The sequence below is a fragment of the Micrococcus sp. GPGPB33 genome (genome assembly GCF_037853785.1).
GTDB classification, from domain to species: domain Bacteria; phylum Actinomycetota; class Actinomycetes; order Actinomycetales; family Micrococcaceae; genus Micrococcus; species Micrococcus luteus.
Genome location: NZ_JAQMWO010000003.1, coordinates 1 through 47841 on the forward strand (window position 1 = coordinate 1; position 47841 = coordinate 47841).

The following is a 47841-nucleotide window of genomic DNA, read 5'->3' on the forward strand; positions in this document are numbered from 1 at the left end:
AAGTTCGTGCACGCCCTGAACCGTCATCACCTCATCGGCTCGATGGGCCAAGTCGGTGCTGCCGGAGACAACGCCGCCATGGAGTCCTTCTTCGCGCTGCTACAGAAGAACGTTCTGGACCGTAAGCGTTGGCGGACCCGAGAAGAGCTCCGAATCGCAATCATCACCTGGATCGAAAGGACGTATCACCGACACCGCCGACAGGCCCGCCTGGGCCGATTGACCCCCGTCGAATACGAGGCCATCATGGGCCTTGACCCTTGATCGTGGACACGGTGTCGGTTCGGTTATGCCGCTTCCGTGAGGGTAGCTGACCTCGCGGCGTCGTAGGCGTTCTCGTAGCTATTTGGGCTCACCTGGCCGATCGTGGAGTGGCGTCGGCGGGTGTTGTAGCGGTTCGCCCATCGGAACACGGCCCGGTAGGCCGTGGCCTGATCTGGAAATGCGGCCCGGCCCTCGAGAAGCTCCCGCTTGAGCGCGGCGTTGAAACTCTCCGCGAGTGAGTTGTCGGCACTCGTGCCCACCGCACCCATGGACTGGACGACGGTGAGCTGCTCGCAGAGGGCCGCGTAGGCCTTCGAGGCGTAGACGCTGCCGTGGTCGCTGTGAAACACGGCGCCGGCGAGACTGCCGCGGTCGCGGGCCGCGGCGCGGAGTGCGTCCTCGACGAGTTCGGTGCGCATGTGGTCGGCGACCTGCCAGCCCGCGAGCTTGCGGGAGCCGAGGTCGATGCACGTCGCGAGATACAGGTTCGACCCGTCTGCGATCGGGAGGTAGGTGATATCGCCGACGTACCGGCGGTTCGGCTCCCCGATCGAGAAGTCCCGGCCGATCAGGTCGGGGAACTTCCTCCCGGACTGGTCCGGGATCGTGGTCTTCACCCGCCGTCGCAGCCGGATCCCCACCAGCTGGTGCTCACGCATCACGCGGGCGACGCGCTTGTGATTCACCCGCTCGGCGGCGGTGGTGACGCCGTCGTTGAGGTCGGCGGTGATCCGGGGTGCCCCGTAGGCGCGGTCGCCGCCCTGGGCGGGGTCCTGCAGCATCCTGATCCGTGCGGCGAGGGCTGTATCTTCGGCCGCTCTCGCCGCCCGTCCCGGAGCCGCCGCGAGCCAGGCGTAGAACGACGACCTCGCGATCTCGACGATCTCGCACAACCGCTTCACGCCGTAGGCGTCCTTGTGGTCCTCGACGAACTGGAAGCGGTTCACCAGTTCGTCTCCCCGGCGAAATACTTCGCCGCCTGACGGAGGATGTCCCGCTCCGTCTCGAGCTTCAGCTTCTCCGCCTTCGACGCCGCCAGTTCCGCCTCCAGCCGCACGATCCTCGCCGCCTGCGACTCCGACCGCCCCGACGTGGGCGGCGACATGGTGCCGGCGGTCGTCGTGCCCGAGCCGTGCTTTTCGACCCACTCCCGCAGCGCACCGCGGGAGATCCCGAGGTCCGCCGCGATGCCATTCAACGTCGCACCGGGCGTCGACTCGTACAAGTCCACCGCCCGCTGCCGGAACCCGTCCGTGTAGTTCTTCCTAGCCATCCCTTGGATTCTCGCTTCCCCATCATCGTGCTGGAATCAGCGTGTCCAAGATCAGGGGTCAAGCGCCCCCCGAGCCGCGACGGCGACAGATGGGCATCCTGTGCGAGTTCGGCCAAGGTCCACCGGTGAGCGAGATCAGCTCGCATCCGAATGACCGTGTCACGGATCTCTGTCCTGGTAGGGCCGAGGCCAGAGTGCTCTGTGGCCGTCATCGGGGCAACTCGCTTCGCTGTCCACAGCACGGGCATTTCAGGCTTGCTCGTTGGGTCGCGGTACGTCGATACGCGGATGGGCTGACCCCGACGATGGCGGTGAACTGTCGTGCGGCGTGGCCGCGGCTGCGCCACCCGACCTGTGTCATGGCGACACCGATCGGAAGATCAGTCTCTATCAGGAGCTCGGCCAGTATGTGGGCGCGAAGGTGAGCCAGGTACTGGATGGGAGGCATCCCGAAACGTTGGCTGAAGGCCCTGCCCAATTGTGACGTAGACAGGTGCACGAGGTCGGCAAGGTCACGAAGTCGCCAATCCCGTCCGGGGTCTTGAGCGAGGAGCCGTGCTGCATGGTGTACGGCTGTCTCAGTCGGGCACGCATGGCTGGGGGTGGTCTCGTCCGGGCAGACTCGCCACGAGGGGTCGATGCTCATCGCCGCCGCCTTCCTGAGGACGACTGCGTGCGGCGGGACGGTGGCGAGGAGCCCGTGGTCTTGAACAAGTCCACCCATGCCTCGACGGGCAGGTCCTTCGGCAGTCCGGCAGCGTTCACGCCCTGGCGTGTCAGCCACGCCTGTGCCGCCTGTGGCGAGCCGAGCGAGGTGTTGCGCGCGAGGATCTGGGCCAGCCCACGTCCGGGACCGGTGTAGACGCGGTGGACCAGGGCATGGAACTGGCGTCGCCCTGCCGGCGACAGCAGCGGATGTTCGCGACGGTGAATGGTGAGGATTCCGCCGTCGACTCCCGGACGCGGGGTGAACGCGCGAGCGGGAACACGACTGTGCAACGTGAAGGTGAACCAGGGCGCCCATTGCGCGGTCATCATCGTGGCACCGCCAACGCCCGCTCTGCGCCGCGCAACTTCCCATTGCACGAGCACAATGGCATCGGTCCATGCCGGGGCGTGCAGGATGCGTCGCAGCATTGCCGTGGTCTGGTGAAACGGCAGGTTGCCGACGAGCACATGCGCAGACGTGGGAAGCCGGTAGGTCAAGAAGTCATCGGCGACGACCTCCACGTGCGACGGGAGCCGTTGGGCCAAGCGTCGGGCGAGCCGGGTGTCGATCTCGACGGCTGTGACCGGTCGCCCGAGCTGGGCCAACGGCGAGGTGAGTGCTCCGTCACCGGGGCCGATCTCGATGATCGGGCCCTCGGTGGCGGACACGAGCCGGGTGATCGTGGTGACGGTGGATGGGTCAGTCAGGAAGTTCTGGCCGTGCTCATGACGGCCACCTTGATAGGTAGGCACTGTTTGCTCCGTGGTTGTTGCGGAGCCGGGCACGCTGAAAGAGCCGCCCGGCCGTGATCACCGGGGGCGGGAGCAACAACGCGTGGGAGTGTGCTCGCCGCCGTTAGCGGCTGCGCAGACGCAGCGCAGCAGTGCCGTAAACCAACATGCCAACCAGCGTAGGCGACCCCATCGCCACTCGGCGACCCAATAGCCCGTCCATGCGTCAAAGACGCGCAGATCCGTATCACCACCGGCCAGAACCAGCTCACAGTCTGTCCGTGCCCGACGAGGGGACTGATGCACCCATAGGTGACAGTCGTCTTCACGCCGCGTCTGCGGGCGTGTGGTCCATGATCAACTCGTACTCGACCGGCGTCAATCGGCCCAGGCGCACCTGCCGGCGGCGGCGGTGGTAGGCCCGCTCGATCCAGGTGATGATCCCGGCCCGCAGCTCGTCCCGGGTGTCCCAGTCGCGTCGGTCCAGCACGTTCTTCTGCAGCAACGCGAAGAAGGATTCCATGGCCGCGTTGTCCCCGGCAGCACCGACCTGGCCCATGGACCCGATCAGCCCGTGGGTGGTGAGGGCGTCCTGGAATAGGGCCGAGCGGAATTGCGAGCCGCGGTCCGAGTGGACGATGCACCCGGCCACCACGTCGGTGCCTCCGCGGCGGGCCACGGCCTGCTCGAGCGCGTTCACGGCCAACGAGGCCTGCATACGGCCGGCCATGGAGTACCCCACGATCCTGCCGGCGTAGAGATCCTTGATCGCGCAGAGGTAGAGCTTGCCCTCACCGGTGGGGTGTTCGGTGATGTCGGTCAACCACAGCCGGTTGGGCTCCTCGGCAGAGAAGTCCCGGCGGACGCGGTCATCGTGCACGGGTGGGCCTGGGCGGGTCCCGTTCTTGCCGCGCTTGGCCCCGAACGCGCAGTGCCACTGGTTCTCGTGGCAGAGCCGCCAGGCGGTACGGGCCGCCATCGGAGCGCCAGCATTCTCGGCCTCGTCGCGCAGCAGCCGGTACCCGAACTCGGGATCGTTCTGGTGGGCGTCGTGGAGGGCGTTGGCCCGGTGAGCGGCCTCCACCTCCGCGGTGGTGACAGGGTTCTGGAGCCAGCGGTAGTAGGGCTGGCGGGCGAGCTTGAGGACCCGCAAGGACACCGCGACCGGGATCTGGTCGGCGGCGAGCTCGGACACGAGCGGGTACATCATTTTTTCGGCAGGTTCGCCTGGGAGAGGTAGGCCGCGGCGCGGCGTAGGACTTCGTTCTCCTGCTCGAGGAGCCGGATCCTGCGGCGGGCTGCGCGGAGTTCTTCGGCCTCCGTGGCGGTGGTGCCGGGCTTGTTGCCGGCTTCGATCTCGGCTTGGCGCATCCAGTTCGTCAGACAGGAGAAGCTGATCCCGAAGTCCTTCGCGATCTGCTTCAAGTGGGTGCCGGGCTCACGGTTCTGGGCGACGCGGACGACGTCGTCGCGGAACTCTTGGGGGTAGGGGGCGGGCATGGTGCACATCCTTCCCTGCGGTGTGGTAACACCACAGATCGTATGTCACCTACACGTGCGTCAGTCCCTCGGATGTCGGAAGTGTTCACCGCGTGTCGTGTGAAATCTTCGCGGCATCTCGACAACGGCACTCCTGCGGTGCTGTCGAGATGCAGGGAAGATTTCCTAAACGCGCGAATATGTTTCATACGCCAGGGGACACCTGAAGGCTTGACGCCATGTAAGCTCGGGTGTTTTTGACGGACTCTCGGAACGGAACACAGAACCGGAGGTTCACTGAATGCTCGTCGTGCTCCGTGGCAACTCAGCTTCCGGCAAGACCACGGTCGCCCGTCTGCTCCAGGCGCGGTTGGCCGGTCCCGTCGCCGTGCTCAGCCAGGACCACTTCCGACGGGATGTGTACGCCGAGCGGGAGCAGGAGAGCCTCGCCCACGCCGACCTGCTCGAGGCGGCCGCTCGGCACTGCCTAGCCCGCGGCGACCACGTGATCCTGGACGGGATTTTCCATGCTGGCCGCTACGGGCCGATGCTCCACCGGGTCGCCGCTGCCAGCGACGACGCCCGCTTCTACGCCTTCGACCTCACCTTCGAGGAGACAGTCCGCCGCCACGCGACACGCCCCAAGGCCGGCGACTTCAGCGCCGAGGAGATGGCCGCCTGGTACCACGGCTGGCAGCCCCTCGACTTCGTGGCCGAGCACCGCATCACGGCTGCGGAGCCGCCGGAGGAGGTCGTGGAGCGCATCCTGCTCCACGCGTAGATTCCCTCGGTATGACCACGCAGCCGCAGAATCACATCGCCCCGCAACCGAACGTGGCGATCCGTCCGGCACGTCCTGACGACGGCCCGGCCCTGGCGGTCGTCATGGCGGCCCGTGGCGGCACACCGTCGGACCACGCTCCGGCCGCTCACTGGTTGCTCGACCGGGCCCCCGTCCTGGTCGTGGCCGAAATCGCCCTGCCCGAGGGGACAGAGGTCGTGGGCTGGTCTGGTGCCACCCGGACCCCTCTGCATCCTGGAGGCCCAGCGCAGTGGCTCACTGCCGGGCTCACCGTGGATCCCGCCTTTCGCCACCGAGGCATCGGTCACCGTCTGCTGCAGGCCGTGATCGAGGACGTTGGAGCACTCCACGGGGACGCCCTCCACAGCGTCGTGAATGCCCGCAATGCACCGTCGCTCGCGTTGCACCACTCGCTCGGCTTCACGACCCTGGAGACCGGTCCGCGCTTCGCCGGCATCGAGTTCGACGGCGGCGTCGGAATCCTCCTGACGCGGCCCACGGGCGTCTCTGCCCAACCGCGGCGGGTCCTTACACTCCGACCATGACCATCCATCTGCGTCCCGCCGTTCCCGCAGACGCCCCGACTCTCGCGGCGCTGGCCGTGTCGCAGCGCGAGCATCTGGCCCCGTGGGAGCCGGAACGTCAGGCCCGTTGGTTCACGGAAGCCGGCCAGCACGAGGCCCTTGAGCAGGCGGTGCGCGAGCACGCCGCGGGCCGTTCCTACGCCTTCGTCATCACCGACGACGCCGACGTGATCTGCGGGCGTCTCACCCTGGCCAGCGTGGTCCGCGGGGCCGGCCAGTTCTGCTCGATCGGCTACTGGGTCGCCCGCGAGGCGACGGGCCGCGGCGTGGCGACCGCCGCCGTCGGGCAGGCCCTGCAGATCGCCTTCGGCGAGCTCGGACTGCACCGCGTGCAGGCTGAGATCCTCCCCCACAACCACGCCTCCCGCCGCGTGCTGGAACACCACGGGTTCCAGCGGTACGGCCTGGCTCCGCAGTACCTGCGGATCGTCGGCCGCTGGCAGGACCACGAGCTCTGGCAGGTCCTCGCGCCGTCGGAGGGGCAGCGATGAGGGCTCAGCCGCGCGACGCCCAGGGAGCGCGCACTTCGAGCACGGGCGCCTATGCCGCCCGAGCCGCTGAGTACGCCGAGCTGCTGGGGACCATGGACGCCGCGTCCGAGGACGACAGGCTGCTGGTCGAGGCGTGGGCCCGGAGAACGGGCGGTGCTCTGGCGGATGTTGGCTGCGGCCCGGCCCACTGGACCGCGCACCTGGCCTCGCTGGGCCATGACGTAGCGGGCATCGAGCCGGTCGAAGAGTTCGTGACCCACGCACACCGAACCCACCCGGAGGTGCCTGTGGAGCTCGGTTCTTTCCAGACCCTGCCAGTGGCCGCCTTCGACGGGATCCTGGCCTGGTACTCCACGATCCACATGCCCCCACCCCAGGTGCCATCCCTGCTCGAGCAAGTGCACCGTTCGTTGCGTCCGGGCGGGTCGATGCTGCTGGGCTTCTTCGCGAGAGACGAGGTCGAACCCTTCGACCATGCCATCACTACCGCCTGGCACTGGCCGGTCGATACGCTCTCACGCCTGCTGACCACGGGAGGATTCACCGTCGTCGATCGCGGGACTCGTCAGGGTCGTGGCGTACGTCGCCATGGATGGATTGAGGCCAGTCGCGACTGATTCGTCCGTCACCGCTCGATGGCTCGTCGCGTCCTCCCCTGAACGGGCCACCGCAGGTGGTGCGTGATTGCGCTGGTCACTGTCGAGGGGACGTGTTTTGGGCCTCAGCCAGGAGGTAGGCGACGGCTGCGAGTGTGAGGTGGCGTATGTAGTTGGCCAGCTCCGGGGAGACGTCGGTTGGTTCGAGATGTCCATGGCCGTCGCCGCCAGTGTTCCTGGTGCTGGTGACTGCCTCCGCGGTCTTGATGACTTGTTGCCGCAGTGCTGCGACGGCCTTGTCATTGGTGCTGTCGATCTCACCGGGGATCGTCGACAGGCCGGCGGCACGCATGGCCTGGCCCACCACTCCTGGCATATCCCCCGCCCGGACTTCAGGGCTGTGCTCCTTCAGCAGGTGCTTCGCCGTTGCCTCCAGAAGATCTTTCGATGTTCCCAAAATGGCTCCAGGATCGAGAAGAGGATCGCGCAATCGGCTCTGTAGGCGATTCACGGTCTCCCTGCCACCTGCTTCGATGGCAGGACCAAGAGTGAGGGGTTCCAGGCGACCCTCATCGGTGAGGCGGGCTCCTGCCTGCGCGAGGGAGGCGCGCAACGCGCTGACCAACTCTTGGGTCTGCTCGTCGGTCGAGGAGAAGACCCCCTTGAACCGCATCTCCTCGATGATCTCTTTCACCAGGTTGACCACTGCCTGCTCACCGTGAGCATCTGCCTGGTCGAAGGCCCGGCGGAGGCGTTTGACCTTGTTGATGCTGGATCCCTGGCGGTCAGTCTCAGGCGAGTTGATGGCCAGCTTGCCGAAGATGGTGTCGAGGCCCCCGTGCGAGGGGGACCAGGTCTTCTCCATGAGTCGGCTCAGGTTCAGAGTGACGTCCGTGGCCCAGGGCGTTTTCATAGGGGTCATCCTGCACCCTTTGGTGGCATGGGCGTGCAGCGGTGCGCCCGTCACTGGCCGGTTCAGTTCGTGAACCCGTAAGCCGTGTCCATCGGGAGCGAGCGGTCGCGAAGGCCTGCAAGGACGATCCGTTCATAGGCCGGCACAAGATCGGGCAGGTCGGTGAGCGGGAACCACCTCAGATCGGAGGTCTTCTCCGGCTCGCAGATCCGCGGCTCCCCCATCCACTCTTTGCAGGTCCAGAACCAGTCCACACGCTGCTCACGCGTCAACCCGACGCCGTCCGTGCGCTGCATGACCGTGACCAGCTCGAGGCCAGCGGAGGCAATGTCCACGCCTAGCTCCTCCCGTGCTTCCCGGACCGCGGCATGCCGGGCCGTCTCCCCCGGCTCGACATGTCCAGCTGCACCCGCAACCCAGAACCCGTCCATGTACCCGGTGCTCTGGCGACGTTGCAGGAGCACCTCGGGCCCCCGAAGCAGGAGGACGTAGGACGCCGGCACGAGCGCGAAGGAATGGTCAGCCATATAACCCATCCTCGCGCTCTTCACCGGCAGGCTGCGCACAGTTGATGGACTCGCTCCTCTGGAAGCGCCAGCGAGCCGGGAGGGCGTCGCTCAGGGTGAGCGGCAAAGCCTTCACCCTGAGCGGCGTCCCGCAAAAAGTTCAGTGCGTGTCCTGTGAAATCTTCGCTGCATCTCAACAAACGCGTACCTCTGCTGAACACGAGAATGCGCACCTGAGCCCTGACTCCCTGCAGCCCGGGTCTCTTCGGCAGGCTCCCGGAACTGGAGACCCCCACATCATCGACGACCCCGCCATCCCGGCCCCGGTACCCCCTCCTGAAACCAAGCTTCGCCCCGCCAGCGCCGAGGACGCCGCCGACCTCGCCGCCGTCATGGCCGCCCGAGGCGGCGCACCGGCGACGGCGTCCTACTGTCCCGCCCGACGTGCCCCGAGAGTGCCCCCGCCTGCGCATAGAGTCATCGGATGGAACGCCCCGCGCCCACCGCCGAGATCTGCCCCGTCATGCCGGAAGACACGGACGCCGTCGTCGCTCTGTGGGAACGCGCCCTGCCCGAGTACGGCGACCCCACGCGGCCGCAGCGGGCGCCGCGACCGAGCATCCGCCGCAAGCTGGACTGGGGCGACGGCCTGTTCTGGCTCGCTGTGTCGGACGAGGAGGTCGTCGGCACGGTCATGGCCGGCTACGACGGCCACCGCGGCTGGATCTACTCGCTGGCCGTCCACCCCGACCATCGGCGAGGAGGCATCGGCACCGCCCTCGTGGCCCACGCGGAGCAGGAGCTGACCCGCCTCGGATGCCCGAAGGTCAACCTCCAGGTGCTGGAGACGAACGCCGACGGCGCCGAGTTCTGGGCGGCCACCGGGTACCAGCCGGACCCCGTGCTCAGCCTCGGGAAGCGACTCGGGGGATGACGACGCGGGAGCCGCGCAACGGTCGCGGGTCAGACGTCGGGGTGGACGAACGCGACCTCGTTCCACTTGCCGAACGCGACAGGGCCGTGGAGCCGACCCACCGATTGAGCAGTTCAGCGCGTGTCGTGTGAAGTCTTCATTGCCCCTCCCACCCGGACCCCCACTATGCCGGGACCAGGCACTTCGACGAGCGCATGGGGTTCCAACCGTTCGAGGAGACGACCTTGTGGGGCACTGACAACTCCTGCCTGTTCATGGTCTAGTCGATCAGCGACGACGCCGCCACGACGCAGAGAGGCTGAACTGGCGGTGTCCGATTGCCTGATGGGCTCACCGCGTGTCGAGTGAACTATCCCCGGCATCTCGACACCCTCCCTCGCCTACCCTGCCACCATGACCATCACCTTCACGCCCGCGGATCCGACCGGTAATGATCGCGCGGCGCTCATCGCCCTGCTCACGCAGAATGCCTGGCCGTTCCACATGCGGCCGCGCCCGACCGCGCACGACGTGGAGGACGCCATCGACGCTGGCGCCTGGAACGACGAGGACAACACCACGTTCTGGATCGACCACGCCGAGCACGGCCGCGTCGGCGTGGTGCGCTTGGAGGACCTCACGGACCCCACCCCCTTGTTCGACCTGCGCGTGGCCGAGCGGTTCCGCGGCCGCGGGCTCGGCGCGCAGATCCTCGCCGCGCTCACTCGACATGTGTTCGAGACGATGCCTGCGGTCGACCGGTTCGAAGGGCAGACCCGTGAGGACAACGTCCCCATGTTGCGCGCCTTCCGCCGGGCCGGCTGGGTCAAGGAGGCGCACTACCGCCGCGGCTGGCCGGTCGAGGGCGGCGAGCCGCTCGCGTCCGTGGCGTACGCGGTCCTGCGCCAGGACTGGGAGACCGGCACGACGACGCCGGTCCCCGCCGACGTCGATGTCCCGTCCCGGTGGAAGCGCGATGTGGGAGCCGAATCGAACGGCCACGTCCCCGATTGGCCGATGCGCACCGAGCGCCTCACGCTGCGCCCGCACCGGGAGGACGACCTCGGCTGGCTGCAGGAGATGTATGCCCAGCCCGAGGTGGCGCGTCACCTGCTGGACGAGCCGTGGGACGAGCCGACCGCCCGGCAGAAGCTGGTCAGACGAATCGAGTGGAACGACCTCGCCGGCCCGTCCGGGGCGGTGTCGCTCGTCGTCGAGCACGCCGGTGTCCCCGTGGGGGACGTGATGCTGTGGCTGACGAACCGCGAGCGGGGCGTCGCGGAGATCGGCTGGGCCCTGGATCCGCGGCACGCAGGCCAGGGCTTCGCGAGAGAGGCCGCGGCGGCGATGCTGGCTCTTGGCTTCGAGGTCCATGGTCTGCATCGGGTGGTGGCGCAGATGGACGCCCGCAACACCGCGTCCGCCCGGCTGGCAGAAGCCGTCGGCCTGCGTCGGGAGGCCCACCACCGGCAGGACTGGTGGAGCAAGGGCGAGTGGACGGACACGCTGGTCTACGCGATGCTCTCGAGCGACCGGGACTGAGGAGCCGCCAGGCGCTCATTCGCCTCCCTTCAGTGTCGAGGTGAGTATTCGGTCGTTTCTGGCGGGCGTCCCGGCTGGTATCGAAGCCTCGCTGGGGCGCTGCGCCGGGGTAACAGGGATGATGACCCCATGCACAACCCCGATGCCCCTGCGTACTACGGCGTTGACTTCGACCGGCAGATCCATGAGTTCATCGACCAGCATCGAGACATGCTTTCGGTGTGCCTGGACGGGCTCACCGAGGAGGAGGCGCGAGAGCGGCTCGTACCGTCCAAGACCACGCTCCTGGGCCTCGTGAAGCATGCGGCCTTCGTCGAGCGTGTCTGGTTTGCGGAGGCACCCACGGGGCGCAGTCGGGCCGTCCTCGGCATCGTGGCGACGCCCGACGAGTCCTTCGAGCTCTCCGACGATGACACCATCGACTCCGTGCTCGCGGACTTCGCCCGGGCATGCGAGGACTCTCGCTGCGCCGTCCAGGAGGCCGATGGTGATGTCACCTGGCGTGGGAATCGGCGAGGGCCGCTGGGCCTGCGGTGGATCCAGCTCCATGTGCTCAGGGAGCACGCTCAGCACTGTGGCCATGCAGACATCCTGCGGGAGCAGGTTCTCGCTCGCCGGTGAACCGCCTACGGACTCAGCCCGTAGGCGCCCCGCAGTGACCGCCCTGGGTGTGCAATCTTCGCTGCGCCGCGACAAACGCGCGAATATGCTGCACACCGAGTGGAGGACTTGTGCCCTTGACAGTGGGATGAGCGCACCTACGCTCTTATCCACCACCGCAACTAGGCAGCCTTGGACATGTAGCGCATCGTGAGCTCCATGGACTTTCACCGCCCCTCGCTCGCGGAACTTCGCGCAGCAGCTGCCCTGCCATCCCATACCGCTACCGGCCTATCGAACGATGTGATCCTCACCGAGATCGAAGCCGGTCGATTGAAACCCGAGTGGTCATGCATCGCCACCAGCGATGATGGCGACTTGATCGGACGGGCCATGTGGTGGGGGCGTGACAGCCAGGAACCCATTGCGCTGGACATCTGGGATGTCGCGCCTGGTGCCCCAGAGCCGACCCGGGTTCTCTCCGGACTTCTCACGCACGGCCGCGTCCTCGTGGAAGCGACGAATGGGCGAGCTCTGCTGCCCCACACCCTCCGGGTGCCGGTCGGGTGGAGAGACCGGCCAGAGGTCGCGGAAACCGTCCAGCTCAAGATGCAGGTCGCGAGCGCCAACGGACTGGGCCGCGCGAATGAGCGACTGCAGTTCCAATGGGATGAGGGCGGAATGGTGCCCCCCGGCCCAGCCCGGCTGCGGTTCACTCCGGCGAGCGACGAGGCGTTCACGCGGCTGTTCGCCGATGCCGCGGCGGGATCACTGGACGTGATGACGGCACGCGAGTTGGAGCAGACCACCGCCGCGGACCTGGCCCGTGACGAGGTCGCTTACTACCTCTCCTGCCCAGGAGAACGTTCGTGGTGGCGCGTCGCACAGACTCACGATGGCGAGATCGTCGGGCTGGCTATCCCCTCCGCCACCCCGACCAACCGAAACGTGGGGTACCTAGCCGTGCTACCACAGCACCGCGGCCACGGTCACGTGGACGAGATCCTCGCGTACATCACCCGATTCCATATCGGGGATGGAGCTCGACGAATTACCGCGACCACAGATGCGGTCAACACCCCGATGGCGGCGGCGTTCGACCGGGCCGGTTACAAGCTGGTCGAGGTGCGCATCGACCTGGAGCCGTCCCAGATGCACTGACCGGCGACGACGGCACCCGCCAGCGGGCGAGGACTATTCTTCGCAGACCCCGCTGATCGTCCGGTTCGGCGAAGAGTGCACCGCGTGTCCTGTGAAATGTTCGATGCCTCTCGACAGGTGCCGTCTCCGGCGCACTTCCCGCCCCCGTGTGGCCCATGCACATCGCCTTAGCACTGCTGCTCATCCCCCGAACGGAGCCGCCCCTGATCCAGGCCCAGAGGGGGTCTCTGGGGCGTGGATCAGGGGCGGCTCGCTGGCCTGGATCTGGCGGGCCTACCTCGAGGTTCCCGTGGATCTGTGGCCGGGCAGTGGCGGCAGACTCCCCTCCCCCTGGCCCTCGTGCGGCTTGGTTTCCGCCGGGCCCCTGGCTGCCTGCTCCCGGTCTGCTCGCCCGCGCACGGCTGCGCTCTGGCTCCCGTCTACCTTCGGTGCTCCTTGGATGCTCGCCGGTCGCTGGCGCTCGTATGGCACTGCTTCCCGCTGGGGAGCTCGCGTGAAGATGTCGCAGCCGCTGGTCTACGTGTCGTAGGGCCCGGCCGGGGGGCGTCTCAGAGGCCGCCGTGCGGGGTCATGTCGATCTGTTCAACAACCCGGTTCTGGGTGGTGTCCACGACGACGGTCATGGGGCGCTCGGTCCGCGGCGCGGTGACCCAGGGGTCCTCGCCGGTGGTCTCGGTAGCCACCATGAGCGCGACGTCGACGCGCTCGCCCTGAACGGTCTGCGCGCGCGCCTCGAGCACCTGCACCGACGTGCTGGCCTTGGCCTGTACGAAGCGGTGCTGGGCGTCGGATTCCCAATCCCGATCGACGTCGAGCGTCTTCAGCAGCTCAGGGCTCACCGTGGGCGCCAGCGCCTCCCGCCACTGCTGCCGGCTGGTCTGCCACGTGCGCGCGTTCATGGCCTGCGCAAACCGGCTGGCCACGTCCTCGGCACGCTTGCGGGCGTCGGGGTCCAGACCCTGCACGGCTCGCTCCTGGGCGGCCTTCTCCACCTCGATCTGGGAGCTGCGAGCCGCACTGACCGATGACGGGCTGACCTGGGCGTTTCCAGATTTCGACGGCACCGTGGAGGGGGTCGTTTCCCGATTCGTTTCCTGACTCGCAGCGCTGGCCGGGACGGTGCTGGCCGACGGCTGAGGCCAGGCCCCGGCCGTCGAGCTCGCGGTCGCCGCGGGGGTGGGGGGCGGCGCCTGCTCGCCGGGGGTGCCGGTGAGCAGCCACGCGCCGGCGCCTGCCGCGGCGAGAGCGCCGACCAGGAAGGGCCAGGCCCGCCCCGTGCGGGGCTGGGGGTCCTGGGGGTGACGGGTGGTGTCCGTGCGGCTCACTTCTTCTCCTGGATCACGTCGAAGTAGACGGTGTCGGTGCCGGTCTGGGTGACCGGGTGCTTGCGGGTGCCGGCGGACTCGTTGATCGCGGAGATCATCATGCCGTCGCCGACGTAGATGCCCACGTGCTCCCACCGCCCGCGGGTGGGGTCCCACTTCTGGGCGACGATGTCGCCGGGCTGCGGGGTCTCGGTGCGCTTGCCCACGGTCCACGGGGCCTGGCGTGGCATGTCGATCCCGTTGTCCTGGTAGACGCGCGAGATCAGCCCGGTGGCATCCCAGGATCGGAACTCCGCGGCACCGTAGGTGTAGGTGCCGCCGATGCCGGCTTCGGCGCGGGAGACGATCTTCGAGCGCGAGAAGTCGGCCGGGATCTCCAGGCGCTTGGTGTCCTCGTCCAGGGCGTGGTTTCCCTCGGGGGCGGTGCTGGAGGTGGCACTGGCTGCGGCCGCAGCCCCGCCGGCGCCCTGGCACATCATGGGGGTGGTGCCGGTGACCTGGCCCAGGATCTGGTTCGCCGCGTTCTCCCACTTGTTGTACTCGTCGGGGTGGCGCGAGTTCTGTACGGCCTGGGCAGCCGACCCGGGGGCCATGCCCTCCCAACCGGGGATGTCCAGCAGGCCCGGGGGCATGCCCTTGTTCGGGCCGGTTGGGCCGCCGAAGAACGCTCGTGCGGCGTACTCGGGGTTCATCAGCTCCGGCACGCTTCCCCAGCCGGCCACGGTGCGCTGCTGGAAGACGTTGACCGAGTCCTTGTTGGTGCCGGTCTTCTGGTGCGGGAAGTTCATGGACTCCGGCAGGGTCGGGTTCGCCATGTTCTGGAGCATGGTCTCCTGGAGCCCGGTCATCAGCGCCACCTGGATCCCCTTGTCCGAGATGTTGAGCTCGCGCGCCACCCCGATGATCAGGGCCGCGTTCTCCACCTGCTCCGGGGAGAGCGTCCACTCGCTGCCCTCGGGCAAGGTGATCCGCACCGGCCCGTTGACCTTGGGGGGCTGCCCGTCCGAGACGGCGGCGCCCGCGGGCGAGGATCCGCTGGCCAGCTTGGCCGAGGGAGCCGCACTTGAGGAGGCTGCCGCCGAGCTCGAGGACGCCGCCCCCGCGGCACCGCCGCCGGCCGGAGAGGTCAGCCGGGGCATCTGGCCCTTCTCCAGGATCAGGCCGCGCTCGGCCAGCCAGGTCTGCGGGTTGGACCGCTCGCCGTTGACGTAGAGCATCAGGTGCAGGTGCACACCCGTGGCCACGCCGGTCTCGCCGGCCCCTGCCAGGTGGTCCCCGGCCTTCACCTGCTGGCCGGGCTTGACCACGGTGGTGCCGTTGGCGATGTGGACATAGCGCCACTCGATCCCGTTGCCCGAGTCGATCTTGAGGATGTTGCCGCCCTCTTTACCCCCCATGTTGGTGCCGATGACCGTGCCGCCCATGACGGCGTTGATGGGGGTGCCCTCGGGGATGCCGCCGATGTCCACGCCACCGTGGAAAAGCAAGGGCGCCTCGCTCGTGTAGCCCGGGGGGATGTACCCGGGCCCGAAGGGGTTCGGGCGCGGCCCGTAGTCGGAGGTGACCCGGCCCATCAGCGGGATGGCCAGGGACCCGTCCGCGGCGGTCAGGCCCCCCACGACACAGGAGAGGGAGGACTGCTGCATCTTCAGCTTCTGCTGGGCGCCGCCGATCATCAGGATGATCAGCAGGATCAGCACCACCACGAAGGCGACGACGGCCACCACGGCGCCGGCCCCGATGACGACGGCGCGGCGCTTCATGCGTGCTGCCCCCGCGGGCCCTGGGCGGCCCGGAGGCGCTCGCGCATCCGCTGGGTGGCCTCCGTGCTGTCCGACCGCGGCCGCCGCGGGGGCTGCTGGGGGCCCTGGCTCGAATCCACGACGGTGCCCTCCACGACCTCGGGCCGGCGGGGGGTCACGGTGGCCTTGCCGTCGCTGCCCACCGTGATCCGGGACTGGCGAGGCACCCGCTGGGGCTTGCCGGGGCCGGTGAGCTCCTTGCGGTTCTGGCGCTCGATGGACCAGGCCGCGCCCTGGGCAACGATGTTGACCGCCCCACCGATCGGACCACCGAGGGCAGCCGCCCCCACACCGACGGCACGCACCAGCGGAGCCGGGGGCAGCTGCCCGCCCGGACGGCGCCGGCGCGCGGGCCCGCTGCCGCCGTCGGCCCGCGCCGGGCGGCTAAAGATCTGGGGGCCGCGGGGATCCGGCCGGCGCGGTCCTCTGCTGGGCGTATCGGAGCCGCCCGAGGGGCCGGCGCCGCCGCCGGTCGGCCGGGAGCGCGCAGGCCCGTCCTGGCCGCCGCCCTTGGCCAGGCCGAGGCGGCCGAACTTGTAGCCGCCCAGGGCCGTGCCGGCCGTGCCCACCAGCGACTTCGTCGGCACGCTGGACTTCTTCTCCTGGCCGGCGCCCAAGCGCGAGAGCCAGCGGGCGGTCTGGTCGCCCTTCTTCATGATCCCGTGACGCACGTGCAGCACCAGCCAGATCAGCGCGATCAGCATGAGCACCAGCAACAGCATCTGGAGGGTCACACCGAGGGCTGCGGTGGCCAGCAACATGTTGGCCACCAGGCGCAGGGACACGGCCACGAGCACGATCGCGGCCACGATGACCACGCCGCAGGCGATCACGCCGACGAACGCGCCGAAGAACTCCTTGCGGGAGGTGCCCGGCAGGATCGAGATCATCACGGCCAGCACCTGGTAGACCCCGTAGAACAGGGCGGTGAGCACGGCCAGGAACAGCACCACCGCCATGGTGGCCACGAGCACGGCGAAGGCTGCCGAGCCCAGGTTGGTCATGAGCATGGGGGCGACCTTGATGAAGGAGGTCGACTCGGACCAGCTCTTGGCCGACTCGCTGCACCCCTTGACCGGGTCCATCACCGACTTGGACTCCACGTCCATGGGGTCCGCGGCCTTCATCGTCTCGGTGAAGGTGCTGGCGCAGCTGCCCTCGAGCAACTGGCCGAAGGCGACGGCCTGGGAGGGGCCGCGCAGCATCGCGTCCGTCAGGTCGGCCATCACGGACTGGCCCAGGGCCGAGGAGGCGTCCGCGCCGCCGTCCATCGCGCCCTTGCCGCCGGTGGCCTCCACGGCGATCTGCGCCGCGGTCTGCTGGGAGGTCTGGAGGACGCCGTCCGGGCCGGTGATGTAGGCGACCGGGTTCAGCGCGATGTTCGTGGCGACCACGACCATCATCACGGAGACGAACATCTCCCCCCAGGCCGCGCCGCGCTTGCGCATGAAGAACAGCAGGCCGATGGTCGTGCCGGAGATCATCGCCGCCAGCGGGATCCAGTGGATCTGGGAGATCAGCTGCCCGAAGTTCTGGCCGAGGACCTCCATCGGGCCGGAGAACCATGAGACCCACTGGAAGCTGAGCAGGGTGTGCAGCAGCCACATGCACGTGGTCACGCACATGTAGTGCAGGCCCCAGAAGAGGTCGAGCACGGAGACCAGCGCGTCGCGGGCGGGGTTGATGTCAATGCCGCCGGCGCCGTGGTCCAGGGGCAGTGCCTCGTACTTGGAGATGGGCACACCGGAGGAGTCGGTGACCTGCTGGGACCACTCCTCCAGGCCCATCACCCCCGACTGCGCCGGGGCTGCCGGGGCCGCAGAGGCGGCCGGGGCGGCCCAGAGCATGGTCAGCAGCACGGCAGCGCTGACGCCAGCTCGTCGCATCCATCCGCGTGCGCTCATGCGTGCACCAGCTCCTTGGCGGTCTCGGTGGAGGCTCCGCGCTTGGGCGGGGAGCTCATCACGGCCTTGAAGCGGGCCGGCGAGAGCGGAGGAAGCACCTTGATCTTGGCGACGTTTCCGTAGGCGTCACGCATCAGCGCCTCACCGCGGCGCTCGGGGGCCACCTCCTCGTTGTCGTCCAGGGGGAGAGCCCGGAGGTGACCAGCTCGACCCACTCGTCCTGCCCCATGTCGGCCATCCAGTCGAGGTTGCGCTGGGCCATCTTGGAGTCGCGGGAACGGCAGACGATGCGCACGGGGATCAGCGCCTGGAGCTGCTGGGATCCGAAGTCCGTTGACGCGTCATGCGAGCCCAACGCCACGGCGGCCTTGTGCTTGCGGCCGTAGCGGACCACGTTGGACAGCTCCAGCTCGGTCTCCGGGGAGCCGGTGGCGTGGTGGGCCTCGTCGACGATCATCAGCGACTCGATGGAGTCGTCGGCGTAGAGCACGACGCGGCTGATGGCCACGATCAGGGCATAGAGGGCGCGGCCGATGACCTTCTCCACCGGCAGCTCCGCCTTCAGCGCGGCGGACTCCAGCTCTTGGCGTCGGGGCAGCTCCACGCCGCGGGTGCAGAAGGTGAGGAAGCGCGAGGACAGGTCCAGGGTCGGCAGGGACTCGTCGAAGAGCAGGGGCCCGAACTCGGTGGACTGCACGTTCTGGAGGCCGAACGCGATCGCGCGGGTCTGTTCCGGCTCCTCCCCCGCCAAGCCCTGGCCGGAGAGCAGGTGGGCGACCAGGGACCCCATGGAGGTGATCTGGTGCTCCTGCGCGTAGTCGGGGTGCAGCAGCTGGCCGAGCAGCCGGCCCTCGGCGGAGTTCGAGCCGAAGCCCAGCAGCACGGAGACCAGGGAGCGGGTTACGCGCGCGGCGACCTTGCCCGGGAACAGGCGCAGGGGGTCGATCGACCAGCGGGTGTCGCCGAGCTCGACGACGGTGGGCTGGGAGCCTTCGCGCTCGGTGAGCAGTCGACCCAGGGCCGCCCACTCGGTGTTGTCGGAGCGGTCGATGGCCACGATCTGGCCTCCGCGGTCGAAGACGTTGCCGGCCACGATCTTCAGCAGGGTGGACTTGCCGGAGCCGTTCTCGCCGGTGACGGCGAACGAGCCGGACATGTCGGCCTCCATGAGGCCGCCGATGTTCATGAACACCGGGCTGCGGCGCGAGGAGGAGATGTTCGTGCCCAGCCGGAATCCGGTGCGGGTGCCCAGCGCGTCGGTCACCATGGGCACGCCGAAGGCCAGGTGCCGGCCGGTGACCAGCAGCTCGAGCTTCTTCACCACGGAGGAGGCCGGCGTGCCTGGCAGGCACGCCCACCACAGCGACTCCTGGTAGCCCAGGGGCGTGATCACCTTGAAGTCGCGGGCCGAGTAGGCCGCCTGGATCATCTGGGCCTGGTCCTGGGCCTGTTCGGGGGTCTCGGCGCCGACGATGAACATCACCGCGACGTCGACGGAGACCTCGGCCTCCGAGGAGTTCAGTGCGGCGTGGTAGGCCTTGAGGTCCTCGGCGATCGCGTCCAGGCGGGTTGATCCGCCGGTGATCGCGTGGGAGTCGCCCTCCTGCTGGTTGTACTCCTCGTTGAGCTTCTCCTCGGCACGCTTGTTCCGTGCGGCGGCGCGCTTGGCCGGCAGCACGTTCATGCGCATGATCCAGTCCGCGTTGACGCTGAGGGAGTCGATGTAGGAGACGTACTCGTCGTCGGGGAAGGTGAAGCCCTCGCGGGGGCCGGCGGTCAGGGCCATCACCACCTGGTACGAGGCCTGTCCTGCGGTGGTCTCGGAGGCGATCTTCACGTACCGGCGGCCGAAGGGGTTCAGCCGTTCCTTGGCGCTGACGTCGGACTGGCCGCCCTCGTCCACGAGCGGCTCGGGAATGCTCGCCCCGGAGGTGAACGCCTGCACGTCCTCTCCGCCAGCGGGCGCGGTGGGATCCGATCCCAGGCCCCGGCTCTGGGAGTGCGCGTAGATCCAGGCGACCTCGGCCGGAGAGGAGGGGACAGCCTTGAAGGCGGCGGGGATGGCCCGGCCGATGTGCTCGGCCGTGCGCCCCAGAGCCTGGATCTCCGCCTCCGTGGGTCGCCAGGTGGGCAGGGCCAGCTGCTCGCGCAGCTTGCCGTCGACGGAGCGGATCAGGGTCTGGAGGCGGTCGGTGATCGACTTGGACGGCAGCGGCACGGCCAGCCAGTAGGCTCGCTCGCCCACGGGGATCGTCTCGAGCTCGTCCAAAGAGAGCTCGACCTCCTCGAGGTAGTTGGGGCACTGCTCCAGGTCGACACCGTCGAGCATGCGCTCGACGACGGCGGCGGGGTCGAGCTCGGCGCACAGGCCCATGAGCATGGCCTCCCCGCGCAGGCCCTGGAAGAGGGCCTGGTGGGCGAGCATGGCCCGCTCCTTGTGCTCGCCCTTGCCGAAGCCGTAGGGCAGCCCGTGCACGCGCCACATCGCCCACACCGTGCCCGTGGAGGTCCACATGAGGTTCTCGCGCAGGTACAGGAGGGAGTTCTTCATCGCTGGGTGTCCTTGTTCTCGGTCGTGCTCTGCTGGAGGAGGCGTGCCACGGAGGAGGTGCCCATCGGCCGGTACGTCGGCGCGGGCTCGCCCTGCGGTTCGTCGGTGGCCATCGCGCGGGTGGGAGCGGTGGGACTGGAGGGCTTCTCGGGCATCCCTACGGGAGCCTTCTTGGGGGCGAACGTCTCGCCGCGGTAGTGCCCTTGCGGGGGCTTGGACCAGGCCAGGAAGGCTCCGGTGATGACCAGGCCCAGCTCGTGGAGGTTGTCCGGGGCGAAGCGCAGCAGCCAGGTGACCGCCAAGCCAGCGGCCAGGGCGCCGGCGAAATCGAACAGGTCGAAGCCGGTGGACCAGGACCCCCGGACGGCCCACAGCAGCGCCACTGTGATCGCCCCGCCCACGCCCTGCACGAGCGTGTAGGGGCCCCCGGGCACGCGGGTGCCGTCGGGCAGCCGGTAGAGCGTGGTGGGGATGCGGCGGATGCTGCTGTAGAACCGTCCGGTCTCGGTCATGGCTTACTCCTGGCCGATCACTTGATGGTCGTGCCGGCGGAGTCCGCGGCCCACTGGACGCCGGCCACGCCGCCCCAGATGAACAGGCCGCCGGCCAGAGCGGAGAGCAGGATCGCCGGCAGGGTCCACTTGCCGCGGGCCGAGCCGATCAGGAAGATCACCACGCCCAGGAAGATGATCAGCGCGTTGAGCACGCCCTGGGCCTGGGAGATCAGGTTGTTGATCGAGGTGAAGAAGTTGGCGCCGAGCGTGAGGGAAGAGTGGAGGTTCGGGGTGAAGACGTTCACGAGGTCTCCCTTTCAGAGATGAGGGGTCAGTGGGTCGGGGTGGACTGAGGGGCTGAGGTGTCGATCAGGGGGCTGGGTCGAGGGAGGTCACCTCCCATCGGCCGTCGCGGAAGGTCACGGTGACCGGCACCGTCACGCCCATACGCGAGTTGCGCTCATCGGGCAGCTCTGCCTCCGCCTGGATCAGGGCGCGCACCGGGGTGCCAGGCTGGACGGAGTCCAGGGCCTGATCGGTGCGGATCTCCTGGATGAACAGGCGGGTGTAGGGGGCGGGGTCGATGGCGGCGAGCTTGTAGCCGGGGGCCAGGAAGCGGGAGACATCCGAGCGGCCGGCGCCGTAGGCCTGGAGGAAGCCGTCGAGCATCTTTCCCAGGTCGGTGTCCGGGCCGACCCGCTGGGAGTAGTTCAGGGTGACGGGGTCTCCGTGAGCCGGCCCCGGCACCGGGGTGGGGTAGCCGATGACCTGCAACTGGCCGGGGGCCTGCTCGTGAACGGCCACCTGGTAGTACCGCAGCGTGTAGGGGACCGGCTTGGCGGTGGCCCCAGCCGCCGGAGACGGACTGGCCGAAGACGGCGAGGGAGACGGCGAGGCGGAGGACGTCGACGAGGCGGTTGCCTGCTCCACCATGGACAGGCTCTTGGTCGCATCCGCCGCCTGCGGAGCGCCCGGGGTGCTCGGCGCCCCGGAGCGCTGCTCCACGTGGGCGGCGACGGTCACGGAGGTGATGCTCGGGTCCTGGCCGCGCTGGACGCCGGCCACGGCGACGTCGCGCACGCCCAGCGGCTCCACGGGCAGCTGGGGGATCTTCGTGCCACCGATGTAGGGCTCCAGCAGGCTCTGGTCATCGCGGGTGGCACGCAGCCACGCCGAAACGTAGGAGGTCGCCACGCCCTCGGCTGTGGACGTGTCGGGCACCTCCACCGCCGGAGCCGGCTGGGATGCCGTCGAAGCGGCCAGCACCACGGCCAGGCCGGACAGGCCCAGGCACAGCACCATCGCCCCGTAGAACCCGTAGAGCAGGACCCGGGAGGCCAGGCTGTTCACCTTGGACTTGGCCGGCGTCGGGCTGTTCTGCTCCGGCGCCTCCGCGGCGGGCTCGGTCTTCTTCTTGCGAGAGAGCAGTTTCACCGATCCTGCCCTCCCATCCGCCGGGCGATGAGGGTGGCCTCGCGCAGCTGGTCGGAGTCCAGGAGGCGACGCATCTCCTCCTGGCTGGCCTGGTCGAACGGCCGCGCACACAGGTCCGCCAGACCCGCCTCCAGGACGGTCTCGGCCTCCCGCATGGTCTGGGCCTCACGCACGAAGCTGGCCAGCTGCTCATCGGTCACGATCTCGGGGGTCTGCTCGGACATCACGGGGGCTCCTTGGACGGGCGATCTCTCACCGGACTAAAGGCCGCCCGCGGGAACCGATGTCCCTCCCGTGCGGGAACTTTCTCTCCGCCCCTCCCCCACATCCGCATGATTCCGCCGATCTCCTGCGGTCCAGGTTCTGGAAATCCAGACGATCGGCAGATCCAGATCCAGATCCAGATTCGTTTCCCGACCTGCTCGTTTGGCTGGTCAGTGACCCGTCCGGGACGCCCGGACACCACTGATGGAGGGACCGAGTCCGATGAGCACCACCACCTACGCCCCGACCGTGATCGACCGTCTGAACGCCGAGTGGGCCGTGCGCTACGCCGAGACCTCCCACCCCTGGCCTCACGGCGCTCAGACCGGCATCGAGCTCGTCCAGACGGTGGCCCGCAGCACCGTGGAGGTCCGCGAGCAGATCATGCGCGGCCTGCTCGAGCAGGCCGCGGTCGGCGACGAGGACTGCGCCCGCGCCGTCCTCCAGCTGATGCTGCCTCGCTTCACCCTGATCGCCGGCCGTCACACCCGCATGCGCATGGCCACCATGCACGGAGACCACTCCGCCCGCGAGGAGGTCTCCGCCGCCGTCATCGCCGCAGCGTGGAAGTGGATCCGCAGGCCCTCCCTGCACCGGGCCGGCTCGTGCATCGGCAACCTCGCCATGGACGTGCTCAAGGACTCCCTGCTCGAGCGCAAGCTCTACGACGGCCAGTCCGACGTCGAGGCCCTGCCCTCCTGGCTGCCGCAGCTGGCCGAGGAGTCGGCCGACGATGAGGCCGCCGACAACGGCCGTGCCACCCGGGACCTGTGCGCCCTGATCGCCTGGGCTCGAGACAACGCCGTCTTCTCCAGCCGCGACGCCGCGGTCTTCCTGCGCTACCAGCTGGCCGACGAGGCCGAGCGCGCAGCCCTGAGCGACGAGTACGGCTACAGCGGCCGCGGCCTGTGCAAGCGCATCAACGTCCTGCGCACTCGCCTGACCCAGGCCGTGAAGGACTACGCCATGGAGCGCAGCGAGCTGGCTCCCGACTATGCGGCCCTCATGGAGCAGGCCCCGGCCGCCTGAACCCCAGACCGCGACCACCTCACCGAACGGCTATCCACGGATGCACAGCGAAACCGCCCCCCACTACAGGAGGGATACATGTGGTTTTACTACATGGGGACCCTCCAAAATCGTTGCAATCATGCCGATTCTGACGGGGTGGCTGTCACAAGATGCACACACTGGCCGTCACAAGATGCACGTGGATAACCTCCGGCCCGACCGGCGCACCGTCACAAGATGCACACACGCGATCGGCTTGATCCCGCCGATTTCGCCCCCAATCTGCGTCCACTCCGCCGACTATGAGCCCCCGTCACAAGATGCACGTGGATAACTCCCCGGCGACCGCAGTTCTCCACACCCGCTCCGTCCCCTCCACGCCCACCCGTCATCGGGTCCGAAAGGTCACCTCAGCCATGAACCACACGCCGGACATCACCTCCATCGACGCGGCCACGCGCCCGGCCCTCTCGCCCAGGCGCCTGCGGCTGCTTGAGCTCAGCGAGGAGATCGAGCAGAACCCCGGCGAGGTCGCCTTCTCCACCCGCATCTGGGCCCAGCTGAGCCTGCCCTACCGCGACCCCGGAGCCACGGTCCCCCACTGGAGCCGACGCAACGGAGACACCACCCTGACGCTCTCCCCCGGCCCGGCTGGCTTCCCCTTCGGCGTCCTGGCCCGCTCCCTGCTCACCTGGATGTCCACCGAGGCCGTGCGCACCGGCTCCCGCCACCTGGACCCCGGCCCCTCCCTGCGCGCGTTCCTCTCCAGCGTCGGCACCTACCCCTCCGGGGCGAATCAGCGCCGTGTGATGGACCAGCTCCACCGGCTCAGCACGACCTCGATCATCATCGAGACCAGCCGCGAGACGCCCGGCCGGCGCACCCTCAGCGGCCAGAACATGCACGTGGCCCACCGCTACGAGCTCACGTACCAGCGTGGGGCCGACCACGCGCGCATCGAGCTCAGCGAGCCCTACTTCGAGGAGGTCATGCGCTCCCCCGTCCCGGTCCTCTCCTCCGCCCTGGCAGCCCTGGGCGGCTCCCCCATGCGCATGGACCTCTACGTCTGGCTCTCCTACCGGATGTCCACGCTCCAGCGCACCACCACCGTCTCCTGGCGCCAGCTGGAGACTCAGTTCGGCGCCCAGTACGCCCAGCCACGCCAGTTCAAGGCCGCCTTCTTGAAGAACCTCGAGCCCGTGAAGCTGATCTACCCCCAGGCGAAGGTGGCCGTAGTCGACTCCGGCCTGCGCCTGCACCCCTCCGCCACCCACGTCCCGCGGCCAGCCCACCAGCGCCCCCGGCACCTGCGCGTGGGCTGATGCACCACGAAGGGGGCTGCCCTGCCGGGCCGCCCCCCTCTTGCTCATGTCGGCTCAGCTCTTCGGCAGCCAGGCGTCGTACACCGAGGCGACCATGGCGCTCCGGGAGGGGGCGCCTAGATGGGCCACCTGCTCATCCAGCCAACCCCGCTGCTCCTGATCCAGGCGCAGCTGCACCTGCACGCCCCCTGGCCGCGCGCGGCACCTCGGCGCCCGCGCGGCATCCCCCCGTCCGCACGCGGCTTGTGCCCGCAGGCCGCCAAGAGCTGATCGTCGCTGAGCTCGTCGAACGCGTCGATCAGCAGGTCCGTGTAGGTCCGATGCCGCTTGGCGGCCGCGGTCCGCAGCCGCTCCAGGACCGGGACGGGGAGGTAGACGGCCGTGTTGCGCACGACTAGCTCTTCCTCTTCGGGGGCGTCCTCACGGTCCAGCTCGACCACCTGCGCGCCTTCCTGCGGGACCGCGCGCCTCACGTCTGGCATCAGTTCCGGTGCGGTCTCCCGCGTGGTGACAGGCACCGTTTCCGGTGTGGTGTCCTGCGTGGATTCCGGTGTGGCATCTGGTGTGGTTTCTGGCATGGCGTATGGCACAGAGTCGACCTTCTCCGCCGGCTTCTTCTTGCCCCGGCCACGCGCGTTGAACACAGCGCCGAGTCCGTCTGCTCGATTGGGGGTCTCCATCTCAGGCGTCCTCCTCCTCGTCCTGGCCCAGGGCGCTCAGGCGTCCCAGAATCTCCTGGGCCAGTGCGGCGTAGTCCCCTGCCAGGCCATCCATGGTCGACGCATGGAAGGTCGAGGCTTCACCGGCCTTGATGCGCGCGAAGCGCTCTCGGTGAGCGCGGGCCACATCACTCTCGAGCTCGTGCACCAGGCGTCCGCTCTTGCGCAGGTCCTGGGCGGCGCCGGCGGCGTGCCGAATACGGGCGGTGAAGACGGCCTCGTCGAAGGCCAGCCCCTGGAGCATCTGCTCGAGCGCCTGGCGGGCCTCTCGCTCGATCTTCACGGCGCGCGCCTCCACGTCGAACAGCGCCAGGCCCAACAGCTGCACGTCGGGGTTCGTGCTCTCGTGGACGGCCTGGAAGCGCTCGGCCGTCACAGCGACGCCGTCGAGGGAGCGGAGATCCGTCTTGGAGACGATGACCACGCCCTCGGCGACGCTGAAGGCGGCCTCGACCAGGGCGCGGTCTCCCGGGGGCGTGTCGATGACGACCAGGTCCCACTCCTCCATGACCTGGCTCAGGCTCCGGTGCAGAAGAGCCCCGAGGGGCGGGGCGTCATAGCCGCGTGCCACCAGCAGGCTGATGATGTCGGCCAAACGAGGGCCGCCGCGAACGACGCCCAGGCCTGGGCGTGTGGGATCCGTGGAGATCGGCAGCGGCGCCCCATCTTCGAGGGCTCGACGCAGCTCGATTCCGTCCGACTTCTCTAGACCGAGGTCGGGGGAGAGGTTGCCCTGGGGATCCAGGTCGATGGTGAGGGTGCGGATGCCGGCGGCCGCGGCCAGACCGGAGAGGTTGGCGACCAGCGACGTCTTGCCGGTACCGCCCTTGCCGTTGGCGACCGCCAGGACGCCTGGGATGGCGTATGAGCGCGCAGGGGTGGACATGAGGACCTCCTAGGTTCCCTGTGATCTGACTCCTCCAGTCTACTGCATCTCTCGGGAAATACCGAGAGATTTCCCGCAGTGTTATGGCGTGCAACTGGTGTAGCGGACGGTTGGGGACTGGCGCGCATACGGCGGTGTTATGGCATGAACGGCACTCCCGATGTGGTGCCGGTATGGCATGAGGTCACCGCTCGACGATCGCGCCCAGGGCCTCGATCATCGCGCTGTAGGCCTCCCGGTTGAGGCGGTAGGTCAGGCGTCGGCCCCGGCGCGCTTCGGAGGTGTCGCTGGAGGTCAGCAGGCCGGCCTCCTCGAGGGTGCGCAGGTTCAGGGAGAGGGTTGCGCGGGGGATGTCCAGGGACGTGGCGAGGTCGTGGGCGCCGAGGCCGGGGGAGCGGGCGATCAACACGAGGATGCGCATGCGCAGCGTGGAGTTGAACGCGACGACGGCCGTGTCGAGGGGGGATGCGGGGGCGCTCATGCAGAAATGTCTACCGTACAGAGGGACATGAGGGGGCGGTCCGGGCTTTATGTCTGGTGAAGGACCAAGCCACCTGCCATCACGGCTGGCAGGTTTGATACGCTCCCCGTGCAGTCCCCTCAGTAGCGAGAAAGGCAGGCCAAGGTGGCTCTGAGAAAGCGGTCGCCCAAGGTGACCCCCACCGACACCCCGCGCGTCAGCGAGGCCGGCTCCAGCGCGGCGGCCCCCGTGGGCCGTCCTGCGCCGACGCCGGTGGCCAAGCGCCGCGTGGGCGGTGTGGCTGTCGCCGTCGCCCTGGCTGCCCTGGGCGGCCTCGGCGCATTCGTGGGGACCCAGGCCAACGAGGCCAAGCCCTACCTGGTGGTGAACGCTCCCGTGGAGCGAGGGCAGAAGATCGAGTCCTCCATGCTCTCGTCCGTGCGCGTGGCCGGCGACCCCAGCGTGCTGGTCCCCGCGACCGAGGCCCAGCAGATCCAGGGGCAGGTGGCCACGACCGACCTCCAGCCGGGCAGCACCATCACGCGCACGTCCACGGCAACGTCCTTGGGTGTGGAGGACGGCGAATCGCTGGTGGGCCTGGCTCTGGAGGTCGGGCGCCTGCCTGCCCGGGAGATGGCCGCAGGAGATCACGTCCAGGTCCTCTTCACCCCGGGCAACCAGAACACCAAGGCCGGTGACGAGAACCAGAATCACGACCCCGTCGCGGCCGTGATCGAGGCCAGCCACCATGACCAGAACAGCGGGAAGACCACCGTGGATCTGCGCGTGAAGCAGGCCGACGCCCAGAAGGTCGCCACCTGGGGTGCCGCCGGCACCGCCAGCATGATCATGCAGGGAGCGCAGAAGTGAGCATCCTGACCCTTGCGGCCTTCGGTGTCAGCCCGGGGGTGAGCACCACGGCCGTGGCCATGACGTTGCAGTGGCCGCGCCCTGTGCTGCTCGTGGAGGCCGACGTCAGCAAGCCCTCATCCGTGCTCGCCGGGTGGTTGCAGGGCAGCATGCCGGCCGACAGCGGCCTGATGGGCATCGCCCACAACTCCATGCGACAGGCCCTGACGGAGCAGGACATCTGGGACTACGCCGTCGACCTGGGAACGGGCCAGGACGCTGGCCAGCCTTCCCGCTGGCTCCTGCCCGCCATGTCCGAGCCGCTGGCCGCGCGATCCATGCGGGGCCTCTGGCCGGAGTTGATGATGGCTCTGCGCGCCGTCTCCGGCCAGGACATCGACGTGATCGTCGACGCTGGCCGCTCCGAGAACGCCCACGGCCGGGAGGCGCTCTGGCGCGACAGCGACCACCTGAGCGTCGTGGTGCGCAGCGACCTGGTCTCCGTGGCCGCGGCGCGTGCCTATCTGCCGGCCGTGCTGGAGGCCCGCGCCACCGCGGGGGCAGTGGACACGTCCTCCCTGCTCGTGGTCGAAGATCGAGCCCAGGAGTTCCCCTCCAAGGACATCTCCAAGGTGCTGGGCCTGCCGGTGCGTGGACGCCTTCCCCAGAGCCCGGAAGCCGGCGCTCACTTCGGCGGGGGCGCCCAGGCGACGTCCTGGAGGCTGCGTTCCTACACGCGGGCCATCGGTGCCGCCAACGCCTCCCTCGCGGACGCGCTGATGGCCCGCCGCCAGCTCATCGAGGCGGACATGCCCACCGAGACCGGAGGAGAGCAGCGATGAAGGATCAGACCCCCGACATGTCCCTGGACCTGCTCAACCTCCCGTTCCTGACCGAGAGCACCCCGGCCAAGCCGGCCCGGCCGTCCCTGATCCCCGCCTCCGCCGGCGCTCACCTGGCTCGCCCGCTGGGCACTACCCCGTCTCCCACCGATTCCGCTGAGCTGCCCGGGCTGTCCCAGCCGCTGACTGCTGTGCCCGAGCCGGCACCGCAGGCCGAGCAGAGCGCCCCGGCCCGGCCGAGCAACACCACGGAGCTGACGGACTTCTGGTCGATCGTCGACGTGCTGCGCGCCAAGGCCGTGGACTGGCACGCCGAGGAGACCGCCGACCGCATCGACCTGCCCGAGAGCGAGCTGCACGCCATGGGCTGGCGGCACATCGACCGCGCGATCATCGAGCAGATGCGTGAGAACGTGCAGACCGGCGGCCGCGACGCCGCATGGACTGCCGAAGAGCAGGCGGCACTGCGCCAGGCCACCTTCGATGCGATGTTCCGTCTGGGCCGATTCCAGGCACTCGTGGACGAGCCCGGGGTGGAGAACATCCACATGATCGGTTCCGACCACGTCTGGGTGGAGAAGGCCGGCGGCAGCATGGAGCGCCGCCCTCCCGTCTTCGAGACCGATGAGCAGATGATGGCCGAGCTCCAGTTCCTCGCCGCGAACGCGGGGGAGGAGTCCCGCCCCTTCTCTGCGGCCCACCCCGACCTGGACATGGACCTGATGGGCTCGGTCCGTCTGGCCGCCACCGCCCGCCCGGTCTCCACGCGGCCCACCGCCGTATTCCGCATCCATCGGCTGGTGAACATCACCCTGGAGCAGCTGGTCAACAACGGCACCCTGAGCCCCCTGGCCGCCGAGTTCCTCACGGCGCTCGTGCAGGCCGGCAAGACGATCGTCATCAGCGGCTTCGGCGGCGACGGCAAGACGACCCTGATGCGCGCCCTGGCGGAGAAGATCGGCCCGCTGGAGCAGATCGTGACCATCGAGAAGGAGCGCGAGCTGCACCTGGACCGGCTCGACTCTCGCCTGGTCCCGCCGATCGAGCTTCAGGCTCGCCCCGGATCGGGCGAGCGCGCCGCCGACGGCAGCACCATCGGCGAGTACACGTTGACCATGGCCATGGAGAAGGCCTTGCGTCTGAACTCCGCACGCATCCTGGTCGGCGAGGTCCGCGGTTCGGAGATCGGCGCGATGATCTCCGCGATGCAGACCGGCGCGGGAACTTACTGCACCGTCCACGCCTACTCCGGCGAGGAGGCCGTGCGCCGTCTGGTCGGCCTGGGCATGAACGAGTTTTCCGAGACCTACATGGCTCGCCAGCTGGGCTACCACATCGACGTCGTCGTGCAGATGCGCAAGGTGCCTCAGCCCGATGGCTCGGTGAAGCGCAAGATCATCTCGATCTCCGAGGTGCTGCCCGGCGACACCGACAAGGGCATTTCGGTGGCCGACCTGTTCCGCATGGGTCCCGGCGACGAGAACGCCGTGCCCGTGGCCCCTCCCGTGGACAACCGCCTGCGCAACGATCTCGAGCGCACCGGCTTCGACCTGCTGCGCCTGGCCGGAGGTGCCCGATGAGCTCGCTCCTGCTCCCTCTGAGCTTTGCCCTGGGCATCCTCGGCCTGGGCATGGCTGCCGTGAACTGGCTCTGGCCCGCCCCTCCCAAGGCCCCTGCACCCGATCCGCGCTGGCTCACCGCCCTCAAGGAACTCGGCCGCCGCATGGACCGCAACACGTGGATCATGGTGGGCATCGCCGCCGCCGTGGGCTTCTTCATTGCGCTGTTCACCGGCCTGCTCGTCTACCTCGTCGCCCTGCCCGGCGCCGTCATCCTCCTGCGCTTGGCCTTCGGCTCCGGCGGGGGATCGGCCCAGATCGAGAAGCTGGCGCAGATGGAGATGTGGACGCGCTCGCTCTCCGGCCTGATCGTCGCAGGAACCTCCCTGGAGACCGCACTGACCGCTTCCATGCCCAACGCCGGCGACCTGATCCGGGACGAGATCGCCACGATGAATGCCCGCATCAAGGCCGGCTGGCCTACCGCAGACGCCCTCAAGCGCCTGGGCCTGGAATGGGGAGATCAGACCGGCGACCTGGTCGTCATGCAGCTGATCCTGGCCGCCAATCAGCGCGGCCAGGGCCTGGCGAACGCCCTGGACGACCTCTCCACCTCCGTGGAGGAAGAGGTCTCCAAGCGCCGGGCCATCTACGCCGACCGCGCCGGCGCCCGCCGTGAGGCCCGCATCGTGATCACCATCGTGGTGATTTCCCTGTGCCTGGTCCCCGGAATGGGCGGGCCCATGGCCGCCTACCAGACCCCGCTGGGCCAGGCGCTCTACCTCGTCCTGGCTCTGGTCACCGCAGGGCTCATCATCTGGATGACCCGCGTGGTAGCCCCGCCGCCGCAGGTCCGCCTGCTGACCGCTAGGAGCTCGTCATGATGATGATCATCATCGCCGGCATGCTGTTCGGCCTGGCCGCGACCGCGCTGATCTGGCCCCTGCTGCCCCAGCGTCCGCGCCTGCGCGCGGCGGCCTTCGACGGCACCGTGACCAGCACCTCCGGAGGCGGCGCGCTCTCTTGGCAGGAGCGGGCCTCGCAGTGGACGATGCGCACGCTGCCGCCGGCCCTGGTCAACGGCCTCACCGACGCCGACCTGGACATCCTGGGCACCACCCGCAGCCGCCACACCTGGGCCAAGATCTACGGCGCCACACTCGTGTTCGTGGTCTGCCTCGCCCTGAGCGTGGCCGCACAGGTGCTCTACTCCCTGCCGCTGTGGCTGTCCCTGCTGATCAGCCTGCTCGTCGCCGCCGTCGCCTGGCTGGCACCTGACTCGGCCGCCCACAAGCGAGCGACCAAGGCACGCACTGACTTCGCACGCGCGGTCGCGGTATTCGTCGAGCTGCTGGCCTCTGAGCGCGGCCGCAACGCCCAGCCCACGGTGGCTCTGGAAAACGCAGCCGCCATCGGCGACACCTGGGCTTTCCAGCGGATCCGTCAGGAACTGGTCCGGGCTCGCTTCACCAAGGTCCAGCCCTGGACCGCCCTGGAGACCCTGGCCACGCAGCTCCACGTCCCCGAGCTCACCGATGCCGCCCGCATCATGCGCCTGAGCGGAGACAATGGGGCCAGCGTCTACGAGCCTTTGCGCGCGTTGGGTCGCAACATGCGCGTGCGGATGCTCAACGCCGAGGCAGCCCGTGAGAATGAGGCTTCCGGCCGCATGAAGAACATCATCATGTTCATCGCGTTGATGTTCACGCTAATCGTCCTCACCCCTCTGATGCTGACGCTGATGAGCGCGTGAGACGCGCGAGCTCCTCCCGGAGATCGTGATTTCCCATCCACCCACCCACCTGCATCGGGACCGTCCCGAGGCCATTTCCACCACACGAGGGGACTCACCATGAACAAGCTGATGCAGCAGTATCTGATCCTCCGCGCCTGGATCCAGGACAAGCACGAGGACGAGGCTGGCGCCGAGACCATCGAGATCATCCTCGGCGTGCTCGCCGCCGTCGTGCTGGCCGCCCTGGTCTGGGCCGGCATCAACACCTTCGCCACCAACAAGGTCGGCGAGCTGGGCTGACTAGACCAGCCAGGGACGGAACACCACGAGCAGGGGGTCGCCATGAACATCACGGCACCGCTTCGAGCGCACCTCGAGGCCCATGCACGCAACGAGACGGGTTCCTCGAACATCGCCTCGCTGCTGATCGTGCCGGTGGCCGTCCTGCTCGTGTTCCTCGTCCCCCAGGCCGGTGCCTACTACCAGGCCTCGACCGTGGCTCAGTCCGCGGCCAACGCGGCCTACGCAACTTCCCGAGTCATGGGCGGCTCGAGCGCCGAGGGCCAGGCGGCCGCCCAGCAGGTCATCTCCCAGCACTCCGGCACCCTCCAGGGCGCCTCCGTGAACATCAGCACCACCGGGGAGCGGATGACCGTCACCGTCACCGGCACCGCGCCGGCCTACACCGGGCAGTGGATCAGCCCGTCCGTCTCCCGGTCCGTGACCGGGCCCGTCGAGAGGGTGGTCAAGTGAACCTCCGCGACACGTCCCTGGCCTGGCTGCGTGATGAGCGCGGCGAGTCCGGCGTCGGGCTGCTCATCGTGGCTCCGGCCATCGGACTGCTCATCGCCATCGCCGTCATGGGCGGCCGCATCGGAGCAGCACAGACCTCCATCGAGTCGGCGGCCGGCGTCGCCGCCCGCGAGGCCACCCTGGCCCGCAACCCCGGCCAGGCCGAGTCCAATGCGCGCCAGTCCGCCCGCATGACCCTGGACCAGACCGACTTCACGTGCGGCTCCCAGAACATCACGCTGGACACCTCCGCCCTGCGCAACGCCCCCGGCATCCCCGGGTCCGTCTCCGCCACCATCACCTGCACGGTGCCGCTCTCCGACCTGGCCATCCCCGGCACTCCCGGGTCCTGGACCATCACCGCCGACGCCACGTCCCCCGTGGACACCTATCGAGAGAGGGGCTGAGCATGATCGCCCGCTTCCGCGCCTGGCTCGGCCGCGAGCACGGAGAGTCCTCCCTGCTGGTCCTGATGCTCGTCCCCATCATCGTGCTCGTCGGCTTCGGCATCGGCATCGACTGGAACGGCAAGGTGCGCGCCTCCGAGGAGGCCGTCACCATCGCCCACCAGGCCGCCCGCGCCGGCGCCAACGCTGGCACCACGGCCGGAGCCGCCCGCGGCGAGGACATCACCCTGGACAGAGCGGCCGCCGCGCGCGCCGCCCAGGGGATGATCGCCGAAGCCGGAGCCACCGGCACCGTCAACGTCACCCCCACCAAGGTCACTGTGGACGTCGACGTGGCCTACACCCCGCGCTTCATCCCCACCGGCGTCCTGACCGGCCACGGCCAGGGCACCGCCCAGATCCACTCGAACACCCGCTGACCGCAAGGAGACACCATGAGCCGCGTCACCAAGACCACCGCATACACCGGAGCCGTCCTGGCTCTGGCGCTCACGCTCACCGGCTGCAACGGCGGCGGCCAGCCGAGCGGCGATTCCACGTCCGCGAGCGCCTCGCAGTCCTCGCTGGAGCCGATCCAGGACGTGCCGTCGTCCGCAAGCGAGGCATCTTCGTCAGCTGGGAGTGCAAGCTCTAGCAGCAAGGCTTCGACGTTCGCTGCGGTGACGTCCGACCGGCCGACGAATGATGAGATGGCGAAGGAGCACGGCTTCAAGGCTTTGCAGTTGTACTACGCCATCAACGACCACTTCTTGAAGCAGAACTCTGTGGATGGGGAGCTGCTGGGTCTCGCGGCTCGGGAGCCCTACCTCAGTCAGGACCTCGAGCAGCTGAAGGCCATCGAGTCATCCGGTGAGACTTACACGGGAAAGTCTCGAGTCGAACTGCTGGAAGCGATCATCGGGGGGACTAGCAACGTGGAGGGCAAGCAGGTCCCTCACTCCAACGCCCAGCTGCTGGTGTGTGAGGACAACACCTCCGTTTCCGTGAAGGACAAGAATGGCAAGCCTGTCTCTTCTGGATCGGCGCTGCGCTATCAGACCACGTACATCGTGACCTGGCAGGACGACGACAGCTCCTGGAAGGTTGCTACTCGAGACGTGATGCGAGACGAGAAGGGGAATCCGAAGTCATGCTGATGCAGATGCGACGAGTCACCTGTCTGGGCAGTGCTCTGCTGGCGGCGGTGGCCATGATGATGGCGGCGGTCGTTGCCCCTCCCGTAGCCAGTGCCGCCGGCGACGCCGAGTGCCGATTCGGCGCTTGCACGGTGCGGGGGAGAAGCCGGGAAGCCCTGGTGGCGGCGATCTGACGCAACCCGTCGTGGGGCCCGGGGAGAGCGAACCAACGGCGAACTACTGCCAGACGGGCTGGACGCACGAACGTGGGGAGTGCGACCAGAACGTCGACCCGGCCAAGAACTGCATGTGGCGCCTCATGGAGAACCAGCCGCCGCCTCCTGACGGCAAGGACCCGTCTCGCGGCGCGTGGGAGGAATGCGTGCCCGAGTGGCAAAGCGCAACCGACGTCTTCAGGAACTACCCCCAGCGCTGGTGGGAGCGGCCGTCCGCGGCAGGAGCGGCGGATGCGGAACAGGCGGCACGTGAGCTCGTGACGCAGATGCGGCTCGAGGGGATCGAGATCGGCATGGTGCCGTACTCCGTGCAGGAGGACGGCACCGGAGCGGTCGGCCTGCCCGCGTGGATGTGGGTGGAGAACACGGAAAATCCGCGGGCGTGGGGGCCGTACACGGTCAGCAAGGACATGAACGGGGTTGCGGTGCAGGCCACGGCGCGGCCGGTGCGCGTTACCTGGGATATGGGCGACGGTACGCAGGTGATCTGCGACGGGCCGGGCACGCCGTATGAGGACCGCTTCGGCAAGGAGGAGTCCCCGGACTGCGGGCACACGTACATGAAGATGTCGAACCCGACCTACACGGTCACGGCGATCACGGCGTGGTCTGTGGAGTGGACGGCCCAGGACCAGTCCGGGGTAATCGAGACCGTGACGCGCTCGTCGCAGGACGTGCGAATCGGGGAGTTCCACGCCCTGAACGTCCGGCCGTGAGCAGTCGCCGGGGCAGACCTTTGGTCTGCCCCGGCGTGTTGTTTCCAGGCACGGACTCGGACGAATCGGATTGGGATACTCTGTGACCATGCGCACGCCCCCGTCGAACCCTCGCCCCACCAGGCGCACTGGCGGTCGCCCGTCCAAGGGAGACCGCTTCAGCGTGACCACCAAGCTCCCCCGGTCCTATGAGCAGAAACTGCACGCCCGCGTGGACTACCGGGGCGAGACCGTCACCGACTACGTCGCATCCCTGATCCTGGCCGACCTCGACGCCAACGAGGTCCCCGAGTCGAACGGACAGGAGGCCTTCGACGTGAAGATCGCCTGAGCATGCAAGAAGGCGGCCCCGCGCCAACGGAACCGCCTTCTTGCGACTAGCAACCCCGCCAAGGGTGCCGGTCTGAAGATTTCAGTTGTTCGAGAGCTGCTTCTCACTCGCCAGTGAAGCTCTCGATCTCGGGTGGATCCCCGCCAAGGGATCCGGCTCTGTCCCTCCCTGGAAGGAGGCACGTTGCTGTTGTCGTGCCCAAGTCTACCCAAAATCCCTCTCCGCGACACGTCCCCCCTCCCGTCGGCCGTGTCCTCGGCGCCGTGCCTGGGGGAGTCCACCCTCGCCCGACTGCTGCGCCATCGCCGGAAACCAGCCCGGCCCGCGCGGGGTCGGATCACGAATCCGTGCCGTCAGAACTGGCGCCGGCCCTCGCGTGCCCGGGAGGGCGACATCGACGTGATCTTGGCCGCGGTGCCCGCCGGCTCCCGGCGTCTGGAGCACCTGGGCGACGCCGTTCCCGCCCTGCGGGCACTGCCTGCCTGGCAGGACCTCTCCCGGACCCGTCGGCGGCTGATGGAGTCTCTGGTGGGTGCGCTGGTGGCCTGCGCGGACTGGTCGAAGATGATCTCCCGTCCCGGGCACAAGCGCCTGGCGAAGATGATCGGCCGGAGCGCCTCGACGGTGACCGCGGCCATCGCCTGGCTGATGCGACACGGGGTGATCGGACGCGTCGCCGCCGGACGCTCTGCCGCCTACGCGACCCCGGACGAGCGTGGCAAGCGGATCAACGAGGCGGCGGTCTACGTGCTGTGCTGCACCGCCCACCTGGCCGTGGAGAAGATCCTCGCCAGGCACCGTGCCGACGCCGCGGCCGAAGCACGGGAGCGTGCAGGTCAGCGTCGGATCCGTGGGGCTGTGGAGAAAAACTGGCACCCTTCCTCGCTAGAGGATTCACTTACTAGAACTCGTAGAGGAACCACGCACGCGCGCGACCGCGGACTCGTCGAGCTCTGGCCCTGCAACCGCGCAGTGGCCACCCGTCGTCAGCAGCTGGCCGCCGCCCGCACCGTCCAGGATCGCGCTCTGGGTCTGCGCGTGCTCTCGGCCCGGGACGTCCGCTCGCTGATCCGTCCCTTCCTCGAGGCCGGCTGGACCCCGGCCGACCTGCTCCACGCCCTGGACCACACCCCCCAGGGCGCGCACCGGCTCCACAGCCTGGACGCCGGCCAGGACACCGCTCGAGCTCGCGGCTACCTGCGGTGGCGCCTGGAGCACTGGAAGGACGCCGGCGGGCTCGTGCTCGCCTCAGCCTCTGCCCGAGCTCGTGAGCGGGCGGAGGCGGCGCGCGAGGCGATGCACCGGGATCGCCAGGCGGATGCGCGAGCGCGCGCGGCGGCCGCGGGAGTGGAGTCTCCGGCTCGAACCGCGGCCCTGGCGGCCATGCGGATGCTGTTCCGGCAAGGTGGCGCGGAGCGTGACAGCCTTGAGGCGGCCCACCTCGCCGCCTAAACTGACCTCAGATCAACTTAGAAGGGACATCGGGGGACCGCCCCAGCCTTCTACCCCGTGAAGACCTCTACCCACGCGAGCGGAGACACGCCCCATGCGCACCCTCAAAGGCCTTGCGGCCCTGCTGGCCCTGACCGCCCTGGTGGTCGGCATCCCCGCCGCCCTGATCCTGCTGGCCGGCAACCCCATCCCCAGCACTGCCGAGCTCCAGCAGGCCCTGACCGGCATCGACTTCGGCGGCACGTTCCTGATGGGCACCGTGCTGCCACTGATCGCGTGGGGCTTCTGGGCCTCCTTCGTCTACTCGCTTGTGGTCGAGGTGATCAGCCTCATCCGCCGCGTCGAGACCCCCAACCTGGGCGGAGCGCTGCGTCCGCAGCAGGCCCTGGCCGGCGCGCTGATCGCCGCCGTGCTCGCTCTCGGCGGTGGCAGCCCCGCCTTCGCCCTGACCCCGCAGGACACCGCCTCCGCTCCCGCCGCCGTCGCCATGGCCCAGGAGGGCCAGACCACCCAGGACACGACCCAGGACACCCCTGCCGCCGCGGGGGAGCGGACCTACACCGTGCAGGAGGGAGACACGCTCTGGGGCATCGCCCGGGACGAGCTGGGCCAGGGCAGCCGGTGGGGCGAGATCGCCGAGCAGATGCGCTCCACGCCCCAGGCCGACGGCCAGACCCTCACCGATCCCGACCTCATCATGACCGGCTGGACCGTGGAGCTGCCCGACGGCCCCACCGGCGCCGGCTCCACCTCCGCGACACCGGCCCCCTCCCAGCAGGCCCCCGCCCCGGCGCAGACCGACACGGACGCCCAGCAGGCCCCCGCCCCGGCGGCGCCCTCCGCATCGGCGTCGGCCGAACCCTCCGCCCCTGCCGACGACTCGGCCACGCCGGCCCCCGAGGCGGCCGCCGCCCCGAGCGCCGCCTCGGACTCCACGCCGGCCCAGGACGCCCAGCACCCGCTGCCCGGCGAGGCCGTGTTTGCGGCACCCTCCACGGCCTCCGCCGAGCAGGAGGGCCCCTCCGCCGTCCCCGGCAGCGCGTTCACGCAGACCGCGCCGGCCCCCGCCGATCTGTCCTCCCACCAGGAGCAGGCTGCCCCGGAGGAGGTCCCCGCATGGGCCACCATCGGCGGCATCGGCGCCTTCGCCGCGGCCGGACTGCTGGGCATCGTCGGCCTGCGCCGCCAGCTCCAGCGCCGCCGCCGCCAGCCCGGCCAGTCCGTCCCCATGCCCGAGGAGCAGACCGCGCAGCTGGAGACCCAGCTGCGCGTGGTCGCCGAGCCCGAGCAGGCTGAGGAGCTCGACGTCGTCCAGCGCTGGCTGGCCCGCTGGGCCCACGAGAACGGCCAGGACCTGCCTGAGCTGTTCCTCGTGCGCGTCTCGCCCGAGCAGATCGCCCTCTACCTCATGGCCCCCGCGCAGCTGCCCGAGCCCTTCGTGGCCGAGACCGACGACGGCGTCGTCTGGACGCTGGCCTCCGGCTCCATCGACATCGACCCCGACCTGCCCGCCGCCCCCTACCCCTCGCTGGTCACCGTCGGCCAGGACGACACTCGCTCCCAGGTCCTGCTCGACCTCGAGCGCCTGGGCACCCTCGGCATCGACGGCGACCCCCAGCTGACCACCCAGGTCCTCGATGCCATGGCCGTGGAGCTGGCCACCTCCAGCTGGTCCGAGAACGTCACCATCACGCTCGTCGGAGTCGCCGACGGCCTGGCCAAGGTCGTCAGCGACGGCCGCGTCCGCCAGATCGACGACCTGGACCAGCTGATCGGCCAGCTCGACGGCAAGGCCAAGGACATCCGCCGCGCCCTCGACGAGCAGGACGCCGCCACCCTCGACCAGGCCCGCGCCGCCAACCAGGAAGAGGCCTTCGGCCCCGAGATCGTCCTGCTGGGCCTGGAGCCCACCCCCGCCCAGGCTCGTCGCCTCACCGACCTGGCCGGAGCCATCCCGCGGCTGGGCATCGCCGCGGTCACCACCGCCAACCCCCTGGCCTCCGACTGGATCCTGAACCTCGAGGACGAGGACCACGCCGACCTGCTCCCGGTCAATCAACACCTGCGCCCGCAGAAGATCACCCCCGAGGAGGGCGAGCGGATCAAGGAGCTGCTGGCCACCGCCCTGGAGAACCCCCGCTCCACCGGCCGTGGGACGACCGCCACGATCGACATCAACACCGTCCTGGACGAGCGCCCCCACCTCAGCGCGGTGGCCGATCTCGAGGAGATGCTCCACGAGGAGGAGAACACCCAGGACCTGCCCCTGACCCCCGAGCCTGCGGTCCCCACCGCTGAGACCGCCGAGGACGAGACCGATCCGGCCGAGGAGAACGAGGAGGACGTGCTCGCCGCCCAGGCCGCCCGCCACACCTCGACCCCTGCGCCCGCCCCGCACGACACCATGGACGAGGACGAGGACGAGGAGAGCCAGGACCAAGCCGCGGCGGCCGCCGTGCCGACCGAGCCCGAGGACATCACCCCCGAGGCCCAGGACCAGACCCCGGCCGTCGTCGCAGTCACCGAGACCGCAGGACCCGCCGAGACTGCCCCCGAGCCCGAGCCGGCCGCGACCGCCGAGCCGGCGCAGCAGGAGGCGGCCACCGATCTCCACGACACGTCCCCCGCGGAGGACGAGGACGAGGACGAGAAGGACGCCGCCCCCGAGCAGCTGGCCTCGACCGACCCGCAGAAGCAGATCGACCTGGACGCCGCACACCTGCTGGAGCAGGCCACCACCCAGACCCCGATGATCCTGATGCTCGGCGAGCTCAAGCTCGTCGGCGCCCAGGGCCAGGCCCCCGTCACCGCGGCCACCGGCGAGGTCTCGACGACCCAGACCGCCCGCTGCGTCGCCCTGGCCGCCTACCTGGCCCTGCACCCCGGCGCGAGCGCCGAGGCCGTCCACGCCGCGTTCTGGCCCACCCAGCGCTCCGACGGCAAGTCCGCCTCCAGCAACCGCAACAAGCTCACCGGCCAGACCCGCCGCCTGCTCGGCCAGGCCGCGGACGGCACCCCCTACCTGCCCGCCGTGGGCAGCGAGGGCTACCGCGTCCACGAGGACGTGCTCACCGACTGGCAAGTCGTGCAGTCCCTGATCGGCGATGACCCCGTGAAGGCCTCCACCCCCGCCCTGGTCGCCGCCATGCGTCTGGTGAGGGGAGTGCCCTTCGAGCACGCCAAGGCCTCCAACGTCGCCTGGACCGAGACCCTGGTCCAGGAGATGGTCCAGACCATCTGCGACGCCGCCCACGAGCTCGTGGCCCGCTCCCTGGCCGCCGGCCACCGCGAGCACGCCCAGCTGGCCGCCCGCGTCGGCCGCGCGATCGACCCCGCCAACGAGGCCGCCTGGCGCGACGCCCTGGTCACCGAGGCCGCCGCCGGCAACCACACCGAGGTCACCCGCCTGATCGAGAAGCTCTACTCCTACCTGGAGTCCTTCGAGGAGGACCTCGAGCCCGAGGTGGAGACCACCGCCCTGATCGAGGAGCTGCGGGCCCATGGCTACCGTGTCGCCTGATCTCCACGACACGTCCCCCGCGGCCACCGACCCCGCCCCGGCGCCCTACACGGTGCCGCCGCGGACGGTGCGCACCCTGATCGGCCCCGGCGTGGCCCTGGCTGCCCTGCTGGGCATCACCGGCGCCGCGGTCGCCGGGCTGCCCGTGCTCATGGTCCACGCCGCGCTCGCCCTGATCGCCCTGGCCTGCCTGGGCATCTACATGGCGCGCGTGGACCGGGCCCACCGGCTCATCCCGAACTGGGCCGTGGCCGCCCTGGGCACCATCAACCTCGGCGCCGCGGTGGGCCTGCTGGTCACCGGCTACGGCGCCTGGGCCCTCCAGGGGCTGGTGGTCACCGTGATCGCCGCCGTCGTGCTGATGGTGATGCACCTGATCGGCGGCACCGGCATGGGCGACGTCAAGCTCGTCACCGTGGCCGCCCTGGCCATCGGCGCCCACGGCCCCGGTGCCTGGGTGCTGGCCATCCTGGCCAGCTACGTGCTCGCAGCCCTGTTCGGCGCGGTCCCGGCCCTGCTGCGCGGCCAGCGCAAGACCCGCGTGCCCATGGCCCCGTACCTCGTCGCCGGGCACGTGCTCGCCTTGCTCGCCGTCCTGGGCTACCTGGCATCCTGACCAGGTGCCCCGCACCTTCTCCGCCCGCGACCGCCGTGCACTGACCGGCCTGCTCACCGCCGGGCTCAAGCACGCCCAGCTCGACGACCTCACCGCGGCCCACCCCGTTCCAGGCGACCCCGGCCACGACTCCGGCAAGGCCGGCCGCGTGGGCCTGATCGTGGCCACCTGGCTCGCCAGCGGCGACCACACCGGACTCACCCGCGCCCTCGAGCTGCTCGAGACCGCCAAGCTGCCCCCGGCCCGCCACGCCGACCTCGCCCGCCTGCAACGGAAGGCCGGCCTGGACCCCACACCACAACCCACGCCAGAAGCCGAGCCAGAAGGCACCCTCACTGCGGATAGTGCGACGGAGCCGCCGCTGCCGGCCGCGCCGGCCGAGGAAGCGGCGCCGGCCGCATCTCCGCGACACGTCCCCCTGGTCCTCCTCCAGGACCTGGCCGAGGACCACCCCGCGGTCCAGGCCCTGCTGGCCGCCGGCCTCGAAGTCGGGCACCTCGAGCACACCTCGACGATCCCCGCCGACGCGCTGCTTCTGCACCCGGCGCATGAAATCTGACCCCGGAACGGGGAGGGACATCAGCGCCGGATGCCGGCCTTATGGGAAGTGAGGGCCGGCCACGGCCCCGACCATCTCCGACCGAGGAGCACCCATGTACACGATCTACACCAGCCCCGGCTGCGGCCCCTGCATGACCGTGAAGGCCCACCTGCGCGCCCACAAGATCCCGCACACCCTCGTCGACGTCTCCCAGGACCCCGCGGCCGTCGAGAAGCTGCGCAAGATGGGCTACTCCAGCGCGCCGGTCACCGTGGACGAGGCCACCGGGGACCACTGGCACGGCTACCTCCCCGACCGCTACGCCTCCCCGGCCCCGGAGGCCGCGCCGGCCGCCGACATGCAGGCCACGATCGACCTGGGCCCCGTCGAGGCCGGAGAGCACGTGCTCTGGGACCCCCACCAGGGTCACCTGCTGATCATCGGCGACCGCGACAGCGGCAAGAGCGTGATCCAGCGCGGGATCATGGAGACCGCGGTCTCCGTGGGCTGGCAGGCCTGGGGCCTGGGCCTGCCCGGGGAGCTGGACAAGGTCGAGGACCATCGGTACGCGCAGGTGGTCACCGCCGACGTCAGCGACCAGCTCGAGCGCATCCGTGCCGCCAGCGAGCTGATGCGCGAGCGCTACCACCTGGTGGAGGTCGCCTCCCTCGCCCAGGAGCGCCCCGAGCCCTTCCAGCCCATCGTGCTCGTCCTGGACGACTACGCCCATCTGCGCCAGCGCTGGGCCGACCTCGCCCCGGCCGGGGAGCACGAGGCCGACGTCGCCGAGAACCTCCTGCTGGGCATCCATCGCCTGGGCCGCTCCGTCGGGATCCACCTGTCCGTCTCCTGCCGCGGCATCGCCCACCACCTCGGCCAGTCCCTGGCCGCCGACCTCGGGGCCACCGTGGTCTACACCTCCCTATGGCGCACCGTCCCGCTCGAGGAGCTTCGCCATGCCGGGTGAGCCGGCCTCGAGCGGGCACGGTCCTCTTGAGGAGCCGGCCATCATCCCCCACCCCACCCGCGTGGGGGTCTGGCTGATCCCGGACACCGAACAGGGGCGGGCGGTGATCGCCCAGGTGCCGGCCGCCCGCCAGCCCTGGCCGGCAGAGCGCGCCCACGCCCGCATTCTGGGGAGCAACGCACTCGGCATCCTCGCCGGCTACACGGTCTTCATGGCCGCCCTCGCGGTGATGGACCAGGATCTCGGGCTGCCGCTCTGGCTCCTCTGGCTGCTAATGGCACTGATCGCCTTCCGCGCCGTCTGGTCCCTCACCGTCAAGGCAGTGAAGGCCGTCTCCCAGTGCCGGAACAGCCGCGCAAGACGACTCCTCGAGGGATCAGGGATCGCATGCCCGGCCCCGTTGCCGCTCTGGGGTCCCGAGGGTGAGCACTACGAGACCTTCCTGCACCAGAGCGCCCACGTCCCCTTCCAGCTGGATCCGGTGCCGCCGCCGAAGATGACCACGCTGGCCCACCTGCCGCCGCGGGAACTGTCGCAGGCCTGGCGTGAGGCGCGGTCACCGGACCACGCGATCTGACCCCTCGACGAACTGACCCATGCCCCAGGAACGGAGCCAACCCATGCCCACCACCACGCTCTCCCCCTCCCAGCTGCGAGGACGCTGGGCTGCCACCCGCGGCCTCCAGCTGACCACCGACGTCGCAACGCTCGCCCTCCTCGCCAACATGGCGGCGCTGCCCGCCCTGACGGATGCCCCCGACCCGTCCCTCGTCGCACTGGCGGCTGCCGTCCTCGCGGCCGCCGCGCTCGCGACCCTGACCTCGCGGGCGTGGAACCGTGCGGCCCCCGCCGGATCCGCAGCCCGCGCGACCATGGCGACCGCCGACCGAGCCGTCTTCCTGCTCCGCGACGTGGCCATGGCGGTCGCCGGAGTGGTGATCGTCGCCCGGACCGGCCACGCGGGGGAGGTGATCGTGGGCCTGGCCGGCGCCGGCGCCCTGGTGCTCTGCGCAGGGGGGATGGGGCTGCGCATGGCCCGTCGGGGCATCCCCACCGGGTGGGACCTGGCGGTCCAGATGAGCTCGCTCCTGCCCTGGGCGGTGTGGACGGCCGTCGGCGCCGACCAGGGCGTGCACCTCGGCTTGACCCTGGGCTGGATCCCCGTGATCTGCTGGCTCCTCGCGCGCATCGTCAAGCAGCTGCGGGCCATCCCGGCGGCGCAGCCTGCGGCCTGAGAAGGGGGACCTGGTGCAGCTCGACGCCGACCTCCACGACACGTCCCCGCCCGCGGTGCTGCCCGGCCAGCTCGACGCGCTGGACCTGCTCCCTACCGAGGAGGCTTAGCGCAATGTAGGATTGCTCTAACTGTCAGATCGACCGGAGGTCCCCATGGCCTACTCCAACCGCGAGCGTCCCGGAGGGCGCGTTGGCCTGCGCGACAACACCCCCACCACGTTCCGCCCCGTGGCCTACCGCAACCTCGCCGCCCGCAAGAACCTGTGGGCGGACTACACCACGGGCCGGGGCGTGTTGGACAACGGGCAGGCGGTGCCGCCGAAGATCGGCCCGCGTCGGAAGAACCCGAACCTCACCGACATGCTCGACACTGCGGCCGCCGTCGGTGTGGACCGGATCTTCTTCACGGGCAAGACCCCGGTGGCCACGCCGGGCAAGCGCCACTGGCTGCTGGTGCAGACTCCCGGCTGGATCGACGGAGGACACAACCTCGGCTCCCCGGCCACCGGCCGTTTCGAGCACCGCCAGACCGGCAAGCGCATGCTGGTGCAGTTCGTCTCCGGGTGGTTCGGCGACGCCCCGCTGAGCCCGGATCAGGCCCGCCTGGCCTGGCAGGCCACCGAAGGCATCATCGGTGCGCACTTCCGCGGAGCCAAGCTCATGGACAGCCCCACCGCCACCGGCGCCAACCTCTGGGCCCTAACCCTGCCGAAGAACCTCGAGCCGTACCCGCTGACCGAGGACATCGCCGAGGAGCTGCACCGCACCTCCGGCCAGCACCACGTCGAGCACCTCGTGGCCGGATCCTCCTCGGACACTCACCCGGACTGCATCCCCCTGCGCGACCCGGCGAAGACCCCCAAGATCGACGGCTTCGCCTACGTCGACGGCCGCTTCATGTACGGAGCCATGTGCAGTGAGCTGGGCATCGGCCCCGGCTACCGGCTGCGCCGCGACGACACCGCGGACATGCTCCGGGAGAACCCCTACGCCCGCGCTCGCGTGCACGTGCAGTTCAAGGTCCCCGACACCTGGGACCACATCGGCCTGATCGGCGTCCAGCACGAGAAGGCTTCCGAGGGCTGGTACTGGCCCAACCGCCCCGGCGCCACCGGGAGCGCCTGGATCGACGCTGCCGAGTTCTTCGTCGCCGCCCGCCACGGCTGGCAGCTGGACCCCATCGAGTCCGTCGCGTTCACCACCGATGTCCCTGGCGCCCGCGACCGCGACCGGCGCGTGCGTGCACGCCCGCTGGACACCTGGAAGGACAACCTGGTCAAGGCTCGCGCCGCCGTCGCCGGCGACCCGCTGATGGACGAGATCATCAAGACCGCCGTTTCCGCGGCACTGCGCTCGATCCTGATCAACACGATCGGCAACTTCGCGGCCCGCGGGCGCGTGCAGACCCACATCACCTTCGACCCCAAGGAGGTCCCGGCCAACGCCCCCGACGTCAAGCAGCACGGCAAGGCCTTCATCTGGACCACCAAGCCGCGCTTCGACGGCCAGGCTCAGCGCTACTACCACCCCGAGTTCGCCGTGCAGGTCTGGGGCCGGGCCCGGGCGCGCATGCTCTCCGGACCCATGGCCGGTGGCTTCCAGGGCGGGGCCCTGCACGTGCCGGCCCACACCCTGCTGGGCGTGCGCGGCGACGCGATCTACGCCACCGAGGTCCCCTCCTGGTCTCTGACCGAGGAACGTGGTGGCGGTGATGACGGCCGGGTGGGACGCATGCGCCTCCAGGGCTACGTCCCCGGACCGCTGAAGATTCCCGCCGACGAGACCGCCCGCAACAGGCTGCGCGCCAAGGCCGCGCGCCTGGGCGTGGACGCCGCCTACTCCGAGTACGAGATGCAGGCCGCCCCCGTCGACGGGACGGACTACCTGCCCGGCGACGACGAGCAGGAGGCCGACGGTGAGTGACCCGGCACAGCTGAGCCCCGCCGAGCTCGTCACCCGGGTGCGCTCGGCCTACGGACTCACCTGGGCCGAACTCGGCGCGGCCATGAACCGCTCCCCGCGCATGATGCAGAAGATCGCCCGCGGGGAGACCTCGGGCGAGTCCTACCGGGACGCGCTGACCGAGCTACACGAGACCGGCGCCGTCTCCAAGGCACCCCGACGTCGACGCAACGCCGCCGGCAAGATCGTGCCCGTGCGAGCCAAGCGAGGTGCCAAGAAGCCCACCGTGGTCCCCAAGGACACCCGGCGCGGGCCCTCCCTGACCCGCCACTCCACCACGACCACCCACCTGCCCGACGGCAACCGCATCGTGCGGATCCAGCTGCCCAAGACCGTCGGATCGCCCGAGCGCGGGGCCGGCCTGCACGCGGCCCGCATGTCCATCGTCAACGTCGCCCGCGGCGCCCGCCACCAGGACAAGCGCGTGCACATCCGCGCCACCGTGGACATCGGCGGCGGCCGCACCCGCACCTTCGACGTCGGCTCCAAGGGTGGCTACCTGGCCGCCGACGTCGTCTCCGACGTGCGCGACCGCAACGGCGGGGACATGGGCGGCTGGATCGCCTCCCAGATGGGCGACCGCTACGCCCGCGACGCCGTCACGCAGGGCCAGCTGGTGGGACTGTCCGTGACCAGCTTCAACGCCGTGCGCTCCAAGGAGGAGCGCGTGGCCCAGGATGAGGCCGGCGCCCGCCGGTGGGGACGACGAGGAGGACGCACCCGATGGGGATGAATCAGCACGAGAAGCCGGCCCCGCCGGCACGCCGGTGGGACGAGGCCCTGGACCCCCACGCCCACCAGGGCCCCTACCGGCCCCCCGCGGCACTGCTGGACATCCTCGCCCGCGCGGCCGGGGCCAACTCCTACGAGGCGGCCACCACCGCCGTGCGCCACCGCGCGGCCAGTGCGGCCACCGAGCTGCACGAGGCGGGCCTGGACCCGCGGGTGATCGGCCTGGTCGCTGAACCGCGGGTCAACGAGCTGCTGGGCGTGGCTGAGCGCTCGGCCCGCTCCCTGCGCCAGCGCGACCGCCAGTTCCCCGAGCCGGTCACCCGCGGCCGGCTCTGGTGCGAGCCTGACGTCGTCGACTACCTGGCCTTCAAGCACGAGACCTCCCCCCGGCCCGGAGCGCTGCACAGCGCGCGTGTGGCCCAGCGTGAGCAGGCCCAGACGCGCGGAGCCCGCCCCTAGACTGCCCGGCATGAGCGAGGACTTCACCGACGGCACCGGCCTTTGCCCCCACTGCGGACACCACGTGGCAGCCGACCTCGTCGGCCGGGCACAGGTGAGCCCGACCTGGGATCCGTACTACGCGCGCCAGCCCGTGCCAGACCCGGCTCAGGGGGTGCGACCGGGTACCTCGAGAGGATGCGCCAGGCCAGGGACTTGGTCCTTGTCTACAGCTGCCAGTTCTGCGATCGCACCATCGTCTTCCTCGAGCACTCGAGGGAGCGTGAGGCCGACGACCGGACGATGACCGCTGAGGAACGGACGTCCCGGACGATGATCGTGCCGGCCAAGCCCCCGCGGCAGCTTCCCGAGGCCGCCCCAGCGGGCGTCGCCTCGATCTACGAGGAGGCCAGCATCTGCGAGGACGCCGGGGCACTGCGCGCCGCCGGCGTCCTCTACCGCGCGGCCACCGAGGAGATGGTCAAGGACCAGGGCGGCACCGGCCGGGACCTCAAGGCCAAGATCAACAGCCTGACCCCGCGGCTGGACGCCGAGGTGCTGGAGGACCTGCATGAGTCCCGCGTCGTGGGCAACGACAGCATCCATGCCGGCGTGCAGTACGCCCCCGAGGAGATCGCCGACGTCGCCGAGCTGCTCTGGGAGGCCGCCTTCGTCCTCTACGAGCAGCCGGCCCAGAAGGCCAGCATGCGCGCGGCCCGCAAGGCTCGCCACGACGCCGCCCGCGGCCCGCGCGCGGCGTCGTGATCCCGGTCTACGAGCCGCCGGCCTTCCGCAGCCCCGAGGAGGTCCACTCCGCGCTCTACCAGGACGCCCCCTACGTGCGGGTCATGCTCCCCGACCGGGGACGGGTCGATGCGATGGCTGCCCGCTGGTCGAGCACCCATGTGCTGATCGCCTGGGAGGAGGCGCCCAGCACCGAACGGTTGCAGGCATGGGTGCCCGCTGGGTGGGTCACCCGCATTCGGGCAGAAGAATCGGCCTGGCGCGCCCCCTACGGGCGCACGCACGGCTAGGGTGTGTCTGAGAAACCGTCCAGTC

At 69.8% G+C, this 47841-nt stretch carries 54 protein-coding genes; 36 read left to right on the plus strand and 18 right to left on the minus strand.

The genetic code is table 11. From position 1 onward, the window contains the following. The coding region (locus POD19_RS12265) for an IS3 family transposase (protein WP_340309520.1) at positions 1 to 264 on the plus strand (264 nt) is incomplete at its 5' end. 23 nt (positions 265 to 287) lie between these two features. Here the strand turns inward: POD19_RS12265 and POD19_RS12270 are convergent. The 4 genes from POD19_RS12270 to POD19_RS12280 form a co-directional block, all read right to left on the minus strand. Beyond that, positions 288 to 1537, minus strand: a protein-coding gene (locus POD19_RS12270) for an IS3 family transposase (RefSeq protein WP_152634145.1) whose coding sequence is annotated in 2 segments (ribosomal slippage) — positions 288 to 1228 and positions 1228 to 1537 — 1251 coding nt in all. Because the reading frame shifts where the segments join, the coding sequence is not laid out codon by codon here. A 208-nt stretch (positions 1538 to 1745) separates the two neighbouring features. Further along, positions 1746 to 2261, minus strand: coding sequence for a helix-turn-helix transcriptional regulator (locus POD19_RS13085; protein ID WP_080695892.1), 516 nt, complete (start codon positions 2259 to 2261; stop codon positions 1746 to 1748). Continuing rightward, entirely contained in the window at positions 2180 to 2998 is an 819-nt protein-coding gene (erm, locus tag POD19_RS12275; protein WP_031943903.1) for a 23S ribosomal RNA methyltransferase Erm, read from the minus strand. The genes POD19_RS13085 and erm overlap by 82 nt, the downstream gene beginning before the upstream one ends. Positions 2999 to 3302: 304 nt before the next feature. Continuing rightward, positions 3303 to 4477 (minus strand): IS3 family transposase gene (locus POD19_RS12280; protein WP_152634144.1). Its coding sequence is split into 2 segments (ribosomal slippage): positions 3303 to 4190 and positions 4193 to 4477, totalling 1173 coding nucleotides; the frame shifts between segments, so codons are not numbered across the junction. Positions 4478 to 4757: 280 nt separating this feature from the next. On the opposite strand from POD19_RS12280, the gene POD19_RS12285 reads away from it, so the two are divergent. From POD19_RS12285 to POD19_RS12300, 4 genes are all read left to right on the plus strand, one after another. After that, the gene (locus POD19_RS12285; RefSeq protein ID WP_158497160.1) at positions 4758 to 5237 is read left to right on the plus strand and encodes an AAA family ATPase; all 480 of its coding nucleotides are present in this window, start codon (positions 4758 to 4760) and stop codon (positions 5235 to 5237) included. A gap of 11 nt (positions 5238 to 5248) precedes the next feature. Further along, positions 5249 to 5803 (plus strand): GNAT family N-acetyltransferase, encoded by a 555-nt coding sequence (locus POD19_RS12290; RefSeq protein ID WP_161787882.1) that lies wholly within the window; start codon positions 5249 to 5251, stop codon positions 5801 to 5803. Continuing rightward, entirely contained in the window at positions 5800 to 6333 is a 534-nt protein-coding gene (locus tag POD19_RS12295) for a GNAT family N-acetyltransferase (RefSeq protein ID WP_161787883.1), read from the plus strand. The genes POD19_RS12290 and POD19_RS12295 overlap by 4 nt, the downstream gene beginning before the upstream one ends. A 92-nt stretch (positions 6334 to 6425) precedes the next feature. Then, complete coding sequence (locus POD19_RS12300) at positions 6426 to 6950, plus strand: class I SAM-dependent methyltransferase (RefSeq protein ID WP_258183751.1); 525 nt, start codon at positions 6426 to 6428, stop codon at positions 6948 to 6950. Positions 6951 to 7026: 76 nt separating this feature from the next. Here POD19_RS12300 and POD19_RS12305 read toward each other — a convergent pair whose 3' ends face one another. Together POD19_RS12305 and POD19_RS12310 are read right to left on the minus strand one after the other, a co-directional pair. Next, the gene (locus POD19_RS12305; RefSeq protein WP_340309521.1) at positions 7027 to 7842 is read right to left on the minus strand and encodes an abortive infection family protein; all 816 of its coding nucleotides are present in this window, start codon (positions 7840 to 7842) and stop codon (positions 7027 to 7029) included. A gap of 62 nt (positions 7843 to 7904) precedes the next feature. Next, positions 7905 to 8369, minus strand: a complete 465-nt coding sequence (locus tag POD19_RS12310) for an NUDIX hydrolase (RefSeq protein ID WP_161787886.1) — start codon at positions 8367 to 8369, stop codon at positions 7905 to 7907. Between the two features lie 463 nt (positions 8370 to 8832). Between POD19_RS12310 and POD19_RS12315 the strand changes: the two genes are divergently transcribed. From POD19_RS12315 to POD19_RS12330, 4 genes are all read left to right on the plus strand, one after another. Continuing rightward, positions 8833 to 9282: a GNAT family acetyltransferase gene (locus tag POD19_RS12315; protein ID WP_161787887.1), complete on the plus strand. Its 450-nt coding sequence runs from the start codon at positions 8833 to 8835 to the stop codon at positions 9280 to 9282. Positions 9283 to 9675: 393 nt separating this feature from the next. Continuing rightward, a complete protein-coding gene (locus tag POD19_RS12320) occupies positions 9676 to 10803 on the plus strand; it encodes a GNAT family N-acetyltransferase (RefSeq protein ID WP_161787888.1) in 1128 nt (375 codons plus the stop codon). 129 nt (positions 10804 to 10932) lie between these two features. Then, a complete protein-coding gene (locus POD19_RS12325; protein ID WP_161787889.1) occupies positions 10933 to 11424 on the plus strand; it encodes a DinB family protein in 492 nt (163 codons plus the stop codon). Between the two features lie 198 nt (positions 11425 to 11622). Then, complete coding sequence (locus POD19_RS12330; protein WP_161787890.1) at positions 11623 to 12564, plus strand: GNAT family N-acetyltransferase; 942 nt, start codon at positions 11623 to 11625, stop codon at positions 12562 to 12564. Positions 12565 to 13112: 548 nt separating this feature from the next. Here POD19_RS12330 and POD19_RS12335 read toward each other — a convergent pair. From POD19_RS12335 to POD19_RS12375, 9 genes are all read right to left on the minus strand, one after another. Next, a complete protein-coding gene (locus POD19_RS12335) occupies positions 13113 to 13529 on the minus strand; it encodes a hypothetical protein (protein WP_161787891.1) in 417 nt (138 codons plus the stop codon). A 356-nt stretch (positions 13530 to 13885) separates the two neighbouring features. Next, positions 13886 to 15652: a peptidoglycan DD-metalloendopeptidase family protein gene (locus POD19_RS12340; RefSeq protein WP_340309522.1), complete on the minus strand. Its 1767-nt coding sequence runs from the start codon at positions 15650 to 15652 to the stop codon at positions 13886 to 13888. Further along, positions 15649 to 17595, minus strand: coding sequence for a hypothetical protein (locus POD19_RS12345; RefSeq protein WP_161787893.1), 1947 nt, complete (start codon positions 17593 to 17595; stop codon positions 15649 to 15651). The genes POD19_RS12340 and POD19_RS12345 overlap by 4 nt, the downstream gene beginning before the upstream one ends. After that, the gene (locus POD19_RS12350; RefSeq protein WP_250162142.1) at positions 17592 to 17729 is read right to left on the minus strand and encodes a hypothetical protein; all 138 of its coding nucleotides are present in this window, start codon (positions 17727 to 17729) and stop codon (positions 17592 to 17594) included. The genes POD19_RS12345 and POD19_RS12350 overlap by 4 nt, the downstream gene beginning before the upstream one ends. Further along, positions 17729 to 20146, minus strand: coding sequence for an ATP-binding protein (locus POD19_RS12355; RefSeq protein ID WP_340309523.1), 2418 nt, complete (start codon positions 20144 to 20146; stop codon positions 17729 to 17731). The genes POD19_RS12350 and POD19_RS12355 overlap by 1 nt, the downstream gene beginning before the upstream one ends. Next, a complete protein-coding gene (locus POD19_RS12360) occupies positions 20143 to 20658 on the minus strand; it encodes a hypothetical protein (protein ID WP_340309524.1) in 516 nt (171 codons plus the stop codon). The genes POD19_RS12355 and POD19_RS12360 overlap by 4 nt, the downstream gene beginning before the upstream one ends. 17 nt (positions 20659 to 20675) lie before the next feature. Continuing rightward, on the minus strand, positions 20676 to 20945 hold the full coding sequence (locus POD19_RS12365; protein ID WP_340309525.1) for a hypothetical protein: 270 nt from the start codon (positions 20943 to 20945) through the stop codon (positions 20676 to 20678). A gap of 64 nt (positions 20946 to 21009) precedes the next feature. Then, on the minus strand, positions 21010 to 22074 hold the full coding sequence (locus POD19_RS12370; protein ID WP_340309526.1) for a hypothetical protein: 1065 nt from the start codon (positions 22072 to 22074) through the stop codon (positions 21010 to 21012). Next, positions 22071 to 22298: a hypothetical protein gene (locus POD19_RS12375; RefSeq protein ID WP_134416900.1), complete on the minus strand. Its 228-nt coding sequence runs from the start codon at positions 22296 to 22298 to the stop codon at positions 22071 to 22073. Before POD19_RS12375 ends, POD19_RS12370 begins: the two co-directional genes overlap by 4 nt. A gap of 262 nt (positions 22299 to 22560) precedes the next feature. Here POD19_RS12375 and POD19_RS12380 point away from each other — a divergent pair, with 262 nt between their 5' ends. Next, positions 22561 to 23367: a hypothetical protein gene (locus POD19_RS12380; protein WP_340309527.1), complete on the plus strand. Its 807-nt coding sequence runs from the start codon at positions 22561 to 22563 to the stop codon at positions 23365 to 23367. A 398-nt stretch (positions 23368 to 23765) separates the two neighbouring features. After that, the gene (locus POD19_RS12385; RefSeq protein WP_317677028.1) at positions 23766 to 24671 is read left to right on the plus strand and encodes a replication protein RepA; all 906 of its coding nucleotides are present in this window, start codon (positions 23766 to 23768) and stop codon (positions 24669 to 24671) included. Between the two features lie 116 nt (positions 24672 to 24787). On the opposite strand, the gene POD19_RS12390 is transcribed toward POD19_RS12385, so the two are convergent. The 3 genes from POD19_RS12390 to POD19_RS12400 all read right to left on the minus strand — a co-directional run bounded on the left by POD19_RS12390 (position 24788) and on the right by POD19_RS12400 (position 26757). Beyond that, positions 24788 to 25351, minus strand: a complete 564-nt coding sequence (locus POD19_RS12390) for a hypothetical protein (protein ID WP_340309528.1) — start codon at positions 25349 to 25351, stop codon at positions 24788 to 24790. Between the two features lies 1 nt (position 25352). After that, the gene (locus tag POD19_RS12395) at positions 25353 to 26276 is read right to left on the minus strand and encodes a ParA family protein (protein ID WP_317677032.1); all 924 of its coding nucleotides are present in this window, start codon (positions 26274 to 26276) and stop codon (positions 25353 to 25355) included. A gap of 184 nt (positions 26277 to 26460) precedes the next feature. Further along, positions 26461 to 26757, minus strand: a complete 297-nt coding sequence (locus POD19_RS12400; protein WP_069941626.1) for an ArsR/SmtB family transcription factor — start codon at positions 26755 to 26757, stop codon at positions 26461 to 26463. A gap of 144 nt (positions 26758 to 26901) precedes the next feature. On the opposite strand from POD19_RS12400, the gene POD19_RS12405 reads away from it, so the two are divergent. The 25 genes from POD19_RS12405 (at position 26902) to POD19_RS12525 (ending at position 47816) form a co-directional block, all read left to right on the plus strand. Further along, complete coding sequence (locus tag POD19_RS12405; protein WP_340309529.1) at positions 26902 to 27606, plus strand: SAF domain-containing protein; 705 nt, start codon at positions 26902 to 26904, stop codon at positions 27604 to 27606. After that, positions 27603 to 28427: a hypothetical protein gene (locus POD19_RS12410; protein WP_031943866.1), complete on the plus strand. Its 825-nt coding sequence runs from the start codon at positions 27603 to 27605 to the stop codon at positions 28425 to 28427. Before POD19_RS12405 ends, POD19_RS12410 begins: the two co-directional genes overlap by 4 nt. Beyond that, the gene (locus tag POD19_RS12415) at positions 28424 to 30007 is read left to right on the plus strand and encodes a CpaF family protein (RefSeq protein ID WP_317677035.1); all 1584 of its coding nucleotides are present in this window, start codon (positions 28424 to 28426) and stop codon (positions 30005 to 30007) included. The genes POD19_RS12410 and POD19_RS12415 overlap by 4 nt, the downstream gene beginning before the upstream one ends. Continuing rightward, positions 30004 to 30870 (plus strand): type II secretion system F family protein, encoded by an 867-nt coding sequence (locus POD19_RS12420; RefSeq protein ID WP_317677037.1) that lies wholly within the window; start codon positions 30004 to 30006, stop codon positions 30868 to 30870. Before POD19_RS12415 ends, POD19_RS12420 begins: the two co-directional genes overlap by 4 nt. Then, positions 30867 to 31739 (plus strand): hypothetical protein, encoded by an 873-nt coding sequence (locus tag POD19_RS12425; RefSeq protein ID WP_317677038.1) that lies wholly within the window; start codon positions 30867 to 30869, stop codon positions 31737 to 31739. Before POD19_RS12420 ends, POD19_RS12425 begins: the two co-directional genes overlap by 4 nt. Positions 31740 to 31838: 99 nt before the next feature. Then, positions 31839 to 32021 carry a hypothetical protein gene (locus POD19_RS12430; protein WP_061867359.1) on the plus strand — a complete coding sequence of 61 codons (183 nt, stop codon included), beginning with the start codon at positions 31839 to 31841 and terminating at the stop codon, positions 32019 to 32021. A 42-nt stretch (positions 32022 to 32063) separates the two neighbouring features. Continuing rightward, positions 32064 to 32474 (plus strand): hypothetical protein, encoded by a 411-nt coding sequence (locus tag POD19_RS12435; protein ID WP_340309530.1) that lies wholly within the window; start codon positions 32064 to 32066, stop codon positions 32472 to 32474. After that, on the plus strand, positions 32471 to 32920 hold the full coding sequence (locus POD19_RS12440) for a TadE/TadG family type IV pilus assembly protein (protein ID WP_031943860.1): 450 nt from the start codon (positions 32471 to 32473) through the stop codon (positions 32918 to 32920). The genes POD19_RS12435 and POD19_RS12440 overlap by 4 nt, the downstream gene beginning before the upstream one ends. Positions 32921 to 32922: 2 nt before the next feature. Next, complete coding sequence (locus POD19_RS12445) at positions 32923 to 33339, plus strand: pilus assembly protein TadG-related protein (RefSeq protein WP_340309531.1); 417 nt, start codon at positions 32923 to 32925, stop codon at positions 33337 to 33339. A 15-nt stretch (positions 33340 to 33354) separates the two neighbouring features. Next, positions 33355 to 34056, plus strand: coding sequence for a hypothetical protein (locus tag POD19_RS12450; protein ID WP_340309532.1), 702 nt, complete (start codon positions 33355 to 33357; stop codon positions 34054 to 34056). After that, entirely contained in the window at positions 34050 to 34229 is a 180-nt protein-coding gene (locus POD19_RS12455) for a hypothetical protein (RefSeq protein ID WP_340309533.1), read from the plus strand. Before POD19_RS12450 ends, POD19_RS12455 begins: the two co-directional genes overlap by 7 nt. 125 nt (positions 34230 to 34354) lie before the next feature. Further along, positions 34355 to 34987 (plus strand): hypothetical protein, encoded by a 633-nt coding sequence (locus POD19_RS12460; RefSeq protein ID WP_340309534.1) that lies wholly within the window; start codon positions 34355 to 34357, stop codon positions 34985 to 34987. Positions 34988 to 35150: 163 nt separating this feature from the next. Further along, positions 35151 to 35318, plus strand: a complete 168-nt coding sequence (locus tag POD19_RS12465) for a hypothetical protein (protein WP_031943856.1) — start codon at positions 35151 to 35153, stop codon at positions 35316 to 35318. A gap of 399 nt (positions 35319 to 35717) precedes the next feature. Then, the gene (locus POD19_RS12470; protein ID WP_340309535.1) at positions 35718 to 36770 is read left to right on the plus strand and encodes a hypothetical protein; all 1053 of its coding nucleotides are present in this window, start codon (positions 35718 to 35720) and stop codon (positions 36768 to 36770) included. Between the two features lie 94 nt (positions 36771 to 36864). Beyond that, positions 36865 to 40290, plus strand: coding sequence for a hypothetical protein (locus POD19_RS12475; RefSeq protein WP_340309536.1), 3426 nt, complete (start codon positions 36865 to 36867; stop codon positions 40288 to 40290). Further along, a complete protein-coding gene (locus tag POD19_RS12480) occupies positions 40271 to 40906 on the plus strand; it encodes a prepilin peptidase (RefSeq protein ID WP_145993076.1) in 636 nt (211 codons plus the stop codon). The genes POD19_RS12475 and POD19_RS12480 overlap by 20 nt, the downstream gene beginning before the upstream one ends. 4 nt (positions 40907 to 40910) lie before the next feature. After that, positions 40911 to 41465 carry a hypothetical protein gene (locus POD19_RS12485; protein ID WP_340309537.1) on the plus strand — a complete coding sequence of 185 codons (555 nt, stop codon included), beginning with the start codon at positions 40911 to 40913 and terminating at the stop codon, positions 41463 to 41465. A gap of 94 nt (positions 41466 to 41559) precedes the next feature. Further along, complete coding sequence (locus POD19_RS12490; protein ID WP_340309538.1) at positions 41560 to 42414, plus strand: glutaredoxin domain-containing protein; 855 nt, start codon at positions 41560 to 41562, stop codon at positions 42412 to 42414. Further along, positions 42404 to 42991: a hypothetical protein gene (locus POD19_RS12495; RefSeq protein ID WP_031943850.1), complete on the plus strand. Its 588-nt coding sequence runs from the start codon at positions 42404 to 42406 to the stop codon at positions 42989 to 42991. Before POD19_RS12490 ends, POD19_RS12495 begins: the two co-directional genes overlap by 11 nt. 43 nt (positions 42992 to 43034) lie before the next feature. After that, the gene (locus tag POD19_RS12500) at positions 43035 to 43649 is read left to right on the plus strand and encodes a hypothetical protein (protein WP_340309539.1); all 615 of its coding nucleotides are present in this window, start codon (positions 43035 to 43037) and stop codon (positions 43647 to 43649) included. A gap of 154 nt (positions 43650 to 43803) precedes the next feature. Continuing rightward, a complete protein-coding gene (locus POD19_RS12505; RefSeq protein WP_340309540.1) occupies positions 43804 to 45573 on the plus strand; it encodes a hypothetical protein in 1770 nt (589 codons plus the stop codon). Continuing rightward, on the plus strand, positions 45566 to 46345 hold the full coding sequence (locus POD19_RS12510) for a hypothetical protein (RefSeq protein WP_031943847.1): 780 nt from the start codon (positions 45566 to 45568) through the stop codon (positions 46343 to 46345). Before POD19_RS12505 ends, POD19_RS12510 begins: the two co-directional genes overlap by 8 nt. Next, a complete protein-coding gene (locus POD19_RS12515) occupies positions 46336 to 46803 on the plus strand; it encodes a hypothetical protein (protein WP_061867635.1) in 468 nt (155 codons plus the stop codon). The genes POD19_RS12510 and POD19_RS12515 overlap by 10 nt, the downstream gene beginning before the upstream one ends. A 195-nt stretch (positions 46804 to 46998) precedes the next feature. Continuing rightward, on the plus strand, positions 46999 to 47547 hold the full coding sequence (locus tag POD19_RS12520; protein ID WP_340309541.1) for a DUF4145 domain-containing protein: 549 nt from the start codon (positions 46999 to 47001) through the stop codon (positions 47545 to 47547). Next, positions 47544 to 47816, plus strand: coding sequence for a hypothetical protein (locus tag POD19_RS12525; protein WP_069941611.1), 273 nt, complete (start codon positions 47544 to 47546; stop codon positions 47814 to 47816). The genes POD19_RS12520 and POD19_RS12525 overlap by 4 nt, the downstream gene beginning before the upstream one ends. Positions 47817 to 47841: the final 25 nt, after the last annotated feature.

Coding starts and splice junctions, on each gene's coding strand:
- POD19_RS12290 (WP_161787882.1), top strand. CDS start 5,249: ATGACCACGCAGCCGCAGAATCACATCGCCCCGCAACCGAACGTGGCG.
- POD19_RS12425 (WP_317677038.1), top strand. CDS start 30,867: ATGATGATGATCATCATCGCCGGCATGCTGTTCGGCCTGGCCGCGACC.
- POD19_RS12305 (WP_340309521.1), bottom strand. CDS start 7,842: ATGAAAACGCCCTGGGCCACGGACGTCACTCTGAACCTGAGCCGACTC.
- POD19_RS12460 (WP_340309534.1), top strand. CDS start 34,355: ATGGAGAACCAGCCGCCGCCTCCTGACGGCAAGGACCCGTCTCGCGGC.
- POD19_RS12495 (WP_031943850.1), top strand. CDS start 42,404: ATGCCGGGTGAGCCGGCCTCGAGCGGGCACGGTCCTCTTGAGGAGCCG.
- POD19_RS12490 (WP_340309538.1), top strand. CDS start 41,560: ATGTACACGATCTACACCAGCCCCGGCTGCGGCCCCTGCATGACCGTG.
- POD19_RS12500 (WP_340309539.1), top strand. CDS start 43,035: ATGCCCACCACCACGCTCTCCCCCTCCCAGCTGCGAGGACGCTGGGCT.
- POD19_RS12310 (WP_161787886.1), bottom strand. CDS start 8,369: ATGGCTGACCATTCCTTCGCGCTCGTGCCGGCGTCCTACGTCCTCCTG.
- POD19_RS12345 (WP_161787893.1), bottom strand. CDS start 17,595: ATGAGCGCACGCGGATGGATGCGACGAGCTGGCGTCAGCGCTGCCGTG.
- POD19_RS12475 (WP_340309536.1), top strand. CDS start 36,865: ATGCGCACCCTCAAAGGCCTTGCGGCCCTGCTGGCCCTGACCGCCCTG.
- POD19_RS12340 (WP_340309522.1), bottom strand. CDS start 15,652: ATGAAGCGCCGCGCCGTCGTCATCGGGGCCGGCGCCGTGGTGGCCGTC.
- POD19_RS12395 (WP_317677032.1), bottom strand. CDS start 26,276: ATGTCCACCCCTGCGCGCTCATACGCCATCCCAGGCGTCCTGGCGGTC.
- POD19_RS12505 (WP_340309540.1), top strand. CDS start 43,804: ATGGCCTACTCCAACCGCGAGCGTCCCGGAGGGCGCGTTGGCCTGCGC.
- POD19_RS12430 (WP_061867359.1), top strand. CDS start 31,839: ATGAACAAGCTGATGCAGCAGTATCTGATCCTCCGCGCCTGGATCCAG.
- POD19_RS12400 (WP_069941626.1), bottom strand. CDS start 26,757: ATGAGCGCCCCCGCATCCCCCCTCGACACGGCCGTCGTCGCGTTCAAC.
- POD19_RS12480 (WP_145993076.1), top strand. CDS start 40,271: ATGGCTACCGTGTCGCCTGATCTCCACGACACGTCCCCCGCGGCCACC.
- POD19_RS12300 (WP_258183751.1), top strand. CDS start 6,426: ATGGACGCCGCGTCCGAGGACGACAGGCTGCTGGTCGAGGCGTGGGCC.
- POD19_RS12295 (WP_161787883.1), top strand. CDS start 5,800: ATGACCATCCATCTGCGTCCCGCCGTTCCCGCAGACGCCCCGACTCTC.
- POD19_RS12285 (WP_158497160.1), top strand. CDS start 4,758: ATGCTCGTCGTGCTCCGTGGCAACTCAGCTTCCGGCAAGACCACGGTC.
- POD19_RS12320 (WP_161787888.1), top strand. CDS start 9,676: ATGACCATCACCTTCACGCCCGCGGATCCGACCGGTAATGATCGCGCG.
- POD19_RS12435 (WP_340309530.1), top strand. CDS start 32,064: ATGAACATCACGGCACCGCTTCGAGCGCACCTCGAGGCCCATGCACGC.
- POD19_RS12355 (WP_340309523.1), bottom strand. CDS start 20,146: ATGAAGAACTCCCTCCTGTACCTGCGCGAGAACCTCATGTGGACCTCC.
- POD19_RS12455 (WP_340309533.1), top strand. CDS start 34,050: ATGCTGATGCAGATGCGACGAGTCACCTGTCTGGGCAGTGCTCTGCTG.
- POD19_RS12375 (WP_134416900.1), bottom strand. CDS start 22,298: ATGTCCGAGCAGACCCCCGAGATCGTGACCGATGAGCAGCTGGCCAGC.
- POD19_RS12325 (WP_161787889.1), top strand. CDS start 10,933: ATGCACAACCCCGATGCCCCTGCGTACTACGGCGTTGACTTCGACCGG.
- POD19_RS12450 (WP_340309532.1), top strand. CDS start 33,355: ATGAGCCGCGTCACCAAGACCACCGCATACACCGGAGCCGTCCTGGCT.
- POD19_RS13085 (WP_080695892.1), bottom strand. CDS start 2,261: ATGGGTGGACTTGTTCAAGACCACGGGCTCCTCGCCACCGTCCCGCCG.
- POD19_RS12360 (WP_340309524.1), bottom strand. CDS start 20,658: ATGACCGAGACCGGACGGTTCTACAGCAGCATCCGCCGCATCCCCACC.
- POD19_RS12515 (WP_061867635.1), top strand. CDS start 46,336: ATGGGGATGAATCAGCACGAGAAGCCGGCCCCGCCGGCACGCCGGTGG.
- POD19_RS12330 (WP_161787890.1), top strand. CDS start 11,623: ATGGACTTTCACCGCCCCTCGCTCGCGGAACTTCGCGCAGCAGCTGCC.
- POD19_RS12315 (WP_161787887.1), top strand. CDS start 8,833: ATGGAACGCCCCGCGCCCACCGCCGAGATCTGCCCCGTCATGCCGGAA.
- POD19_RS12390 (WP_340309528.1), bottom strand. CDS start 25,351: ATGGAGACCCCCAATCGAGCAGACGGACTCGGCGCTGTGTTCAACGCG.
- POD19_RS12415 (WP_317677035.1), top strand. CDS start 28,424: ATGAAGGATCAGACCCCCGACATGTCCCTGGACCTGCTCAACCTCCCG.
- POD19_RS12420 (WP_317677037.1), top strand. CDS start 30,004: ATGAGCTCGCTCCTGCTCCCTCTGAGCTTTGCCCTGGGCATCCTCGGC.
- POD19_RS12445 (WP_340309531.1), top strand. CDS start 32,923: ATGATCGCCCGCTTCCGCGCCTGGCTCGGCCGCGAGCACGGAGAGTCC.
- POD19_RS12385 (WP_317677028.1), top strand. CDS start 23,766: ATGAACCACACGCCGGACATCACCTCCATCGACGCGGCCACGCGCCCG.
- POD19_RS12350 (WP_250162142.1), bottom strand. CDS start 17,729: ATGCGTGACGCCTACGGAAACGTCGCCAAGATCAAGGTGCTTCCTCCG.
- POD19_RS12380 (WP_340309527.1), top strand. CDS start 22,561: ATGAGCACCACCACCTACGCCCCGACCGTGATCGACCGTCTGAACGCC.